We start from the raw sequence: 56,739 nt of genomic DNA, 5'->3' as shown, positions 1-56,739 counted from the left end.
CTGGTATTGGAGCAAGCACATGGTCAAGTGCGAGATCGCTCTGGGTAAGGGCAAGAAGGAATACGACAAGCGTGATACCGAACGCGAACGCGACGCCGGTCGTGAATTGCAGCGTGCGGTGCGAAACAAGGGTAAGGAAGACTAGTTCTTTCGCCTTCAGATGATCGTTCCCACGCTCTGCGTGGGAATGCAGCAATGGACGCTCTGCGTCCGCGTTGTGACGCGGAGCGTCACGGGATGCATTCCCACGCAGAGCGTGGGAACGATCGTTTACAGAACTAACTGACTACATCCCCTTGCGCCGCTCCGCCCGAGCCACGCGCTGCACTTCCTGACGCACCTCTTCCAGCACTTCCTGCACATACAAAATGTGCCGACTGGAAACCTCCCTTGCCTGCTCTGCCCTGCCTTCGATAATCGCCAGATACAATTCTCTGTGCTGAGCGATCAACATGTCGCGGGTTTCAGCGCGTTGTTTGTACATGCCGCCGATATTGGTCACGACGTTGCGTTTGAGCAGGTCGAACAGTCCACGAATGGTGTGCAGCAATACTGCGTTATGACTGGCCTCGGCGATCGCCAAATGAAATTTCGCATCCGCCGCGCCCTCTTCGGCCCGACCCACCTCGTCATGGCGCGAATAGCAGTCCTGCAATTCGTCGAACGCCGCCGTCAGCCGCTCGCGATCCACGTCCGTGGCACGCAATGCCGCGTAGTAAGCACAGGATGCTTCCAGCGTATGACGAAACTCCAGCAAATCACGCTGGGCCTCGGGGTTGCTTTCCAGCAGATGCAACAGTGGATCACTGAACGTCGAGCCCAGGGATTCCACCACATAGTTACCGCCGCCCTGACGGCTGACCAGCAACCCTTTGGCGGCCAATTTCTGAATCGCTTCGCGCAACGAAGGGCGTGACACGCCGAACTGCTCGGCCAAGGCACGTTCTGCCGGCAGACGCTCTCCAGCCTTCAACGTGCCCTCGAGAATCATCCCCTCGAGTTGCTCGACAATATCGTCAGACAAACGGCGTTGCCGAATCTGATCAAACCCCATCACTCAATTCTCCACGATCCCGACGGCTCGCCGGGCTCTCTATTCTGGCCTATCGGCGCTGTGTCAGCACCTACCAGACGACACTTGATCGGACAGATCAGATGCGTTCTGCACCGCTCATTCGACAAAAGTTTTAGGGCGGCAAATTGACACACCGCATACAAGGCTTTTACCCTAGCCAACAGCGATTGTAAATTGGTATTACCAATTATCCAAGAACGCTGACCAGTGCCTGACCAACAACAATTAGGGGCCACCCATATGCAAACCTGGCAACAGCTCTACAGCCCGCTCGGCAGTCTTGGCGTGTCCGCACTCGCGGCCGTCATCCCCATCGTATTTTTCTTCCTGGCCTTGGCCGTGTTCCGCCTCAAAGGCCACGTGGCCGGCAGCATCACCCTGGCCCTGGCCATCGCTGTGGCAATCTTTGCCTTTCAGATGCCGGTCGATATGGCCTTCGCGGCAGCCGGATATGGCTTCGCCTACGGCTTGTGGCCGATTGCCTGGATCATCGTGGCAGCGGTGTTCCTCTACAAACTGACGGTCAAGAGTGGCCAGTTCGAAGTGATCCGCAGCTCAGTGCTGTCGATCACCGATGACCAACGCCTGCAAGTGCTGCTGATCGGTTTCTGCTTCGGCGCCTTCCTGGAAGGCGCCGCCGGTTTCGGCGCACCGGTAGCGATTACCGCCGCGCTGCTGGTAGGACTGGGTTTCAACCCGTTGTACGCCGCCGGCCTGTGCCTGATCGCCAACACCGCGCCGGTAGCCTTTGGCGCATTGGGGATTCCGATTATCGTCGCAGGGCAAGTCACTGGCATTGACGCGTTCAAGATCGGCGCCATGACCGGTCGCCAACTGCCATTGCTGTCGTTGTTCGTCCCGTTCTGGCTGGTGTTCATGATGGACGGCTTGCGCGGCGTTCGGGAAACCTGGCCGGCCGCACTGGTGGCCGGCTTGAGCTTCGCCGTTACCCAATATTTCACCTCGAACTTCATCGGCCCGGAACTGCCGGACATCACCTCGGCGCTGGCCAGCCTCGTTTCTCTGACGCTATTCCTGAAAATCTGGCAGCCAAAACGCGCCGCCGGTGCCCACATCGTCGGCGCCGTCTCGGCTTCCGTGGTGGCCAGCACCGGTGGTTTCGGCCAACCGCGCACCACCGTGCCTTCGCCTTACAGTCTGGGGGAAATTTTCAAGGCCTGGTCGCCGTTCCTGATCCTCACCGTGCTGGTCACGATCTGGACGCTGAAACCGTTCAAGGCCATGTTCGCCGCGGGCGGCTCGATGTATGGCTGGGTGTTCAACTTCGCGATTCCGCATCTGGATCAAATGGTGATCAAGGTCGCCCCAATCGTGACCGCCCCGACGGCGATTCCGGCGGTGTTCAAACTCGATCCGATTTCCGCGACCGGCACGGCGATTTTCTTCTCTGCGCTGATCTCGATGCTGGTGCTGAAGATCAATCTAAAAACTGGTCTTACCACTTTTAAAGAGACCGTCTACGAACTGCGCTGGCCGATTCTGTCCATCGGCATGGTGCTGGCCTTCGCCTTCGTCACCAACTACTCGGGCATGTCGTCGACCATGGCTCTGGTCCTGGCAGGCACGGGGGCGGCATTCCCGTTCTTCTCGCCATTCCTCGGCTGGCTCGGCGTGTTCCTGACCGGTTCCGATACCTCATCCAACGCACTGTTCAGTTCGCTGCAAGCAACCACTGCGCACCAGATCGGCGTCAACGACACCTTGCTGGTGGCGGCGAACACCAGCGGCGGCGTAACCGGCAAGATGATTTCGCCGCAATCGATCGCCGTGGCCTGCGCCGCGACCGGGTTGGTGGGCAAGGAATCGGACCTGTTCCGCTTCACCCTCAAGCACAGCCTATTCTTTGCAACGATTGTCGGCCTGATCACTTTGGCTCAGGCCTACTGGTTCACCGGCATGTTGGTGCACTAAGAACTACACACGACACGGAAAAAACCGACGCCGGATTACGCCCCCCGGCGTCAGCTATTCACAACCGGGTCTGCAAGGCTGCTGAAAGCTTCCCTCTCTATATTCAGCAGCCTCAGCGGACGGATAACCGGGACCACCCGGAGACACGCCTGATGAGCGAGCTTTTTTACAACGCTGTGCCAAACGCGACCCGCGTCGCCCCGCCACTGCCCGAGCCTCGGCAATACCCCAGCGAAAAACCGTCACGGGTCTACCTGTTCGGGACTTGCGTGGTGGATCTGTTCTACCCGGAAGCCGGGATGGACGCGATCCACCTGCTGGAGCGCGAAGGCATTCGTGTCGAATACCCGCAAGGGCAAAGTTGCTGCGGGCAGCCGGCCTACACCTCGGGTTACACCGATCAGGCCCGGGCCGTGGCGCGCTCGCAACTGACGCTGTTCGCCGGGGATTATCCGGTGGTGGTGCCGTCGGGGTCTTGCGCGGGGATGTTGCGCGAACACTACGCCGACTTGTTCAAGGACGAGCCGCAAACGCTGAAACAGGTCCAGGCCCTGGCCGCCCGGACTTATGAGCTGGCCGAGTTCCTGCTATTTGTCTGCAAGGTGCAGCTCAAGGACAGCGGCGAGCCGGTCAAAGTGGCGCTGCACACGTCGTGTTCGGCACGCCGTGAAATGAATACCCATCTGCATGGCCGTGAATTATTGGCGCAGCTAAGCAACGTGGAGCGAGTCGACCATAGCCACGAAAGTGAATGCTGTGGCTTTGGTGGGACTTTCAGCGTCCGTATGCCAGACATTTCCGGCGCGATGGTGGCTGACAAAACCCGGGCGCTGAAGGAATCCGGCGCGCACAAGGTACTCAGTGCCGATTGCGGCTGCCTGATGAACATCAATGGCTCGTTGGAGAAACAGCAGGAAGCGTTACGCGGTCAGCATCTGGCCAGCTTCCTTTGGCAGCGTACTGGAGGTGCTTCATGAGCGCCCCCATGCTGATTCCTGTTTACCAGGAGCAGGTCGCCGTAGAAGAAGATTTTCGCGCCCGGGCTCACGAGGCTTTGGCTGACACGCAACTGCGAAACAACTTTCGCAGCGCGATGGATTCACTGATGAGCAAACGGGCAGCGTCCTTCAGCGATGCCCATGAAAGAGAACATTTGCGAGCGCTGGGCAATGCTGTCCGCGCCCGTGCTTTATCCAAGTTGCCCGATCTGCTCGAGCAGCTTGAACAGAACCTGACCCGCAACGGTGTGACAGTGCACTGGGCGGAAACGGTGGACGAGGCCAATGGCATCGTCTTATCGATCATCCGCGCTCACGAGGGGCGGCAAGTGATCAAGGGCAAATCGATGGTCAGCGAAGAGATGGAGATGAACCATGTCCTCGCGGCTCAAGGCATTGAATGCCTGGAGTCGGACATGGGCGAATTTATCGTCCAGCTCGACCAAGAGAAGCCTTCACACATTATTATGCCGGCGATCCACAAGAATGCCGGTCAGGTCGCGTCCTTGTTCCACGACAAACTTGGCGTGGAGTACACCAAGGACGTTGACCAACTCATTCAGATCGGTCGCAAAGTCTTGCGACAGAAATTCTTTGAAGCTGACATCGGCGTCTCCGGCGTCAACTTCGCCGTGGCCGAAACCGGCACCTTGCTGCTGGTGGAAAATGAAGGCAACGGGCGCATGTCGACCACCGTGCCGCCCGTACACATTGCCGTCACCGGCATCGAGAAGGTCGTCGAAAACCTGCGGGATGTTGTACCGCTGTTGTCGCTGCTGACCCGTTCGGCCCTCGGCCAACCGATCACCACCTACGTCAACATGATTTCCGGCCCGCGCAAGGAACATGAGCTCGACGGCCCGCAGGAAGTGCACCTGGTATTGCTCGACAATGGTCGCAGCCAGGCGTTTGCCGACAGTGAACTGCGCCAGACCCTTAACTGCATCCGCTGCGGCGCCTGTATGAATCATTGCCCGGTCTACACCCGAATCGGCGGCCATGCCTATGGGGAGGTTTACCCTGGGCCTATCGGAAAAATCATCACCCCACACATGGTCGGCCTGGCGAAAGTCCCCGATCACCCGAGTGCGTCTTCGTTATGCGGCGCTTGCGGTGAAGTCTGCCCGGTAAAAATTCCGATCCCTGCATTGCTACGTCGCCTACGGGAAGAGAACGTCAAAGCGCCGGACAGCCCGCATCAAGTGATGCGCGGCCAAGGCAGCAAGTACTCGCGCAAAGAACGCTTTATCTGGAACGCCTGGGCAAAGCTCAACAGCTCGCCAACGCTCTATCGCTGGTTCGGCTTCTTCGCCACTCGCCTGCGCGCGCTGACCCCGAGCAACGTCGGCCCGTGGACCCAGAACCACAGCGCACCAAAACCCGCCGCCCGCTCACTGCATGACATGGCCCGCGAGCATCTGGCCAAACAGGGAGACCGCTGATGAGCGCCAAGCAAAATATTCTCGGCAAATTGCGCAACAGTCTGACTGGCACAAAGCCGTTGGCTGACAATTTCGATGTCGAATTGGTGACCAAGCCCTACACCTACACGCCCGAGCAACGCATCCCGCAGCTGCGCAAATTGATGGAAGCGGTGCACACCGAAATTCATCTGACGTCTGGAGAAGGCTGGCCCGAATTGCTGGCGCAACTGCTGCGGGATCGCCAATTGCCGAGCCTGTTGATTGCGCCGACAACAGCTCACGGTCAACGTGTCACTCAACATTGGGCGAAAAATCCTGGCCTGCCTGCGCTCAAAGCCTACAACCGCCCGGCCGAGGAATGGAAAACCGAGTTGTTCAATGACACCCCGGCCAGCCTGACCACCACCCTCGGCGCAATCGCCGCGACAGGCAGCCTGATTATCTGGCCGACGCGGGAAGAGCCGCGCCTGATGAGCCTGGTGCCGCCGGTACATTTCGCCTTGCTCAAGGCCAGTGAAATCCGCGACAACTTCTATCAGGTGCAGCAGGAATTCGAATGGGCCCAAGGCATGCCGACCAATGCCTTGCTAGTGTCCGGCCCGTCGAAGACAGCCGACATCGAACAAGTCCTGGCTTATGGTGCCCACGGCCCGAAAGACCTGGTGGTTCTGATTCTGGAGGACCAATGAATCTACCGGCGGCTTTCCTGCGCGATGCGCAGCAACTGATTCCTGAAACGCGGCGCTTCGACGATCCGCTGTCGACTTTGGCCTTCGGCACCGACGCCAGTTTCTACCGGCTGATTCCGAAATTGGTGATACGCGTCGAATCCGAAGACGAAGTGGTGGCGCTGCTCAAACTGGCGCAACGGGATAAAGTCCCGGTGACCTTCCGCGCCGCCGGCACCAGCCTGTCTGGCCAGGCCATCAGCGATTCGGTGCTGATTGTGCTGGGGGATAACTGGAACGGTCGCGAAATCCGTGGCCAGGGTACGCAAATCCGCCTGCAACCGGGTGTGATCGGCGCCCAGGCCAACGCCTGGCTGGCACCGTTCGGCCGCAAGATCGGCCCAGATCCAGCGTCGATCAACGCCTGCAAAATCGGCGGCATCGTCGCCAATAATGCCAGCGGCATGTGCTGCGGCACAGCGCAGAACACCTATCACACGCTGGCCGGGATTCGTCTGGTGCTGGCCGATGGCAGTCGTCTCGACACCGAAGACGCCACCAGTGTCGCAGCTTTCCGTGAGAGCCACGCCGAGCTGCTGGAACGTCTGGCGACATTGGGCCGCGAGACCCGCGCCAATGCGGAACTGGCTGCGAGAATTCGCCACAAATACCGTCTGAAAAATACCACCGGGCTGTCACTCAACGCGCTGGTGGATTTCGACGAGCCTGTGGATATCTTGAGCCACTTGCTGGTGGGCTCCGAAGGGACACTCGGGTTCATCAGCGCGGTGACCTACGACACGGTGATCGACCACCCGAACAAGGCGTCGGCGCTGATCGTGTTCCCGGATGTAGAAACCTGCTGCAACGCCGTCACCGTGCTGAAAAGCCAACCCGTCTCGGCGGTGGAACTGCTGGACCGTCGCAGCCTGCGCTCGGTGCAGGACAAGCCCGGCATGCCCGCTTTCGTACAACAACTGTCGACCAATGCCTGCGCCCTGCTGATCGAATCCCGCGCAGCCTCTTCCACTTTGCTCCAGGAACAACTGACGCAAATCATGGCGTCACTGACTGGGTTCCCGGTAGAGAAACAAGTCGACTTCACCGAAGACCCGGCGGAAAACGCCCGGCTCTGGGCGATCCGCAAGGACACCTTCCCCGCCGTCGGCGCGGTGCGCAAAACCGGCACCACGGTGATCATTGAAGACGTAACTTTCCCGGTGGAACAACTGGCCATCGGCGTGAACCGCTTGATCGAACTGTTCGACAAACATCACTACGACGAAGCGATCCTTTTCGGACACGCCCTGGAAGGCAATCTGCACTTCGTCTTCACCCAAGGCTTCAACAGCGCGGAAGAAGTCGCACGCTACCAGGCGTTCATGGACGACGTGGCGCAATTGGTGGCCGTTGAGTTCGGCGGCTCGCTGAAGGCCGAACACGGCACCGGTCGCAACATGGCGCCCTTCGTCGAACTGGAATGGGGCAGCGACGCTTACCAGTTGATGTGGCAGCTCAAACGTCTGCTCGACCCTAACGGCATTCTCAACCCGGACGTGGTGCTCAGCGACGATCCGCAGATCCATCTCAAGCACCTGAAACCGTTGCCCGCCGCCGACGAGATTGTGGATAAGTGCATCGAATGCGGTTTCTGCGAACCGGTGTGCCCGTCGAAAGACCTGACGCTGAGTCCACGCCAGCGCATCGTGATCTGGCGTGACATTCAAGCGAAGAAACGCGCCGGCACAGACACCGCCGAACTGGAACAAGCCTACGAATACCAGGGCATCGATACGTGCGCCGCCACCGGCCTGTGTGCACAACGTTGCCCTGTAGGAATCAACACCGGCGAGCTGGTGAAAAAGCTCCGTGGCCGCAAGGCAACGAATACGAAAACCGCCAACTGGATTGAAGGAAATTTCGCCACCGCGTTGCAAGGCGCGCGCTTCACCCTGCACGTCGCCAACGGTGCGCGGATGCTACTGGGGACGCCGCGCCTGGCAAAGCTTTCGGCATCGCTGACGCGATTGTCCAAGAATCAGATCCCGCAATGGACCAACGCCATGCCACAGCCGGAAAGAGCCATCCGTTTCAGCCCGACCGTGTCGGACGAGCGGCCTCGGGTGGTGTACCTGGCGGCCTGCGTGTCGCGGGTCATGGGCCCGGCAGCGGGCGATAAAGAGCAAATGTCACTATACGAAAAAACCCGTGGTCTATTGGAAAAAGCCGGTTACCAGGTCGTTTTTCCGGACAATCAGGACAACCTCTGCTGCGGTCAGCCATTCGCCTCCAAAGGCTACGCCGAACAAGCCGAACACAAGCGTCAGGAACTGATCGGCGCACTACTGCACGCCAGCCGCGGCGGACTCGACCCAATCTATTGCGACACCAGCCCCTGCACTTTGCGGCTGGTTCAGGACTTGGGCGATGTGCGACTGGACCTGTACGACCCGGTGCGTTTCATCCGCACTCACTTGATGGATCGTCTCGATTTCACCCCCCAGGAAGCGCCGATCGCAGTACACGTCACGTGCAGCACTCAGCATCTCGGTGAGAGCCAGGCGCTGATCGATCTTGCGCGCAAATGCAGTAAAAACGTGGTCATTCCGGAAGGCATTCACTGCTGCGGTTTTGCCGGCGACAAGGGCTTTACCACCCCGGAATTGAACGCCCATTCGTTGCGTACGCTCAAGGACGCGGTACAGCAATGCAGTGAAGGGGTTTCTACCAGTCGCACTTGTGAGATCGGTCTGACGCAATACGGTGGAATTGATTATCACGGGCTGGTCTATCTGGTGGATCGGGTGACCCAGGCCAGGGCGATCTGAAGAAAAATAGAACCCTGACGCGCTGTCGCAGTCCACTGATCAAGTCCCGCGAACGTGGGACCTTTCCCAAAATTGGCAGCCCGTCCTGATGGCCAGCGATTGCCTGGACCCTCAGGTCAAGGAGATCCATATGAAACGCTCTGTACTGTTAGGTCTGTTCGTTACTGCCTCAATGCTGGCGTCTTCTTCATTTGCCGCCGGCGACGATCTCTGTGCGACCAATCTGCAAGCCATCGCCAATGCCAAATCCCAGATTCAGACGCCGGAAATGAGTGCTCGCGTCGAGGCCAGTGTCCAGCAAGCCAAGGCCTACCAGGCGCAAAACACCGAGGAAGGCACCAAGAAATGCATTTCCGAAACCACTCAAACCCTGCAGGAAATACAGAACAAAGACAAAGGCGAAGGTGAAGGCAAAGGCAAAGGCAGTAAAACCTGATAGCCACTGAGGGCCAACCTTCGGGTTGGCCTTCAGAGCCATGTTGGCGTACACTGTGCAGGCTTGTTGCTCACTTTGACTCACAGAGCAGCAGGCTCGGGGCCGTTTAGGATTCGACGCCGGTTGCGAAACTTTAGGTGCATGCCGAGTTGGTAACAGAACTCGTAAATCCACTGTTGCAACTACTTATAGTTGCCAATGACGAAACCTACGGCCAGGAATTCTCTATCGCTGCGTAAGCAGCCTTAGATCCTGAGCTTCTGGTACCTTCGGGTCCAGCAATCATCAGGGGATGTCTGTAAACCCAAAATGATTGTCATATAGAACAGAATCGCCGTGCAGTACGTTGTGGACGAAGCGGCTAAAACTTACACAACTCGCCCAAAGCACCCTGCCCGTCGGGTCGCTGAGGGTTAACTTAATAGACACGGCTACGCATGTAGTACCGACAGCGGAGTACTGGCGGACGGGGGTTCAAATCCCCCCGGCTCCACCACTTCATCATCTAAAGACGTCCACGGACGTCTTTTTTTGTGCCTGAAATCCAGTGAATACGGGGGTTTCAGGGCTATTGGGGGCTTTCGAGGTTTTTAGAGTTCCAGGCGATTTGGTATTCCCAATGGTATTCCCGGCTACCCAGGGCTAATCTTGGGAATACCAAAAAGTGTCATGGAGTACTTCTCATGTGCGCTCAAACCACCCGCCTCTCCGACCGCCAGCTCAAGGCGATCAAACCGAGAGACAAGGATTACGTCCTCACCGATGGCGACGGGCTTCAGCTCCGTGTCAGAGTCAATCGCTCGATGCAGTGGAATTTCAACTTCCGGCATCCCGTCACCAAGAATCGAATCAACATGGCACTCGGCTCTTATCCCGAGGTTTCTCTTGCGCAAGCCAGAAAGAAAACCGTTGAGGCTAGAGAGCTGCTTGCACAGGGCATCGACCCCAAAGCTCAGCGTAATGAACTGCAGGAAGCCAAACGAGCGGAAACGGAACATACGTTCGAGAACGTAGCCACCGCGTGGTTCGAATTGAAGAAGGATTCCGTCACCCCGGCGTATGCCGAAGACATCTGGCGCTCACTCACGCTGCATGTATTTCCGAGCATGAAATCAACGCCGCTATCAGAAGTGAATGCCCCGATGGTCATCAAGCTCCTTCGGCCGATTGAGGCCAAAGGTAGCCTCGAGACCGTGAAGCGGGTAAGCCAGCGCCTTAACGAGATCATGACCTACGGGGTCAATTCCGGAATGATCTTTGCCAACCCTCTCAGCGGCATTCGAGCGGTCTTCAAGAAACCCAAAAAAGAGAACATGGCCGCGCTACCAGCTGATGAGCTTCCCGAGCTCATGATGGAAATCGCGAACGCCAGCATCAAGCGGACGACCCGCTGCCTGATCGAATGGCAGCTGCACACCATGACCCGCCCCTCCGAAGCGGCGACCACCCGATGGGCAGATATCGACTTCGACAAACGCCTCTGGACCATCCCTCCGGAGCGAATGAAAAAGCGTCGTCCGCACACAATCCCGCTGACCGAACATGCACTCTCGTTATTGGAGACGCTTAAGCCCCATAGCGCCCACAGGGAATATGTGTTCCCGTCAGATAGAAACCCGCGCACCCACGCGAATAGCCAAACAGCCAACATGGCGTTGAAACGAATGGGTTTTCAGGACCGCTTGGTCAGCCACGGAATGCGCTCCATGGCCAGCACAATCCTGAACGAACATGGATGGGATCCGGAGCTGATCGAAGTCGCGCTGGCGCATGTCGATAAAGACGAAGTTCGAAGCGCCTACAACCGGGCGGATTACATCGAACGCCGGCGTCCGATGATGGCCTGGTGGAGTGAACATATCCAGAAGGCAGCCACCGGCAGCCTGTCGGCATCCGCCATCAATCAAACCAGGGACCGTAACGTCGTGCCGATACGCTGAGCCGGCGACAATCCGTGTCGTGCAGCAGGGCGACTGAAGTGGCGACTGTCGCTAAATCTGCCGCATGCCTGCGCTTCTTCGGCCAAGCCCCTGAGTATGGGAAGGCTCCGCATTCCCATACTCAGGGGCTCACGCTTAAAAGCGTCTATCAGACAACCACGAGTTGCGCCTTTCTGCGGCGGATCAGCCCTGCTGTTAACTCATAGTAATAGACGGTCGCTGGTGCTGAGCAACGCAGATAGTGCTCTAAAAACCATCTGGTGTGCTTTTCCTTCCAGGACCAGGGGGTCGCACAACTCCAGCGCTCACGAATCGCCTTGTGCATCCTTTCTGCCTGCCTGATATGCCGCTGCCGCGTGGCATGCGCACCTTTGAGCACGGGACTCAGAAACAACGCCATATCGAACTCGGACTTCATCAACGACCTCCGATGTAGGCACTCACCACGTCGATGCGGTTATGCCCCAACTCGTGGCTGATCTGCTGGCGTGCACGCTGATCGAGTGCTCGATCGTCTCGATGACCACGACCGCCATTGATGGGCGCGGAGAAGCCGGTCAGTTGCTCATAGCGCTCACAGGCGTAAGCCGCCCGCAGTTCATGAAAGCCTTTCAATCCATGCTCATGCAGGATGTCCCGTGCCGGTCGCACGATTGTCTGTAAGAAATCTTTGTAGCTTTCATCAGGTGTTAACAGATTCCGACTGCCCTTGGGTGAAGCCTCGCTGGCCCTGTCGAGGGCGCCACGAACTTGATCCGTGACCGCAATCCAACGCGGTGCAGATGCGCCTGATCGACCGCCTTTGGTGCCGTCCTGGATATTGATCTTGCCTAGTTGCCGAGCCTCACGTTGCAGCCGGGGCAAGTCCGCCAAGATCGCTTCACGCAGGCGCATGCCGGTCTCCCGAGCAAGGAGCACAATGGCACTCACCCTCGATTGCTGGCCTCGCTCTGACAACGCCTGTGTGATCAACTCGACCTGGACACGGTCTTGGCCTTGCGGGGCCTCACTACGCACACCTGAGCGCTGCAAGCCAAGCGCCTTGCTCGGACTGGGGATTTTGACGTACTGATCACCGCGCAGCGCGGCCATCGTTCGGTTCACGCTGGACAGGCGGTTCTGTGCGGTGGCGATGCCGACGTTGCCCTGATCAACCTGCTCGCGCAAATGGAAGGCGTACCGCATAAGGATCTCGCGGTCGATCTGTCGCGCGTCATTGAGCCTTGGCCCTTCCTCGGATCGACACCAACGCACGAATGCCTGCCAGCGATCGCTATGGGCTTTGACGGTAGCAAAATGGCCGTCGCCAAACAGATCTCTCAGTGCTTGCGGTCCGGCATAGCTGAGCTGGCGACCGAAGCCAAAATTACGTCCCGCTCGCTTACCGACCCGAGCCATTTTTCTGTTCCTGATCGACTGCAGCGAGATCATGCAAAAGGGCTTGCCAGTACGCACTCACGATGGCGAGCTGGGCCCAATCCGTCGGACGAAAACACAGCCTGTTATCGGAGACGTAGAGATGCGCGCCCTCCTCTTTCAACCATTGGATGATGGCTGTCGGCGAGGTGATAGCTTTATGGGTGGTGGCGACACCGGCGACACCGGCGACAACCCTTGTCCTGCCTGGCTTTGAGCGTGGCGACAAAGTGGCGACAGTCGCGGCGACAAACCGCGCTTTCGGCTCCTTTTGGCGCTGAGCCAGGTGGTTGCGCAGCGCTTCATCAAGATTGAACATGGCGCACCTCGAAGGTACAACCGTCGGTGCTCAGCCACTGATGATCAATCAACTCGACCAACAGCTTGGCGGCATGACGACTGCTCTTACGGGCAAATCGGGGACCATTGCGATTCAGCTCCCGAATACTGAAGCGCTTCCAATCTTTGACCTGCAGCCAGCGCAGCAGCCGGTCTGCCTCCTCTTTTACCCGGCACACCGGTTCCTGTTCGGTCAGGCGCTGGATCTCGGAGAGGTAATAGCCGACTAAGGCCGAGGCCCGTTGGATATGATCGACCTCCACGACGCTGCTCTCCTCCACGACTGCCAGATTGCCGGCGACGCGCAGCAGGTTGTCGGCGGCCTTCGATCCGCTAGGCCGTACGCTGGCCAACTCGCCAAACTCACCCAACTGGGCCTCGATGGCATCATGCAGATCAATCCAGCGACGACGAGCCAGTGGACTGAGGCTCAGCGGTGACAGCCGCAAGGCACCGTCAGCGGAAAGCGACCAAGGCTGATGAAACAGGGCCGAAAGACGGTGGTGATATCGCTTTAGGGCGGGGTCTTTGGACAAGTCGACAGCCTGGTAACTGCGTTGTCCGGCCAGGCTGGTGGGCCAGGTCATGAGGCAGCGACCGAGAATGCCTTGCCCCAGCAGCAACGGGTCACTGAGTAACTGCATGGCTAGATACGGTTGCAGCATCAGGTGCAGGCTTAAGCGTCGATCGTAAGCTCGCAAGCTTTCACCCACCATGGACCGCGCGCGATCTATCGGACTGCCGTCCCAGAGTGACGACAAGGTCGTAACCGCTTTCAAACGGTTATCTCGACTCATGGTGCTGCTACCGAGGAATTGTCCCCCCTCGTCACAGAACAGGCCCATGCTCGGCAAGTCATGGCAGAGTCCCTTGATCAGGGCCTCGATAGTCGGATCCGTGGTGATCAGCCTAGGTGCAGAGGGCTCCGCTTCAAGCGGTACGCCGTTTGTGGGGTCGGGATAGCCAGGGTTGATACGCTGCGCCTGCCGCTGCGCGACACGGTACCGGGCGAGTTGTTCACGGTAGCGCTGCCACTGCTCACGCTCCCATTGCCGTGCTGGCAGCAATGCAAAACGATCTGCCGCGGTCTTGCGATCACCTGACGCGGCCACTGTAATCAGGAACAGCGACAGGGGGTAATTTCGTCCATCGAGTTGCAAGCCCGCATGACCTTGAGTGGCTAGCGCCGAGGCAGCCAAGACCGATTGTGCGGCCAGTGCCTGGGGCACGCCGATGACCTCGGCCATGCGCTCAACCGCAGGCCCAAGAATTCCACCCAGTGCCTGGACCGGATAAGGCTCGGCCACGGGGTTTGACTCAATCAGCGGTCGAGGCGGTCGTGGTAGTTCAAGCTTCGGATCTAACTGCTGCATGGGCCCTCTCCTCGGTAATTGCTGGTTGTCCTCACGTAGTCCCGCCACGGCTGTTGAGTGTTATCAGGGATCAAGGCCCCTGCGGCCTGTGAGGTGTTCACTGACGCGGAACACACGGCTCCTTACGACCGGGAGCGAGGGCATGAACCCATGAATCTGGCCTCCTTAGTCGCATCCGAAGATGCGGGCGGGTGGAGGCTGTGCCGACACTGACGAGTTCGGCACCTGGAGATCCTGAGCAGGAGAAGGCAACGACATGGACACCTGGGGCATGCCTGACTGTCAGTCAGGTGCAGCCCTTCCAAAGGCTGCGGCACCGGTGCCTGTATCGATGCGGATGGCGACGAATCAGATTTGTCAGGCCGATTGTCACGAGGAGAGTTGCGGCAATGCCTTGTACGGCGTGGTTTGCAGCAGTGGTACGAGCGCCCGTCTCTTTCCAGCAGAAAGAGACGGGCGCAGTCTGGCGCAACGAAGTGTGCCGAAAGGTGAGGTTGCTGCAGCGCAGCGAGGAAGGTTCATCGTCTGCCGCAGAGGGCAGATCAGTCGAGTGGGCATCCATCACTCTTGGGGAGTGACCGTGCGAGCCGCCGGACGCTAATCGCACTTCGGGAGAACCACCACGCAAGTGGCGTAGCCTTAAAGGTTCTGGCTACCTGGGCTGGTGCTGTCAACAACAGCGGTCCGTGCACCAATTTTTATACCCACTCGAAAAGACGGTCAAGCGTCACGGCCAAAGCGTGCAAAAAGTGGCGACTGTCGCCACTTTTGTCGCCACGCTCCAGGCCCCGTGCTGCATGGGTTGTCGCCGCTGTCGCCGGAGTCGCCACATCTCTAGACATAGTTCTACGACAAGCTCGGTTCTAATGCTGAAACTGCGTTGCACTTGACAGAGATTGAGGGCAATTACTGATGGGTAAAAGAGGAGTGACGCTAATCAAATTTGAAATGGAAGGATGGAACGAAGTGCCTTCGACAAAAAGCGAGTGAACCCTCCGATCGGCGCGATCAAAGATCGCTTGATCAGAGGGTTTGGCGGGAAAAGCAAAGTCTCAAGCATCGAAACTTGTTGATCGGGATACAGCAGCTTCACGAAGGTTGAGCAGCGTCTGCTGCAAACGCAGCAGAAAACCGGCCTCAAACGCTTCCTGAAAGTCCCCTGGACGATGACGTTGTCGGTTCTGCGCAGTGCGATTCATTCAACAATGAACTGATTCATCCCTGAGGGGACTGATTTAGGCAGAGCTTCATCAGTTGACAAAATAGGATCTGATTGCAGTGCCTCTAGAAACGCGACGACTGCCCCCACGTCGTTTGGCGCCATCGGGTAGATCTCGGCAAGGATGGGGGAGCGGTACCTCAGCAGCCGCCCCGCGAGTTCCGCTTCGCGAGGTCGGCCTTTCTGCGCGGCAAACATTAATGGAATGGGGTTGAAGTGATGACTAATGACTTCTTCCAAGGATGTGAATACACCGTTGTGCCCCCATGGCCCAGTGCGCGTAACATTACGTAGCGGTGGAGTGCGAAATTGAAAGCGATCTATGGCCAACCCCGTCGCTTTTGCCCTTCCATAATCTAAATAACCTCCGTGTTTGCCAACGTCGAGTTGCGGCACGGCAAGTCCGTGATATTTAAAATCCGAGAACTCCTCACCTGTATGACAAACCGCACAGCGCCCTTTCCCGAAGAAAATCATCGCTCCTTTTTTTTGCTGCTGGGATAAAGCGGAGATTTCTCCTCTTACATAGCTATCCCAAGCTGCTGGCTTAAGCTGAAACGCCAAGGAAATGTAAGCTGCCAAGGCATTGCCAATATGAGTAATATCAAACTCGCTTGTAGCCGGATAAGCTGATTGGAAGAGTTTTCTATATTCTGATTGCATAGGGGTCGAGGCGGCCGAAGTGCCTAACAAACGTTTAACCAAATTACTATAAACATTCAATGTCCGCTCTTGAAAGTTGTCAGGGTCGACTGTCATATCGACTAGATCCGCATGGTAGGTGGCTTGGTTCTCACCTCCGCGGCGTACAGATCGGCCCAGCATCTCATCAGGTTCAACTTGGGGAAAGCTTGCTGCGACGGCAAGTAGATTTTCGAATCCCTTTGGCAGTTTATTACCCATAGGCGATTCAAAATTCCCATTTTCACCCATCTGTACTCGTCCATCCCAAAATAGAGCGGTAAAATCGCTTTCTCCACGATTAAAAAACGGGAGCACATTTCTGGGTATGACAAAAGCTTCTGGAGATTGAAGCCTTTGCTCTCCCACTCCGCTTGAGCCGATACCCACAGCCATAGGCAACCCGTCAACACTGCCTTTGCTACGGACGTGACAAGTCGCGCAAGTCGTGTTGTTTGGCCCCCCCATGACGGGATCAAAAAACAGCATCTGCCCTAACTTTTCCTTCGGCCCCATGAACAACGGCCTGGTAGTCATGGGCTCAACACGATAGGCAGTGAGCACTTTCCTCAGAAGTTGATCTTCATGGTTAAGTTGCGACGCCTGCAGATGGCTAATCCAGGAGAGGAAAATAAAATACGTAAGAATCGACTTCCTCATATTAAAATCTATCCATGCGATGAGCATCGACCATCTGCTGTACCGTGATTTGTTCTACTTCAAGTACCTCCAGGCCTAACATCGCCAGTTGGTCTTCTGATAGACCCTGAATTAATAGCTGTTTACGAAGTATGTCGTAGTCGTGACAGACCATCATCCCAACGTCTGCACTTAACCTGAGACGTTCGGACTGTGGATCATTTCCGATCAATCCCCGTAGCGCAGCTTCCTCATGCATTGCCAGGTCGCACTCTAAAGCGAGTCGCTTGTACTCATCACCGTGACTATATTCGGCAATAAGCGGTCGAACATAATCATGGAAGACAATGAAGCCCAGTCCGATCACGGATATCACGGGAGCCCAAAATCGAATATATCTATAGACCTTATGATTCATTTGGGAACAATCACGCCTAAGGCGTTCAGTGTTTGCGTACCCATCATGCCATCTGCAGGCAAGCTGTTATGAGACTGGAATAATTTCAGTGCCAAACGAGTTTGCTCGCCCATCACGCCGTCTATGGTGCCAGGTTCATAACCTTTGATAATCAAACCCATCTGTACGCGCCGAATTAGCTCCATGAGTTTTTTATTATTAGGATCGAAATCTGAGCTGATGGGGCTGACTGTCGAAGGCCTTCCTGCGTCTACAGGATTGCGGCTACCGGTGGAACCACCAAGACTGTTCGAACCGCTCGTTCCAAAGTTGCTCGAGTAAGGTGTTTTTGGTGCTGAATAGGCAGGACTAGGGGGGGAATAAGTCTTACTTGGAGCCGTGTAAGTCCGGCTTGGAGCAGAGTAGGAACCGCTTCCTGAACTGTGAGATGAATGCGAGGAATGTGACGAGTGGGATCGATGGGCTGCGTATAGGTTATCGCCGGGCATGTTAAGCGGACGCAAGCTGACCGGATCGAGTCTGCTGCCGAAAGGGTTCTTCAGCCCCTGCTCCAGGGCTTGCACATCCGTGTTCACCAAAGAAGTTCCGGCAATGAATGCTGACAGCGACGTGATGAATTTAGACATTGATAATCCCTTCAATTTTTTGGATTTTCATCGAATGTTTACCTGGGTGATGCCATGAGAAAAGGCCTGCACACTCTGTTTTCACTCTGCACGTAGCACAGTCCTCAGCAAACGTACGTTTCCAATCGGAGATGCTTTTGTGTGCATACGGCCACAGAGTTTGTGGCAGAGCGCAGAGTGGGGCATTCATCAAAATGGCAGGTACCTTCGCTCGCTTCAGTGTCCTGAAGCCGTGACTGAGCTCCGTGCTCCAGTCTCGAAGGTCAATGTCGGTCAGTTCAGGGTTTGCCAAAGCAAAGCCAATGGGTTCACATGCCATTAATGCGACCTCACGGACGAAAGGCAAATTACGACCAATGAATTCGCAAAGCGCTGCAAGGTTTTCCAAAACAGGGCGAATCAGCACGATTCTCAACTGAACGGCTTGCCCAAATCGACGAAGATTCAATAGACCAGCCAGTGTCTCCTCAAATGCCCCCGGACTCTGCACGACAAAGTCATGTAGAAAGTCAGCATGCCCATAGAGCGGCACCATCCATGTCACGCGCTCACTCAACCCCTTTAACATGTGCTCAGCATAGATCGGATCAGCTAACAGCCTGCCGTTGCTCAACACGTCGTACCGAGTGCTAGGATGTTGATGAGCAAAGGTATCAAGCACTAGACGCAGATGCTCACCCAGCAACAAAGGCTCTCCTCCGGAAAATCCCAATGTATGCGGAGAGCTAGCTATATGATTGGCGACTTCTACCGCCTCGTTCACCAACCAGCTATCGTCATGTTTTGTCGGGGGCTGCGAGCACATTAGGCAATAGCTATTGCACCGATTGGTGAGGAAAACAGTGTGGTGCTGGTCTGTATACCGAAATAGGACATGCGCGTGATTCATGTGGTCGGCGACGGCTACTACGTCTTCGTCCATCAGAATGCCGCCGGTTTCAACCACAGTCTCTGCCTGCCATTGGCCTGCGGCATGGAGATTAGGTGTCAGTAAAATTAGGTTGGTTAGCCCAGCACTACGCAGTTGCGCAACTTTGGTGATCCCCTCCGCATCTGCGGCCCTCACTAAAAATCTCAATTCGGGTCGCCACTGCGCGCTCAAATTCTCGAGCGAAATGACTCTAGCTACTGTTCGATATCCAACGCCATGCGTTCGTACACGGACCTTACGCATCAGAATATCCAGCGGGGTGAGCCCAGCGATAGGCAATATCGAGAAAATCGTCGTCGGCAGTTCGTAACTTACGAAAAAAGTATTCGAAGAGCCATTTATATCGTTTGCAGTGTTCAGTAAGCAAAGCAACAGTCCTCATGTCACCAAACTCAGCTTGCGCCCCCACTGGATCAGGCCCGCAAAAACTATTGAACGCGCAAATTTCACAGCCCACTGCTTGAGTAGAAATACTTGTTTCTATCAGCTGCCTCATGACAGGAGAAGTCATTAACTGTGCAAGGGACTCACCAATAGAACCTAAACGCAAAGAACAATCTCCCGTTTCGGCGAGCATCCGTGCCTCGTCGCTTGGATAGACATAACCATCGTAGTTGTAGACCAGAACAGCAAGGCCAGACCCTGTCGGGCTTTGCAAATCGACGTAACCCGCATCGAAGGGTGATAAAAGTTTGTTAAAAATTAGTGCGGCGGTACCTTCACGCAACTCAGTACCTCTGGCGTTCCATTCTAAGACACGATGCAAAGCTTTCTGATAGAAGTTTGTGAACTCTGGAAGGGTGTATCCCAAATGCTTGATGTTGCGTTTGGCAAATCCATACAAGCTTAACGGTCGTATGAAAATTTCGGTGAATCCATTTTTTACATACTCATCCACAATGGCCTCAGGGTACGCAAGAGAGGCTTTAGTTGTGGTCATCAATGCTGCAACCGCGTGTGGCCCCATGATACGCCGTGCCAGTTCGATTCCTGCCAAAGTCCGGGCATGCGAATCACGCGATGGTAATGGGCGGTTTTTATTGTGCAACGTCGCCGGGCCGTCAAGGCTCGTTGAGAGGTAGACCTGATTATTTCTAAAGTACTCACACATTCCAGAGGTTAATTGGTGCAACGTTGATGCAACCACGAAACGAATACGGCGCTTGTGTTCCAGATTCATCTTTTGAATAAGATCAATTGCTCGTTGAATAAGATCGAAACGGAGCAGCGGGTCGCCACCTTGAAACTCAATTGTCAGAGCATTGGCCTGACTTTGAAAAATAGTCGCGCAAGCAGCATCAATCTGAATTGGGGTCATTGAATGACCCACATCTTCAAGACGTCTGCTGACTTGGCAGTATTGACAAGAATGTTCGCATTGAAGGGTAGGCACAATTATGTGCAAAGACTGACCTGCCAATACAGTTTCTTTCCGGGCCGCTATTCGTGATCGTAATAGCTCTAGAGTTCCGAAAGAACTTTTTCCGGTCAAAAAATACTTAGATTGTAGTTCCGCGCGCTTTTTGAACTCTAATTTTTCAGGTGCTTGGACTAGAGCCGACAATTCCTGTTGCGTCAAAAAGGCATGGTCACCTGCAGCACTAACGGCTACAACGGACTGATCGTCGAGCCGATGAAAACCGAATGGCAGCAGGCTTCCCACAACGAAGTTAGCGTTCATTCAGAGGCCTCCATAAACATATCCAGCCGCACTAATGTATTTAGTGGAATTTTCCTACGAGTAACTTCGTCATCCAACAGTTGCGTCAAAAGCTCATTGAACGTAGGAATGTTCGATTTTTCTGAACAAAGCGCCTGAAGGCCCGCGTCCACCTGCCGCAACTCGTACCCTCTATGAATCAATTCAGCTTGAAGAGCAAGCGATAAAGGGCGGTTGATATCTACCCAAAGCTTGGCCGGAGATGACTCAGGATAGATGAGATTGATATTCGTCACGGGCAACATTCCATTGATTTGCTTTATACATTGGCTCCATTCCAAAGAGCTAATTGCATGCTGACGTGTTCTGCCGATGAGACCAATTCCAACATTACGTTTTTACTCTGAACTTAAATCTTGACGAAAGATAGCAATATGATGTCGCCCCGTCCAAGTTTTTTTGGCTGACACAAACCCGCGCAGCTAACGGTGGCTTGCCTGTCAAAAAATAGGTGGGCTAGAACCCAAATCTTGCACCTCTGACTGACAGCTTTTGGCCGATTCTGTTGGAAAAGTCGGTCTGCCCAAACTGCCTGATCATTGACTGGTGAAAACGCCTTTTTTGCACGCGGCTACGTGAAGTCCGAATCCGGAAGCCCCTGCCAAAAGTAAAGATTTCAATCTCGGACGCGTACTTTTCTGATGCGCAAACCATGGCCGACTTTTTCAACAGAATCGGCCGGTTTCTGCCTGTCGCCACCTTCCGACTCGGATCGATTGCTACCTGTTGTCCCGACCGCTGTAAGAAGATCACTGCTTATCATGGATGCGAAGCAAGGTTTTCAGATCGAATACAAGCGAGGGTCAATGGAATGCTATTTCGTGAGGTATTCCAATTGGTATTCCAATCAAAATACAAAACTAATATTAACGATAATAATCAATAGGATAAATTACCGTTTCAAATTACCCCGGCCCACCACTTCATCATCTAAAGACGTCCACGGACGTCTTTTTTTGTGCCTGAAATCCAGTAAATACGGGGGGTTCAGCGCCATTGAGTTCCATTACTGCTCTCACAGATCCATTTTGAAATGTATTCCAAGCGGTATTCCAAGCGCCCGGCTGGTAAATTTTGGAATACACGAACAGCGTTGGAGTACACCATGTGCGCCTAAGCCACCCGCCTTTCAGACATGAAAGTCGATCGAAATGGAGGTTTTGTCATGGATCGATACATGCCGGTCACCGGCATCGACTGCACCATTACGTCGCTGCTGATCGACACCGAAGCACCGCTGGATGTGCTGCATGAAACGGCGGCCTACCGCATCCGTACTGCAACTCAATTGCTGGAGAGTTTCGCTGTGAACGAAGGCGTCTACAGTGAGCTGGCGCGGGTGTTGGTGACTTCGTTGCGCGATGGCTGCGATTTGCTGGATGTGGTCGGGCGAAGGTTACAGATGCAGGTTTCGGCGTCGTAACGAACCCGGCATAGGAAATCGTTGCCGCTTCCCCAATAAAAAAAGGCACCTGACGAGCATATCGCAGGTGCCTTTTTTTGGCTTTGAGTGGATAGGGATGTTCTGAATACGTGACAGAACTGAACGCCCTATTTTCCAGAGGGTGCAATGCGCACCGACTGGCGCCCCTTCATCAACCCCACTGCAAGTGCCGATAGAATCAGCGCAATCGAAATCCCTTCATTGAAATCAACCCTATGCCCAAGCATCAGCATCGAACCTGCGATCCCAAACACCGGGATCAGCAATGACAGCGGTGCCACTCTGGAAACCGGGTACTCTCGCAGCAGTAGATTCCAACCCCAATAGCAGAAATGCGTCGCCGCGTAGACTTGAAACAAAATCGAGAACACCGACACCCACTCAAGGTGTGTTGCCAAGGAGGTAAACGGAGCGGGACCGTGTGCCAGCCAAGTGAGTACCAACAAGGGAATCGGCGGGAACAGGCTGGCCCATACCACAAAGGCGAACATTTCCCGGACCTTCGACCTCTTGATGATGACGTTGCCGACACTCCAACTAAAGGCACTCACCAACAACAAGCCATAACCTACTGTCGTTGCATGGCCGGGACTGCTGAAAATAATGCTGATCAAACCCAGCGCGGCGAGCCCCACTCCAAGGATCTGTCCAAGGCTCAGATGCTCGCGAAACAGCAATACTCCCCAACCCAAGGTAAAAAATGCACTGAACTGGATCAACAGGGCAGCGGTTCCTGGTGGGACACCCAGTTCGATGCCCAGGTTGATCAATGCCCACATCGCGACGCCAAAAATCAATCCATAGGCGGCCAACCATCCTATGGCGATCGGCGGGCGCCTGACAAAAAACACCCACGGCAATGCAGCCAGCGTAAAGCGAAGAGCAGTCAGCAACAGCGGATCGATGGCGGCCAGGCCTAGTTTGGTGATGGGAAAGTTCAGGCCCCAGACGGCCGTCACCAAGACGGCCAGGGTCAGATGTTTTTTCTGCATGACGTTCTATTTCCAGAAGACAAGGCCGGCAGCTGTATGCACCAACCAAGTCATCACTATGAGCAATAGAGGCAATGGCTCGCTTGCACTACCAGGTCATAAATCATTAAATTCGGGCCATGCGCGAAACTGAAATAGATCCCTACGAAAACACACCCCGCGATGCAGTGGTGACGGCCAATAACTATCTGGATGGCCAGCGCTTTGCGCTGCATACGCATCAACGTGGGCAGTTCGCCTACGCCACCTGCGGCGTCATCACGGTATTAACCAGCCAGGGTAACTGGGTCGTGCCTCCACAAAGGGCTATCTGGGTACCGGCGGGAGTTCCCCATGAGATGAGCATGAGTGGGCCGGTCACCATGCTTAATACTTACATCCGTAACGGTGCCGCGACTCGGCTCAGTCTGCCTGCGCACTGCCAGGTCTTCGGCGTGTCGGCACTGCTTCGGCAGTTGCTGATCCGGGCCATAGACGTTCCGGCACTGTATGCCAAGGAGCATCTGGACGGCCATTTGATGACATTGCTGCTTCACGAAATAGCAGGCATGTCGCCCCTATCGCTTAATGCACCTCTGCCGGTTGAGCCAAGGTTGGCACACGCCTGCCGCAACCTGCTGGAGCAACCTTCGCTGGAGATAGGGATTGATGATATGACCAGGCAGGTCGGGATGAGCCGCCGCACATTCACCCGTCTATTTCGCCAACAAACCGGTATCAGCTTTGTCGAATGGCGTCAGCAGGCATGTCTATTGGCGGCCGTGGTGCGTCTGGGTAACGGGGAGGCAATTACGCGGGTGGCGACTGATCTGGGCTATAGCAGCCCGAGTGCCTTCACCAGTGTTTTCCGTCGAGTATTGGGTGAGGCGCCCAGTCGGTATTTTCGTAGCGAGAAAGGATTTCTCTGACAGATTAGAGTCACGTCATACTGGGAAATTTCCCGCGACTCATAGCGACGTCCATGAACTGGCGAACAAGGTTTCCGGAAGATAGTCTTCATTCTTCGCTACAAACCCTGCGGACGGTTTTGACAAGCCGAAACAGCGTAAGGATCCCTAACCCCATGGAACGCCCTTATGAAAAAAATCCCCCTGAAATTAGTTGTAAATCCGGGCACTTCAGAGCCTGAAACCCTCGACCCAACCCAACGTCCCCAAGCCACCGAACGCGCCGTCAGCGCCCGCCGGCGCAACCTGAACAGAAACATTTTCAGCGTCCGCCCAGGCGTCGATACGAATACCCTGCTCGCTCATGCCAGCGAAAACCTGGCTTCCCTCAACGTCATGACTTTGGACTTTGCCAACCGGCTCGAAGGCTCGCAGCGCAATGTGGCACTGGCTCTTCAGCGATTGACAATGTTGACCGAGCTTTTGGTCAACCGAGCACGTGATAACCTCGATCCGAACGGGCCGGTGGCCGTAGCCAAGCCTCCCGTCGTTCACTGAGTGGATCGCGCTCGTTGATCGAATGGTGGTTTTTTCTGGATCGATACAGGCGACGGCTACAGGCGCAGATTTTGGCGTAGAAAAGCAAAATGGGCGACCTCATTGAGGTCGCCCATTTTTACGGCTGCTACCGCTTGCTCTTCGGTTTCACATCTTGAAGCCAAAACTCTGAACACTCTCATCGGCACTCAGCGCTTTTTCTGTCATCACATACAAATCACGTACATGCCCAACCAGAAACGTCCAGAACGCCGGTTCATTAACGGTTTGATTTACCAACTCCCCCGGCAGGAACCGACTCATTTCCTTGCGAAATTCATTGGCGATTTTCGGATCGGTACCGAGCAGCGTTGAACGCTTCTTGAACAGTCTCAAGAACTCGTCCTGTTCGCAGTGATGATCGCCCAGTTTTTTCGCAATCAGATCCAGTTGCGGTGTAACGCCTTGCTGACGCAGCCAAACCATATCCCAGAGATCACGATTCTTGATTCGGTTCGGACGCAGAGCAAAAGCCACGATCTTGTCCGCATAGATTTCTTCCCGTGTCTCAGCCTGCAGGATCAGACCGCTTGTGCCCATTTCGACACCATAAGGATTAAGCAACTGCATTGGCTGTGGCTGATAGCTCGGGATGGAGCACACGTCGATATTAATGCGCTGTGCCGGCAGGTCTTTGCGCCCTGGTCTGGTTTGAACCTTCAGTTTCCAGGTGTCGACATTCCCTTCCTCACGAACAGGCTCACCGACTTCAACTTCAAGGCCGTATTTGGTTTTTAGTGTGGTGACCAATACATGGGCAAGCTCGGTCAGGCTCTCGCGATTGAAATCTGCACCACCGGTAAAATCCAGATCCTCACTCAAACGGTTAGAACCGTAGCAAGCACGCAAACAGATACCACCAATGAAGGTCAGCTTGGCGAGCATGCCAGCAGAACTCAGCGCCAACATGATGTCGTGGTGCAGCAATTCCTTTTCTACCACGATCCGCAATGGCGCCAGATCCCGCTTGTTTTTTAGTGCCTCATCTACCAGCTCATCAAACAAACTCATTGGCAACGCTCCAATCGATCAAGTCCATATTTCGTTTCGCCGCCTTCATGTCTCGCAATGCCTGTTGCGGTGTTGCCCGCCATAGACGGCAACGTGCGTCGTAGTGGACCTGACCGACCAGGTCCTGAGGTTTCTGGCGGGTGTGCACAAATTCGATAGTGCCCCAACGTCCGCACGAAAGAGTGCTGCTGCGTCCGGAAGACATCAGCGTGATCCAGTTGATGGGGATCTGCGAGATGACGCCACAATCACTCAATGCTGTTTCAAGGCTGATGTAGTTGAACTGCATGGCACGCAGCCTGGCGGCCGCATGAAACAACACCAGTCCGCTGGACGGCATGGTCGCTTCAAATAGGTAAAGCCCTCGGCACACTCGCGCCAGATGACCTTCCGAGGCCGCACGACTCAACAAGGTTTTATACGCGCCTTCGGAAATGTCGGGCACCAACGCCCTAAGATCATCCGGGGTGAACAGATAGCGCTCGTCACTGGCCAAATGGGTCAGTTTCCGGAAAAGGCGCCCCATTGGCTGGGTGGATTTTGAGTGTGACTGCATACTCATGACTCTACAGAAAGTTTCACTTTATGTAACTTACTGTTGAGTCACCTCGCAAAGCAATGATTTTTTCCATAGAAGTGAGCAACACGGAGAAGCCTTCCATCAACATGAATTTTTCTTCACCCCACCGCCTCTCTCCAACCTGTACATTCCTCTCGCTCATTCAAGAAACTACGGTTTGCCCGCCTCCCGCGGGCTTTTTTTTTCCTGCCGTTTTATTAGGTCAGTTCAAGGTGACCGCCGCATGGGAAACCTTCAGCAGTTCCTACAGGCATTTCAACCGATACAAATAAGTATCCTGCTCCCCATGCTGCTGCGAACACCGCGCCTGATAAAACATCCTGATCAAACCAAACCCAGCCGCTTCAGCCAGCCGCTGACTCGCCACGTTGGCCGAGGCGGTGGTCAGGTAAAACGTGAAACCGGGCATGCTGTTGATCAGTGCTTCAAGCGCCGCCCGCATATAACCTTTGCCCGAATACTCGGTATTGGCCCAGTAGCCGACGAGATATCGATTGCGGCGCCGGGGTTTCAAGCCAATGCAGCCAATGATCGTATGCGCTTCATCGTCGACGATAAGCAACCGCCGCTCGCCAGCTTCGCTCTTGAACTCATCGACCGCCCGCGCGAGGAATGAGCGCGCTTCGTCCTCGGTGGTGTAGGGTTTGGCCCAATGCAGAAATTCGGAATGGGCCGTAAAACTGGTGTTCAGCGCATGCTGCAACGCTTTACACCATTCAGGGTCGGGGGCGCTCAATCTCAATGTGTGAGTGCCAACCGTCAGCGCAAGCTCCATTGCATCATCCTTAAATTCAAACTCCATGACACCTGAGAGTAACAGGTGAGCTATTTAGCCTGCAGTCTGAGGCAGCGGTAACGGGAAGAAGTCAGCATCGTACGCCCTGATCCAGAGGGATGATGGTCAGGCTCATTCAGTGGTCACCGAATGCCAGTCAGAGGCTTCGATGAAGCCCAGCATGCGCGGTGCCTGAAGCTTTTCGGCGGTGATAAACAGAGAGGCGCCGTAGCCGAGGGTGTCGGTGGGTAACTTGAGGTCTTTTTCCAGTTGCGCCATGCATTCGCTGTGGGTCACCAGAATCAGGTTGCGCCCGGCCACCTTGTGCGCGAGGACATCGCGCAGCATGCTGCCTCTGCAGTGAGCCAACCAGTCTTCGTCGACGCCGACCTTGTTGAACATATAACCGGCGGTTTGCGCCGTGCGCATCACCGGGCTGTTGTAGATGTCGGCCCGATCCAGGCCCAAATGCTCGAATTGCGCGCCGACACTCACTGCCACGCTGCGCGAACGATCCGTAATGCCATCGTTGCCAATCAGACAGGCTGCGGTGGAGTGATCGCAGCGCTCGACGTGGCGCACCAGCACGATCATGTCGCCCTTGGTCCAACCGGTCACCAACGCCCGGGCACCCGCTACATTGCCATGGGCCAGGTCCGGGACAGCAGCAGGCCGCAACAGCCACACGGTCAGCGGAATCACCAGCAGTGCCGAGGCCAGCACGACCACAGTATTTCGATAACGGTCCAAACGGCTCAGATCGATCGAGCGTTTTCTCCCGAACAGACTCAGTCTCAATTCCACATCAAGCCGCCTCGCCGGCATGCACCATTGTCATTCGATGCCGCGAGGGTAAAGAGGCGCGTGTCGGCAACCGGTGAAGCCCATGTGAAAAAAAGCTTAAGACCCGCTCAAAAATCTTGTTACAGAACCCATCCAAGAAAATCCTTTCAGCTCTCGGGATTACTGCCGATACAGACCTGCTAACCCCCTTGCTGGCTCTTAAAACAACAATCTTCCAGCCAACCGACGATCAAGAAACACAACGTTCCTGGAGGAATATTGATGAATAGCTGGTTCGGTAATATCAGCGTGAACCTGAAGCTCGGCCTGGGATTCGGCCTGGTCCTGGCACTGACCTGCGTCCTCGCCTTGACCGGCTGGACGAGCCTGGGCGGGTTGATTGACCGCAGCAACTGGATGAGCGACATCACTCAGTTAAACGCTGGCCTGACCAAACTGCGTGTGGTTCGCCTGCAATACATGCTGACCAACGGCGATGAAACTGCCGCACAGAATGTACAAACAACACTCGATGGCTTCGTCGCTCAGCAACAATCGTTGCTGTCGACATTCAAAAGCCCGGAAAATCTCAAGTTGCTCAAAGAGCAGAGCGCGACCATCAGCGCTTACCAGATATCCCTGAACAAAATGCGCAGCGCCTACCGCACCGGTAACAGCGCCCGCGACGCCATGGGCGCCAACGCTGAAACCGCCAGCAAGTTGATCGAAACGATCAGCACCCGCGTACAGCAAATGCCCCTGAGCGATCAGCGCTTCGAACAGTTCCAGGCCATCACTGCGGCCAAGGAAGCATTCATCCTGGCTCGCTACGAAGTGCGTGGTTACACCGCCAGCACCAACGCCGAGACCGAGCAAAAAGCCGTCGCCCAACTGGACACGGCCATCGCCAGCCTGGAACAGCTCAACGTGCATTTCGCCGAAACCCAGCAAGATGCTCTGCGTCAGCTGGAAACTGCGCTGAGTAACTACCGCAGCGCCTTGCAAGCGTACAAAACCGCCAACATCGATGCGGTGCAGGCGCGCAAGGAAATGACTGAGCAGGGCGCGGCCATCGTGACGCAGAGCGATCAGCTGTATCAGATCCAGCTCGACCGCCGCGACGCCGAAAGCGCCCAGGCCCGCACGCTGCAACTGATCAGCACGTTGCTGGCATTGCTGGTGGGCATCATTGCCGCCGTGCTCATCACCCGTCAGATCACCGGCCCGTTGCGCGATACCCTGGCCGTGGTCGAGCGCATCGCCAGCGGCGATCTGTCCCGGGACGTCAAAGTGACCCGCCGCGACGAACTCGGCGTGTTGCAGCAAGGCATCGCACGCATGGGCGTGACCCTGCGCGATTTGATCAGCGGTATCCGCGATGGCGTCACCCAGATCGCCAGCGCCGCCGAAGAACTGTCGGCCGTGACTGAGCAAACCAGCGCCGGGGTCAATAGCCAGAAGATCGAGACCGATCAGGTGGCCACCGCCATGCACGAGATGACGGCCACGGTGCAGGAAGTCGCGCGCAATGCCGAAGAAGCCTCCCAGGCCGCAGCCGCCGCTGATGGCGAAGCGCGCGAAGGCGACAAAGTGGTCAACGAAGCCATCGCCCAGATCGAACGTCTGGCCAGCGAAGTGGTGCGTTCCACCGAAGCCATGAGCGTGTTACAGAAGGAAAGCGACAAGATCGGCAGCGTCATGGACGTGATCAAAGCCGTGGCCGAGCAGACGAACTTGCTGGCCCTCAACGCCGCCATCGAAGCAGCCCGTGCCGGTGAAGCCGGTCGTGGTTTTGCGGTGGTGGCCGACGAAGTCCGCGGCCTGGCCCAGCGCACGCAGAAATCCACCGAGGAAATCGAAGGCCTGGTGGCCGGCCTGCAGAACGGCACCCAACAAGTGTCGGCCGTGATGAACAACAGCCGCACCTTGACTGACAGCAGTGTGGCGCTGACCCGCAAGGCCGGCGTATCACTGGAAAACATCACCCGCACGGTGTCGAACATCCAGTCGATGAACCAGCAGATCGCTGCCGCTGCCGAGCAACAAAGCGCCGTGGCCGAAGAGATCAGTCGCAGCATCATCAACGTACGCGACGTGTCCGAACAGACCGCTTCCGCCAGCGACGAAACCGCTGCCTCCAGTGTTGAACTGGCGCGGTTGGGTAATCAGTTGCAGATGATGGTGAGCCACTTCCGGGTTTGACGTTAAGTCAGCGGTGAATGACAGATCCATTCGCGGGCAAGCCTCGCTCCTACGGTATTACGCAGTCCTGTAGGAGCGAGGCTTGCCCGCGAAAGCGATCTACCAATCACCAGAGTCATTCAGGCTTCCCACGGATTGATCACTTCAATCCCGGGAAACTCGAAGTCCCGAACATTGCGAGTGGCAATGGGTGCTCCGTGACTTCGGCAGATTGCCGCTATCTGAGCATCAGCCATCGACGCCATTCGACCATTTGCTTCAGAGCCAGCTACCAACGTCGCGTACTCCACCGCGGCATGGGCATCAAAAGGCAAAATCCTTCCGGCAAAGTCCTCTTCGAACATCGCCATTGCATGGGCTTCAAGTTTCTGTTTGCGCTTACCGAACGGAAGCCGGGCAATGCCATGGAGAATTTCCGCTACAGTGACAGCACTGATTGCCAACTCCATTGCTGGCTGTGCATCGACCCAGGCAAGCACTTGAGCGTCAGGCTCGATCCGCATGAATTCTGAAAGAACATTGGTATCGAGCACTATCATTCGGAAAAATCCACCGCTGTCGCTTTCTCGTGACGCGAAGGAAGATCGAGCTCAACCCCACCGCTGGCTTTGAACCTATTGCGGATTCGGCTACCAAGACCTCCTGCGCGATCAACGGTGGCCAGGGCTCGACCAAGAATCAGTCGAGCCTCTTCTTCCATCGAATGCCCATTGTGAGCGGCGGCGATACGCAACTGTTCCTTGATCTGATCGTCCAGGTTTCGAATTGTGATACTGGCCATGATGCCTCCTGCAATCAATGAAATCATTGATTTAGGCTAACACGTCTTTCTCCACTAAAACTCAACAGCTGCTGAACGGATCAAATCAATCATGATGCTCGCTGGCGCGTTTGAGCAGTTTCTTGCAGCGTTCGGACAAATGCAGCACGCGTAGCTGCTTGCCAGCCTTTGCATAACGCTCGCGCAATGTTTTCAGCGCAGCGATGGCCGAGTAATCGACGAAGCTCAGGTGGCGACAATCAAGGGTCACCTGGGCCGGGTCATTGGCGGGGTCGAACTGGTTGAGGAATGGCGTGGTCGAGGCGAAAAACAGTGTGCCGTGCAGGCGGTAGAGTTTGCTGCCGTCGCTTTCCTGATGACTGTCGGCATACAGCTCGCGAGCCTGTTGCCAGGCAAAGTTGAGCGCCGCAATGATGATCCCGCATAGCACGGCGATGGCCAGATCGGTGAACACCGTGATTATCGTCACCGCAATAATCACCAGGACGTCGTTGAGCGGCACCTTGTTCAGCACCCGCAACGAGGCCCAGGCGAAGGTCTGCTGCGCCACCACGAACATCACCCCGACCAGTGCGGCCAGCGGAATGCGCTCGATCAGCGGCGATAGAAACAAGATGAACAGCAGGATCATCACCCCGGCCACTGCACCGGAAAGCCGACCGCGACCACCGGAGCTGAGGTTGATCACGGTTTGCCCGATCATGGCGCAGCCGCCCATTCCGCCGAACACACCAGACACTATATTGGCCGCACCCAATGCCACGCATTCGCGATCCGGGTAGCCACGGCTCTCGGTAATTTCGTCGGTCAGGTTCAAGGTCAACAGGGTTTCCAGCAAGCCGACCATCGCCATCAATATCGCGTAAGGGGCGACGATGCTCAGGGTTTCCAGGCTCCATGGGATATCTGGCAGCGCGAAGCTCGGCAAGCCACCAGCAATGTGCGCCATGTCGCCCAACGTGCGGGTCGGCAGGCCCAGCAGGTAAACCGCCAGCCCAACACCCAGAATCGCCACCAGTGCCGGCGGCACGGTACGTGTCAGGCGCGGCATCAGGTAGACGATGGCCATCGTCAGCGCCACCAGCCCGATCATCATGTACAACGGCGAGCCACTGAGCCAGGCGTCACCACTCTTGAAATGCTCCAACTGGGCCAGGGCGATGACGATCGCCAGGCCGTTGACGAAGCCGAGCATCACCGGATGCGGCACCATGCGCACCAGTTTGCCCAGCCTCAACAGACCGAACGCCAGCATGATCAATCCGCCCAGCAGCACAGTCGCCAGCAAGTACTGCACACCGTGCTGCACCACCAACGCGACGATCACCACGGCCATCGATCCGGCGGCGCCAGACACCATCCCCGGCCGCCCACCAAACAGCGCAGTCAGGGTGCAGATGATGAAAGCGCCGTAAAGCCCCATCAATGGATTGAGGTGGGCCACTAGCGCGAAGGCGATGCATTCGGGCAACAGGGCGAAAGAGGTCGTGAGTCCGGCCAGGACATCGGCGCGCAGACGTTTGGGTTTCATGGCTTACCTAAAAATTACAGGCGGGAGAAGAGAGGGCGGATGTTACGGAATTGAGCGCGGGCCGGCCAGTGAATGGACCGGCAGAAACGCTTTCGCGAGCAAGCCCGCTCCCACATTGGTCCTGTGTCGTTCCCATCATCGTGAATCGACGCAAGTCCACTGTGGGAGCGGCGGTGCGGCGATCCGACTTGCTCGCGAAGAACGATGACGCGGTCTACGCATCAGCCCTTGAAATCCGCAATCGCATAAGCCGCCAATTTGCCCTGAATGAAATCCAGGAAGCACTGAATCCGTAAAGCAAGTTGCGAGTTGCGGTAATACACCGCGTTGATCGGTTGGCGATATCCGCTGTTGAACTCCGCCAGCAGCACCTGCAAGCGACCGGCACGGATGTCGTCGATGGTCATGAAGTGTGACAGGCAGGCGATGCCCTGCCCTGCCAGCGCCAGGTGCCTGATCGTCTCTCCCCCGGATGCACTGATCGATGCCTGAATCGGCCAGCGGTCACCGTGGACATAGCGCAGCGGCCATTGGTTGAGGCCTTCATTCTGGGTAAACCCCAGCAGCGTGTGCCCGGTCAAATCCTCGACAGCACTCGGTGTGCCGTGTTGCTCCAGATACGTCGGGCTGGCGACGATATGCAGCGGACTGCAACCCAGGGAGCGGGCGTGCAAGGTCGAGTCGGCCAGCGTGCCGATGCGGATGGCGATGTCGGTGCTTTGTTCGAGTAAGTCGATGATCAGGTCGTTGCTGTTGAGTTCGAGCAGAATGTCCGGGTAGAGACGGCGGAACTCTTCGATGTGCGGCACGATGGCATGCAGCATGAATGGCGAAGCGGCGTTGATCCGCAGGCGCCCGGACGGGGTTTGCTGGCGTGAGGACAGGCGCTCTTCGAGTTGGTCCATCTGATCGAGAATCAGCTTGGCGTGCTCGAAAAAATACTTGCCCTCCTCGGTCAGGTCCATGCGCCGTGTGGTGCGGTTGATCAGCGTAGTGTCGAGCTTGGCCTCCAGCCGCGACAACGTGCGGCTGACCGCCGATGGCGTTTGCCCGACCTGTTCGGCCGCAGCCGAAATCGACCCGCACTCAATCACGCAGACGAAAATCTGCAACTCATCGGATCTGGCTTTCACGGGTGTTCCTTATCGAAAGTCTGCGCCGCTCTACTGTGGACGGGCTTGTGGGGCTCAGACTTTCGATAGTAGCCGAGCGTTATGCCTTAAGGCCAAACACCTCGTTCAAGTGCTGCTCATAGCGCACAACATCGGCTTCGATATTCGGGCGTTTCATCACATCGACGCACAGGAAGGTCGGCAAACCGGTCATGCCGAGAAAGGTGTTGGCCTTGTGGAACGGGAAGTACACCGCATCCACGCCCTTGGCTTCGAAGAAGTCGGTCGGGTCGTCGAAGGCTTGCTGTGGCGCGTTCCAGGTCAGCGACAGCATGTATTTTTTACCGTGCAACAAACCGCCGCTGCCGTACTTCTGTGACGCGTCAGAGCGTGTGCGGCCATCGCTGGCATAGAGGCTGCCGTGGCCTTCGGTGAAGACTTCATCGACGTATTTCTTGACGGTCCAGGGCGCGCCCATCCACCAGCCGGGCATCTGATAAATGATCACATCGGCCCAGAGGAATTTGGCGACTTCCTCCGCGACGTCATAGCCTTCATCGATAAACGTGGCTTTCACATCCACACCGCCGCGGTCCAGCACGCTCAACGCGGCTTCATGCAGCGTCGTGTTGTAGCGACCATCGGAGTGGGCAAATTTTTTGCCGCCATTGAGCAACAGAACTTTTTTCATGGGAAATCTCGCAAGGTTGGCATTCGATGGCGGCAGAATAGCGATCAGCCTCGCGTGGATTAAGCGCTCAATCGGCAAAATTCATTTGACCCATACGCACGAATGGATAGGTGATTGTTGCCGTAGACTTGCGCCGATTACGACTCTCAAGGAGAACCTGATGAGCGAACTGCAAGGCTTCATCCTGCACGCCAAGACCCGCCCGGAAAAAGCCGAGGCCTTCGAAGCGTTCTTCCGTGCTTATGTCGAACCGAGTCGCGCCGAACCCGGTTGCATCGAATACCACATGCTGCGAGACACACAGGACCCGACGCTGTTTATCTTCTACGAGATCTGGCAGTCCCAGGCCCATCTGGATGTGCACTCCAATCTGCCGCACATGAAGCAATTCCTCGACATGCGCATGGAATATCTGGAGGGGGATTTTGATATCCGCCCGATCGAAATGCTCAGCCCATCGTCCGCTAGCCGCTGATCAACAAGTGACCGCCGAGCACGCCGAGGCCAATAAAAAACACGCGCTTGAACAACACGGCGCTGATCCGCTGACGCAGCCATTGCCCCAGCAGCATGCCGAGCACTGCCGGAATCAGCGCCAGCAGAGACGCGCTCAACTCGCCGCCGCCGAGGGCGCCGCGCCATGACAGGCCGGCGGCCAACGCGAGGGTCGAGACGGTGAACGACAGGCCCAGCGCCTGCACCAGTTCATCCTTGCTCAAGCCCAGCGCTTGCAGATAAGGCACCGCCGGAATCACGAAGACGCCGGTGGCCGAGGTGATGATGCCCGTCAGCACACCGCAGAGCGGACCGAGCCAACGCTCGGTGCGACCGCCGATGTGGAAGATCGGCAGGAACAACCCGCTCAAGGCGTAAATCAGCAACGCCGCCCCAAGCCCTCGCACCACCCAGTGTCCACCGATCATGCCGATCCAGAGCGTGCCTGCGCCCGTGCCGATGAAAATCGTCAGCAGCATCGGCCATAACCGGTTCAACAACCCGCGAAAATGACCGCCGAATGCCAGTTGCCAGACGTTGGTCAGGGTGGCGGGAATAATTAGCAAAGCCGCAGCCTGCGACGGTGCCATAGCCAGACCGAGCAAGCCCATGGCAATGGTTGGCAGACCGAGACCGATCACGCCTTTGATCATCCCGGCGAGCAGGAAGGTGGCGATGACCAGCAAAGAAAGGGCTAACCCCAGGTTTTGGTAAAACGCGGCGAGTGTATTCATGGGGCTATGGTGGGCCCTGCAGGTTGCGCTGAAAATCTGCCATATACTGAGGCTGCCTCTTGCTCAGCAAGAGGCCTGATCGTTCCCATGCTCTGCGTGGGAATGCAGCCCGTGACGCTCCGCGTCACATGCCGAAGCGGACGCAGAGCGTCCAGTGAGGCATTCCCACGCAGAGCATGGGAACGATCTTCGGGATACCTGTATGCACTTCGACCTCACCGACCTGCGCCTCTACCTGAACATCCTCGACACCGGCAACATCACCGCCGGCGCCGCTCGCAGCCATCTATCCCTGGCAGCGGCGAGCGCGCGAATCCGCGCGATGGAATCTTCACTTGGCACTGATTTTCTGGAACGCGGCCGTCGCGGTATCAGCCCGACACCCGCCGGCAAGGCCTTGGCGCAGCACGCCCGAGTCCTGTTGCAACAGGCCGAGCGCATGCAGCAGGACCTGGCCGAATACGCCAAAGGGGTCAAAGGTCAGGTGCGGTTGCTGTGCAACACCACAGCGCTCACCGAGTACCTGCCGGAATTGCTGGCAGACTTTCTACGCGACCATCCGAACCTCGACATCGACCTGCAAGAACTGCCCAGCGCCCGCATCACCCACGCCTTGCGCCAAGGGGCGGCGGACCTGGGCATCGTGTCCGACGCCGTGGATATTGAAGGCCTTCAGACCCGCTATTTCCGCGACGACCCACTGGTGCTGATCCTGCCGTGTGATCACCCCTTGGCCGACACCGGACCGTTAAGTTTCAGCGCCACCCTGCACCATGATTACGTCGGCCTGAACGCCAACAGCGCCTTGGCCGTGTACCTGGAAGAGCAAGCACTGCATAGCGGCTTACGGATGCAGATCCGCATCCGTGCCGATGGCTTCGATGGCGTGATGCGCATGGTCGCCCGAGGTGTCGGGCTGGCGATCGTGCCCTTGGCGGCGGTCGAACGCTGCTCAGTTGAAGCACCGTTCAAAAGCATCGCACTGAAAGAACCGTGGGCCCGTCGCAAACTGTTGCTGTGCGCTCGGGACTTCGCCGTGCTGCCCGGTTATGCCCAGGCCTTGCTGAACGCCTTGACTCTCCCCTGAGGGGCAGACTTTACCCTTGAGGTTTCATCTTCAGGGACAGTTACGATGAGCAAACGAATTCTGGTGATTCTCGGTCATCCCTCGAGCAACAGTTTCTGCGGCGCACTTGCCGAACGCTACGCACAATCGGCGTTGCGTGCCGGGCATGAAGTGCGCCAGTTGTTTCTAGGAAAAATGAACTTCGACCCGGTGCTGCGCGAAGGCTATCAACAGGTGCAGCCGCTGGAAGCCGACTTGCGCCGTGCTCAGGCGGACATTCTGTGGGCCGAACACCTGACCCTGGTCTACCCGATCTGGTGGGGCGGCGTACCGGCCTTGCTCAAGGGTTTTCTTGATCGGGTGTTGCTTCCGGGCTTCGCCTTCAAGTATCGCGAAGGCAAACCCTTTCCCGACAAATTGCTGCATGGCCGCAGTGCGCATCTGCTCGTGACCATGGACACACCCCCCTGGTATTACCGCTGGATCTACCGCATGCCCGGCCTGCATCAGATGCGCAAAACCACCTTGGCGTTTTGCGGCATCGAACCTCATCGCACGCTCACCTTCGGGCCGGTCCTGGGGTCCAGCGCCGGTCAGCGCGAAACCTGGCTGCTGCAAGCCCAGGCTATCGCCAGCCGATGAGTCTGCCGATAATGGGGTTGGCTACCCTCGGCAAAAAAAGGACTTTTCATGTACATCGGCCAAGCCGCGCATCGTTCGGGCACGACGATCAAGAGTATCCGTCACTACGAGGCCATCGGCCTGTTGCCTCCCGCCCGGCGCAGGGGCAACTACCGCGTCTATGACCAACACAGCGTCGACCTGCTGAGCTTCATCAAGTGCGCCCGGCAACTGGGCTTCAAGCTCAAGGAATTGCAGGCGGCTTTCGCCTCCCAAAACAGTCAGCCCCTGTCATGGGTTCAGGCGCAACAGGCAATCATCCACAAGAAGCAGGAGATCAACGACCAGATTGCGGCGCTGACACAACGGCACGCGCAATTGGTCGAGTTCGAAAACAGCCTTCAGAGCGCCTGGGAACACTGCCCGTTAGAGGGACCTTGAACGCGTCCTTATGCACGCCCCTTTGAGCAAAAATAAGCACAAGGAATAGCTTGCATGGTACGGCTACATACGTACTATAGCTTCGAAGCCGAACGTGTCGTTCAGTACCCGCCACCTTGCGGCGATGGCGGGCAAGGAAGAACGGATCAGCTCCAATAACCTACAAGGAATGAGGGGACGCTATGGTTGATTCAACGGAGTTTCGTAATGCAATGGCGATGCTGGGAAGTGCGGTCACCATTGTGACAACGGATGGCCCCGCGGGCCGTTTTGGCTTTACCGCTTCGGCGGTGTGCAGCGTGACCGATTCACCGCCCACACTGCTGGTTTGCGTGAACCGCTCCTCGTCCAACCACGAGCATTTCAAAACCAATGGAGTGCTCTGTGTGAACGTGCTCACAGGAGGGCATCAATCCACGTCCGGGGCGTTTGCCAATCGTCAGTTGTCTATGCAGGAACGCTTTTCCAGTGTGAACTGCGAAACCCTGGTGACAGGTTCGCCAGCCATCGATGAAGCGTTGGTCAATCTCGACTGCCGCATCAGCAAGATCGACGAGGTGGGTACTCACAGCATTTTTTACTGTGAAATTCTCAAGCTCAAACACAGCGAGGCCAAGGAAGGCCTGGTCTACTTCAATCGCAATTACTACCGTCTTAACGATGAACTGCGTTTGGCGCCCGATCAGTAACCGCTGCCTACCCGGTATTGATCACAGCCGCCGTGTTGCCTGAACGTCGGCCTGTCGAATACCGGGTCATCACAGGGATGAGAACATGTTATTCAATGAAGAAAACTTCGCGGACATAGACCTTAACCTGATCATTATTTTTCTGGTGTTGTTTAGAGAGCGAAGTGTTTCCCGCACGGCTGAACGCCTGCATGTCAAACAACCAGCGATCAGCGGATCGTTATCGCGCTTGCGCAAAAAGTTCGATGACCCGTTGTTCCTGCGCTCCTCCAATACGATGCGCCCCACCTCGAAAGCTGAAAAACTGGCGCTGGCCCTTACCCCGGCGATCAGTCAGATAGAAGCAGTGATTTGCCGCTGACAAAGAACGCCAAAACCCCTTGGTCGAGTGAATGATCAGGGGGTTGTCCACCTTTGAACATCTTGAATACCGGCCGGCATTCAACCGTAGAACGCTGAGGGGATAATGAAAAGATAAGAGATCGGGAGGCGCGTGACTTCAAGCTCGATTGCCGAGCCTGATCTGACTAAACCCGCGCCCAAAAGGCCGGTAGAAAACATTCACTGACCAACAAGCCAGAGCCGTTGCGCATGAAGCGCGAGCGTCTGGCCAGCAATCGTTTGGCCTGGGGGGCGAAACGATAGGACAGCGCTGCCAGCGGCGCGCCAGGGGACAACAAAGTGCACTGGAAAGGTTCACGCAGGGTTTGGTCCGACGTGTAGAGGATCTCGGCCAATGGCCGGCCACCGTATTCGTTGAGCTCCGACCAATCGGCGCTCAGCGCCGGTACGCTGGTCAGGCTGCGCGCCGTGACACAGGGTTCACCATCGAGCTTCATGACCACTTCACGCACCCAACCGGTCGACGCCGCCGGCACGTTCAAAGCCTCTGCCTCGTCAGGGTTGAGCGGCCCGTGGGACTGCTCGACCACTTCGATGGAGTACTCGCCCATCGCCTTTAACCGAGGGGTCAGCGCGCCCGGCAAAAACAGCCAGTGATGTTCGGGATCAGTTAACTCCGACAACGGTCGCGACGACCAATAATGACTTGTTCCCATACTCTCACCTCCCTGGTGATCGTGAACTCAATGGTTGCAGTGAAGGACTCTGCCCTTCACTTGCGGTGTCACCTTAAACCTCAAGCCTCGGCATCTTCGTTCACTTCATGCTTGCTGATCACTTCGACGGTCTGTTCATCAAACTTGACCGCGGTGAGCAGTGAATCGAGCAGCCCAGGAAAACGCTGGTCCATGTCTTCGCGGCGCAAAGACAACAGGTTTTCACGACCATACGGCCGTTGCCAAATCAGACCGCTGTCACGCAGGACCCGCCAGTGATGCGTCATTGTCGATTTCGACGCCCCCTTGAGAATCCGCCCGCACGGGTGTTCCTGGCCATCGGCCAACACCTTCAATACGGTCAGACGCAACGGGCTACCCAGTGCGGACAGAACATTCTCTAATAAGATCTGGTCCTGATTAGGGTGATTTGCAACGTTCATAGGTAGGTACCTTTGATGATATAGGCGGGAGATGTCTTACTTGGATTCGTCTATACGAGAACAGTAAGACTATACACAAAAAGTACACCCCCGCGATAACCACCCCGGGTACTACAGCATCTTGAACCCTGCAATCCCCGTTCGTTTTCTACTGCTCTTCGCGCTCCTGGAAGCCGCCGCCCAAGGCCGCCATCAACGAAATCGAACTGTCGATGTGCTTGCTGTTGAGGAAGGCCAGGCGCATCTCGTCCTGAATCAATTGTTGCTCGATGTTTAACGCATCCAGGAACGTATCTTCCCCGGCCTTGTACCGGGACTGAGAAAGATCGTAGGACGACTGGGCAATGGCACAGGCATCTCGCTGCACTGCAATCTGCTGTTCGAAAGAGCGCAGTTGCGTGACCGAAATTGCCACTTCATGCAGGGCCGAGGTCAGCACCTGGTTGTAGTGAGCAATCGAAATGTCCAGTTCGGCGTTGCCGGCCTTGAGGTCGGAGCGCAAGCGCCCGGCATCGAAAATCGGCAGGGAAACGGCCGGTGCGATGTTCCAGAACTTGCTGACGCTGGCCAGCAACGCATCGCCGGACAAGGCGTGAGTCCCCGCCGAGGCCACCAGGTTGATGTTGGGATAAAACGTAGTCTTTAACGCATCGATATTTTTATTCTCGGCCTCGACTCGCCAGCGCGCCGCCACGATGTCTGGCCGACGCCCGACCAGTTGCGCCGGCAACTGAGCGGGCAGCGCCACTACACTGGCTTGCAGGCTCGAAGGACGGTCGATGCTTTGCGCGCGATCGACGCCCTTGCCGACCAGGGCCGACAACTGCAGCCGGGCGATTTCGATGTCATCCAGCGCGCCGATCAAGGTCGATTCCGAGCGCGCCTTGAGGCTTTGCACCTGCTTCAACTGCGACAGGTTATCCAGCCCCGAGGCGTAGCGTGAGTCCGAGAGTTCCACCAGTTTGCTCAACCGTGCGAGGTCTCGGCGATTGAGCTCTGACACTTGCCAGGCATAGGCCAGTTGGTTGTAGGCCTTGACCACGTTGACCGTCAGAATCAGCCTCGACGATTGCAGGTCGACTTCGGCCGCCATGGCGCTGTTGAGTGCCGACTCCCAGGCCGCCCGCTGTCCACCCCACAGGTCAAAGGTGTAGTTGAAATTGACCGCCAGCGATCGGGCGGTGACGTAGTTTTGGCCCTCTCCGCTGTAGTCCTCGTACCGCGACAACCGGGCACGCGTGACGCCCGCCGAAGCATTGACTTCGGGGTAGCGCTCGGCCTCGCGCAAATCCAGAAATGCGTTGGCCTTGGCGACCCGTGCCGATACTTCCTGCAGGTCCGGGTTGCTGGTATAGGCCTCTTCGATCAAGGCCCCCAATCGCGGATCTCCCAACGACGTCCACCAGTCGGCACGAGGCCAGTTGGCGGGCGGCAATGTGTCTTGCAGCGTTTTGGAGTGCAGATCGTCAACCGACAACAAGGTGCCCTGATGATCGATCCCTGCATAGTTCACACAGCCTGCCGCCATCAGGATGGAAGCCGCCAGCGGCGCCAGCATGAAGCGAGTAATCCGATACATACAACATCCTCACATGATGGGTTGCGACGCACTGACCAGAATGGCTTCAGGTGCGCGGGCGGGCTGCTTGATCGAACTCAGCAAGGTGTAAACCGAGGGCAGGATAAACAGCGTGAACAGCGTGCCGATCAGCATGCCCACCACAATCACCAGGCCCAGCCCGAAGCGGCTATTGGCGCCGGCACCGCTGGCGAACAACAGGGGCGCAAGCCCCACCACCATAGCTGCGGTGGTCATGAGAATCGGCCGCAAGCGAACCTGCGCGGCATGTTGAATCGCCTGTACCCGGTCCATGCCCTGCTTACGCTGCAATTCATTGGCGAACGCGACCATCAGAATGCCGTGCTTACTGATCAACCCGATCAAAGTGATGAGGCCGATTTGCGTGTAAATGTTCAGCGACGTCATCCCCAGCGCCAGCGGTACCAGCGCCCCGCAAATCGACAGCGGTACGCTGATCAGAATGATGAACGGATCGCGGAAGCTCTCGTATTGCACGCTCAACACCAGGTAAATGATCACCAGTGCCAGACCGAAGGTGAACGCCAGGCTGTTGCCCTCCTGCACGTACTGCCGGGCATCGGACTGCCAGTCGAAACTGAAACCGGCCGGGAACCCTTCCGATTGCTTTTGCAGGAACCCCACGGCATCACCCAAGGTCACGCCCGGTGCCGGAATGGCCTGGAACGTGGCGGAGTTCTGCTGGTTGAACTGGGTCAAGCGATTGGGCTCGACTTTCATGCTGAGCGTGGCCAGTGTCGACAACGGCACCGGATTGCCCTTCTGATCCTTCACGTAATACAGCTTGAGGGTTTCCGGGGTGAGCCGGTCCGAGGAAATCGACTGCGGAATCACGTCGTAGGAGCGCCCGTGAAAGGAGAACCGATTGACATATTTCTCGCCGATCAAACTGTTGAGGGTCTCACCAATATCCTGCATGCGAATGCCCAGGGCGTTGGCCTTGGCGCGATCGATCTGGATTTCCACCACTGGGTTGTTGAAGTCCAGGTCGCTGTCGACCACGGCAAACAAACCACTGGCCTGAGCCGCCTGCTTGAGCTGATCCATCACGTTGAACAACGCCAGATAATCCTGATCGCTGCGGATGACCATTTGTACAGGTAATCCACCGGTGGAACCCGGTAATGGCGGCATCTGGAACACGAAGATGCTGGTGCCTTCGATCTCGTTGACCCGCGCCTGTAAGTCGGGCTGGATCGTGTTGGCGTCGCGACCGCGCTTGTCCCAGTCCACCAGGTTGATCCCGCCGACGCTGTTGGACAGCCCATCGGAACCGTTGGCCACCCAGTTGCTGTAGCCCTCGGGAATCTGGTTGAACGTCTCGTAGAGCTTGTGGGCGTACGCTTCAAGGTAATTGAGGTTGGCATGCTGCGGCGCCTTGATGGCCGTCAGCAGAATGTTCTGATCTTCCAGCGGCGCCAGTTCGGTCTGCGCCGAGCGGTACAGGAACGGCAGGCTGAAAAAGATCACCAGAGCCACGCTGAGGCTGATCCAGCGCCGCGCAAGCGAGCCGCCCAGCAACGCACCATAGCGACTGGCCAGATACTGGAAGAAGCGGTCAGCCTTGACGGCCATGAAGCCTTCGCTGCTTTTGGCATCCAGCAGACGGGTACTCATGATCGGCGACAACGTCAACGCAACGATGCCGGAGATGACCACGGCCCCTGCCAAGGTCAGCGCAAATTCCTTGAACAGCGTGCCGGTCAGCCCGCCCATCAAACCGATAGGCGCGTACACCGCCGCCAGGGTGAACGTCATCGCGACCACTGGCCCGGCCACTTCCCGGGCGCCGATCAACGCGGCATCGAACGGGGATTTGCCTTCCTCGATGTGGCGGTGCACGTTCTCCACCACCACGATCGCATCGTCCACCACCAGGCCGATGGCCAGAACCATCGCCAGCAACGTCAGCAGGTTCAGACTGAAGCCGAACATCTGCATCAACATCGCGGCGCCGAGCATCGACAGCGGAATGGTCACCAACGGAATCAGCACGGTGCGGAACGTACCCAGGCACAGGTAAATCACCAGGACCACGATCACCAAAGCTTCCAGCAACGTGTAAGACACTTCATCAATCGAGGATTGAATGAAGTGCGCGACTTCAAACGGAATTTGTACCGTCACACCCGGCGGCAGGGTTTCCTGGATCTGCGGCAACAGCTCCCGTACGCGTTTGACGATCACCAGCGGGTTACCGGTCGGTGCGGCGTCCAGGCCGAGGAACAGCGCCGGCACATCACTCATCGAACCACTGGTATCGGTTGAAGCAGCATTGAGCTCGACCGTCCCGACATCCCGCACGCGGATGATGCGGCCATTGTCGTTGCGCAGCACCATGTCGCGGAAATCTTCAACGCTGTTCAGATCGGTGTTGACCCGCAGGTTGCTGACCACATACAAGCCCTTGACCTGCCCCGGGGCGGCCTGGAAGTTGTTGCCTTCGATCGCGTTCGACACGTCCTGGCCGGTCATCCCGTAGCCCGCCAGGCGTTGCGGATCCAGCCAAAGGCGCATGGAGAGTTTCTGCTCGCCCATGATGTTGATTTTGGCCACGCCTTCGATGCCGGCGAACATCGGTTCGACGACACGGGAAATGTAATCGGACATCTCCGGGATGGTCAGGTTGGAACTGGCGAACGCCACGTAGGCCACACTGGTAAAACCACCCGAGGTGCGTTCCACCACCGGGTCATAGGCATCCTTGGGCAAGCGGTATTTGATCTGATTGACCTTGGCCATGACCTCAGTCAGCGCGGAGATGGAATCACTGTTGAGTGCCATCCGGATCGTCACTTGGCTACGGCCTTGGGTCGATGCCGAAGACAAGTAATCGATGCCCTCCACCGAGGCCACCGCCTGGCTGATCGGTTGCGTCACAAAGCCCTGCATCAACTCCGACGAGGCGCCCGGGTATTGGGTGGTGACCGTGATGGTCGAGGTTTCCAGCATCGGATACTGGCGAATCGGCAGGTTCAGCAACGCACGCACGCCGAACAGCAGGATCAGCGTACTGACCACCACGGCCAGCACGGGGCGGCGGAGAAAGATGTCGGTGAATTTCATTTTTCCAACCCAGTGGTGAGGTTAAGGCCAACCGTGTCCGGCACACCTTCCACAGCCACTCCGTCATGGAGTTTCAACTGCCCGGAAGTCACCACCTGCACGCCCTCGTTCAAACCTTTGTCGACAACCGCCCAGCCATCGCGGCGCTCACCGACCTTGATGCTTTCGCGCTTGACCTTCTGCACCCCCAAGTCATCCGTGTACACGGAAAAGACGCTTTCGCCGTAGGCGTTATAGGTGATGGCCGTTTCCGGAATCACCAGCTCGGAAGTCTGCGGCAACGTGACCGACACCCGGGCATACATGCCTGGGCGCAGCAGTTTTTTCGTGTCGGTAATCACGGCCTGAACGTTGATGGTGTGGGACTGATTGATCTGTGGATCGACCGCCACGATCTTTCCCTGAAACTTCACATCCGCCCAGGCATCGACTTTCGCCTGCACGGTCTGGCCGAGCTGTACGCGGGAGCCATCGCGCTCGGCCAGGGTGAAGTTGACTCGCAGCACACCGGGGTCGGTCAGGGTCGCGACAGCGCCACCGGCCTCCAGGTACTGACCCAGATGCGCCTGACGAATCCCGAGGGTACCCGCGAACGGCGCACGAATATGACGCTGGGCGATTTGCGCCTGCATGCGCTCCATGTCGCCTTTTGCCGCGTCATATTGAGCACGGGCACTGTCGAAGGCCCGACGGCTTTCAGCACCGGTTTTCGCCAGTTCCTGCACCCGGGCGAATTGCGCCTTGGCCGATTCGAACTCGCCCTTCAGGCGAACCAGCTCACCTTGCTCCGGCGCGTCGTTGAGCGTGAGCAGAACCTGTCCCGCCGCCACTTGATCACCGGACTCGAAGTCGATGTCCACGACCTTGCCGCTGACTTCGGCCGACACCAGCACCTGGCGCTGAGCCTCAAGCTTGCCGATGGCTTCCAGGTAATAGGTGTAGGGCTGCCTCTTGACCTGCGCCAAACCGACTTTGGTACTGGGTATCCGTTGTTCGGCCGAGACCGGGGCGGGCCACCAGAAACGCCAACCGAGGGCACTGCCAAAAACGATAACCAGCAGAACAAACACCAGTGATTTAACTTTATTTCGAGCAAGCATATGGCACTCCCTTGACTCTCAACTGCGAGCGCAAAAGTTCAAGAATTAATAAAAAAAGGCGGCACAAACCCGGCGTGTTATTAATCCTTGTGATTAATCACTCATAACACGCCGGGTTTATTTATAACCGTTTACGCTGCCGCGAGCGCGTTGGTCTTATCCAGGTAAAACTTGCCGATACCGTGCAAATTCAAAGGTGACAAAGTGAAGTGCTTTGAACCAGTATGAATGTCGCGGAAACAGCGTTCCAGGAAGTGGGATTTATAAACCGCTTTGGAACCGGCGAGCGCGTAGATCTGATTCACCGCGCTCACCGAGTTTTCAGTGAGCACCGAGGCCGCCAGGCCGACCCGTGCACTGACGGGATCGCCGATCGTTTCACCACGATTGATGACCTGGCAGATCGCATCTTCAAGCAGCAACTGAGCCGTGTGCACCGACGAAATGGCTCGACCGGTTTTCTCGAAAATCACCCCTTCCAGGCCAGGATCGGTGTTTACCGCCCGATCGTTACGGAAATGATCGACCGCTGCACGGGCAACCCCCAGCACGGTGGACATCGCCGCCAGGGTACCGAACTCGTAATAACCTGTGGCGTACGCCCGCGAACTACGAATTTGCGGGGACTTCTTCAACGTCTCGACATCCAGGGAGAAGGCCTTGTTGACCAGCACTTGCTCACATTCGAAATGATGGCTGCCCGTGCCGCGCATGCCCAGCGTGTCCCAGGTGTGGTTGATCTTGCATTGGGACGCAGGGACAAAAAACATCCGCACTTCAGGCGCCGAGCCGTCGGCCGGGCCTTTCACCGTGGCGGTGCATACCAGCCAGTCGGCATAGGCCGAACCGCTGGCGAAAGCCCACTTGCCGCTCAACAGGTAATCGTCGCCGACCGGCACTGCCTCACCGCCAGAGTGAATCGCACCGATCACAAAACCCGTGCAAGTGCTGTAGATCGCTTCGGAGGTGTGCTCCGGCAAGTAGTCGGAGAGCCGGCCCATCGCCACTTGCACCGCCAATTGCCAGGACACCGAGGCGTCGTGACGGGCGAATTCGAGCAGCATGGCGGAAGTCGTCTGGATATCCACTTGCGAACCACCAAACGCCCTGGACACCGACGTTCTGCCGAAACCTTCCTTGAAGAGCTCAGACATCACATCCTTGTGAGTCGCATTCGTCTGCTCGCTGTAATCCCTGTGTCTGATGATCAACGGGTTCAGCGCACGCACCTTCTCAAGCCACTCATTGGACTCAGTGGGAAGATTGTTCCATTGCATAAGATTTTTCATAACGGCTCCTAGCTATTATTTATTTAATGATCAGCAGACGAAGAACAGATGAATCTTTATTATTTTTTAACTCGACAAAAATGTACGTCTACAGTCGTACATTGGCAAGCATTAGTTACGCTTTTATTATAGAAAATATGCCCGTAAAACTTAATGAAAAATTTCAGACGACAAGGCACTATCGAACCTCCATAGAAGTTACGCCTTTTGAACTTTCGGCTATTAGCGTGAGCCGGCGCGTCGTGCACTCACCTCCGACAACGATGCCCAGTCCTGATCGCTCTGACCATGGGCCATTCCGTCCAGCAGGTTGTCTTTCAACACACTGGCAAACGGCAATGGCACCTGCGCCGCTTCGCCCGCCTCCAGAGCCAGACGAATATCCTTCAGACCCAGGGACAGCTTGAAGCCTGCCGGCTCAAAATGTTTATCGATCATCAGTTGCCCGTAGCCTTGATAAACCGGCACGGGAAACAGCGTCGAGGTGATCATTTCAATGAACGTTGCACAGCTGATGCCATAGCCGGTGGCCAGGGTGGACGCTTGCGCCGTGGACTCGATCGCCGCCGCCACCATCAGATTGGCCGACAGTTTAGCCACGCACGCCAGTTCCGCGCATTCCCCGAATGGCCAGGTCTTGCGTCCCAACACATCGAATAGCGGCTGAACACGGGCCAGTGCTTGCGCGGGACCGGACGCGAGAATATTCAGATTGCCTGCCGCGGCCACGTCCACCCGCCCCAGCACCGGAGCAGAGACATACGCCACACCACGCTCGGCATGCAGCGCCGCAAACTCCTTGGCCAGCGCGACCGACACTGTGGACATATTCACGTGAACACTACCCGCGGCGAGGCCATCCAGCCCTTTGCCGTCGATGAACACCGAGCGAATGGCAATGTCATCGCCCAACATCGAGATCAATACCTCGGCCTGCGCGGCGAGCGCCGGACTATCGACGGGCTGAGCACCGGCGCGCGCCAGTTCATCCAGCGGTGCCGACGATCGATTCCACACGTTGACCCGATGACCGGCCCTTAACAGGTTCAGCACCATCGGCACGCCCATCGTGCCCAAACCAATAAATCCCAGCTCCATGCTCTGCTCCCGTCCTTGTCAGCTGTTCAAAATGTCCGTGGGACGTCGATCCAGAATTGCGATTGTACGTGTACAGGCGTACATTTCAAGTACCTCGTTTATTTAACCTCGAGGCACCGGCTTCAAACACACCTACACGCAAGGCAAGGAGGCTTTATGCAATTCGGGATCTACACCGTTGGCGACGTCACACAAGACCCGACCAACGCCAGTACCCCAAGTGAATCTCAGCGCATTCAGGCCACCCTGCAAATCGCGCAAAAAGCCGAAGACATCGGCCTGGATGTGTTCGCCACGGGCGAGCACCACAATCCGCCGTTCATCACGTCCTCCCCCACCACGTTGCTGGCGTACATCGCAGCGAAAACCCAGCGCATCATTTTGTCGACGTCCACCACCCTCATTACCACCAATGACCCGGTGCGGCTGGCCGAGGAATACTCGTTGCTGCAACACCTTGCAGGAGGTCGCATGGACTTGATGCTTGGCCGGGGAAATACCGCACCGGTCTATCCCTGGTTCGGCAAAAGCATCGTCGACGGCCTGCCGCTGGCGATGGAAAATTATCGATTGCTGCACAGGCTCTGGCGCGAAGAAGACATCAACTGGAGTGGTCGCTTTCGTACCCCTTTGAAGAACTTCACTTCCATTCCCAGACCGCTGGACGACCTGCCGCCCTTCGTCTGGCATGGCTCGATTCGTACCCCGGAAATCGCCGAACAAGCGGCGTATTACGGTGATGGTTTTTTTGCCAGCCATATCCTCTGGCCCCGCGAGCATTTCATTGCCCTGGTGGAGTTTTACCGTGAGCGGTTTGCGCACTACGGGCATGGCACGCCGGAACAAGCCATCGTCGGCCTGGGTGGTCATATTTTCATGCGCCGCAACTCTCAGGACGCGCGACAGGAATTCCGCCCTTACTTCGACAACGCCCCGGTGTACGGTCATGGCCCTTCCCTTGAAGAGTTCATGGAGATGACTCCGTTGTCCGTCGGCAGCCCCCAGGAAATCATCGACAAGACCCTGACGTTCCGCGAACACTTCGGCGACTACCAGCGACAGCTGTTTCTCTTCGACCATGGCGGTATTCCTTTAAAAACCGTGCTGGAACAACTCGACATGTTCGGCAAGGAAGTACTGCCGGTATTGCGCGAAGAGACCCGCAAGCGTCGCTCACCGTTAGCCGCCGAGCCACCGACCCACGCCAGTCGCCTGGCACGTTTGCGTTCGAAGCAAACGCCGCCGCTTGAACCACGACCGGGCTTCAAAACCCCGCAGCACGACAGCGTCACCGGACGATAAACCGCCCGTTCAATAGCCCACGATGATCCTGTGGGCCATTGACCGATATCAGGCCGCGCCTTTGAGCGGTTGCCGTGCATCCATGACCGACAGCACGTCATCGTTGATCAGCCGGGCGAGGTATTGACCGTAGCCGGTCTTGCTCATGCTCCCTGCCTGCACCAACAGTTGGGCATCGTCGATCCAGCCTTTGTTGTAGGCAATCTCTTCCAGGCAAGCGATCTTCAGACCCTGGCGTTTCTCGATGGCATGCACAAAATTCCCTGCTTCCAGCAAGGAGTCGTGAGTCCCGGTATCCAGCCAAGCCAACCCGCGCCCCATCACCGAAACGTTCAACTTGCCGCGTTCCAGATAGACATTGTTGACGTCGGTGATTTCAAGCTCGCCCCGTGGCGATGGCTTGATATCCGCGGCGATCTGCAGCACGTCGTTGTCGTAGAAATACAACCCGGTGACCGCGTAATTGGATTTCGGATGGGTCGGTTTTTCGCAGATGCTCAGGGCTTTGCCGGTGTCGTCGAACTCGACGACGCCAAAGCGCTCCGGGTCGGCCACGTAATAGCCGAACACCGTGGCGCCGTCCTCGCGGCTCGCCGCTTCCAGCAGCGTGTCACCGAAACCGGCGCCATAGAAAATGTTATCGCCCAGCACCAGGCATACGTTGTCTTCGCCGACAAACTCGCGACCGATGATGAAGGCTTGGGCCAAACCGTCCGGGCTCGGTTGTACCGCGTAACTCAAGCTCAAGCCCAACTGGCGGCCGTCGCCGAGCATGCGCTGGAAACCCGGCAAATCTTCCGGGGTGGAGATGATCAGAATTTCGCGAATCTCCGCCAGCATCAACACCGACAGTGGGTAATAAATCATCGGTTTGTCGTACACCGGCAGCGACTGCTTGGAAACTCCCAGGGTCACAGGATGCAACCGTGAACCCGCGCCACCCGCCAATAAGATTCCTTTGTACTTGGCCATGCTTTGCTCCTTGAAGCAGTTGTGTGACAGACGCCCGCAATGGCGTCCGTGAAGTGGGTTCGGTTCAGGCCTCGACGGCTTCGTTCTGGTGTTCGCCGATGCGTTCCAGGGCGTAGTCGCCCGACAGTACCCGCGTCCACCAGGAACGATTGTCGAGGTACCAGTCGACCGTTTTGCGCAGGCCGCTCTCGAAGGTTTCCTGCGGCGTCCAGCCCAGGTCCTGCTGGATTTTTCCGGCATCGACGGCGTAGCGCTTGTCATGGCCGGGACGATCCTTGACGAACGTGATCAGGTCCCGAAAGCGCTTCATACCCGCCGGCTTGAGTGCGCCGCGCGTCTCCAGCAAGTCGCACAAGGTGTGCACCACTTGCAGATTGGTTTTCTCGTTGTGACCACCGATGTTGTAGGTCTGCCCCACCTCACCGCGGCTGACCACCGCATACAACGCCCGGGCATGATCTTCGACGAACAACCAGTCACGGATCTGCCCTCCGTCGCCGTACACCGGCAACGGTTTGCCGTACAGCGCATTGAGAATGATGTGAGGAATCAGTTTTTCCGGAAAATGGAACGGCCCGTAATTGTTCGAACAGTTGCTCAGCACCACCGGCAAACCGAACGTCCGGTGCCAGGCGCGAACCAGGTGATCGGAGCTGGCCTTGGTCGCCGAGTACGGCGAACTGGGTGCATAAGCGGTGGTTTCGGTGAACGCCGGATCCTCAGGTTCGAGGTCGCCATACACTTCGTCCGTGGACACATGATGGAAACGAAACGCCGCCTGACGTGGCGCATCCAATCGGTTCCAGTAGCCACGTGCCGCTTCGAGCAAGGTGTAGGTGCCGACGATATTGGTCTCGATGAAGGCCTGGGGCCCGTCAATCGAGCGATCCACGTGGGACTCGGCCGCCAGATGCATGACGGCATCGGGTTGAAGACGCGCAAATATCTCGTCCAGCGCATTCCTGTCGCAGATGTCCACTTGATAGAAACGATACCGCGGCGAGTCGGCCACATCGACCAATGACTCGAGGTTACCGGCGTAGGTCAACTTGTCCACGTTGATCACTTCGCACTCGGTTTCGTTGATCAGATACCGCACGAGTGCCGAGCCGATAAAGCCCGCGCCCCCTGTCACTAAAATTTTCATCAGCGCCTCCCTTGGCCAAATGATGATTCACAGTCCATCGATTGGCGTCTGCCATCGAGCCATCGGTCAGTTGAGCAAGGCCACCCAGTACTGGCTCAAGCCTTTCTCCAAAATCAGCAAGGTCTGAATGCAGACAAAGCTTTCGTCGGTGGTGGCCGACGTCGAATTGAGCGGCCCGAACCCGCCATCCTGTTTTTGATGGGCAGCGATCCAGTCCTTCGACGCTTGCAAGTAGTCGGGTTGGGCATCGAGCAAATACATCGCGGCGATGGCCATGTAGGAGCCCACCAGGCTGACAGCCTTGCCGGGCCGATAATGGAACGAGCCATTGGGCTGTTGCAGTTTTTGCAGCCACGCCACAGTCTGCTGTGCATTGACGATGCGTTTATTGAGGATGAACAGCGTGGAAACCACGCGGTACACCGAGAACGCATCCGGTGGATAACCCGGCTTGTTGGCAAACCCGCCATCGGCGGTTTGGCATCGCAGCGCGAAAGCCTGCACGGCCTGCTCGTCTGGTGCCCGAGCGCCGAGCGCATGCAGCGACAAGACCGCCAGGTTGGTGTGCCAGATATCGGAGACATAACCCGCGACATCGCCGAAACCACCGTCCGGGTTCTGGCACGCCTGCAAGTAACGCACGCAACCTTCGACATCATCCGGCAGCGCCCCCAGCACCCGCAGTGACAGCACTGCGCAATAACTGGCGAACACATCGCTGAGATGACCCGGTTGTTCGGCAAAACCGCCGTCTGCGTTTTGCGATGACTTGATGCAGTCGATCAGGCTCGTCTTGTTTTCAATCTCGATGCCCAGGGCATGCAAATCCGAGATCACATGCAGACCGGAAAACACCTGCCACGTCTTGTCTGCCCGAAACCCCAGCGGAGCGGTTTCAGCGGTCAACCCGTACGGTGTGTCACTGGAGGCCCGAGCCTGGGACAGCCAGGCCAGGTAGCGCTTCAAGTCAACATTGATCGCCGGAACGGCTGCCGGATGAATGTCCTGCACATCGCCACCGCCATCGATGCCTTCCAGCCCCTGTGCCACCAACGCCGCGTCATCGTGATGATGCACTGCCGTGACTGGCTGAGTCGCCTGTAGCGCCTGCGCGGCGGCGAGCTGGGTTTTCAGGCTCTTCAAATGCAACGGCAGGTACGTCAGGTTGCCGATGGTGAAGATCCCGGGCTGACGCGGCGGCGCCCAGAACTGCCGAATGAAGGGCACGGTCGGGTCATCGGGGGTCGACCAGAAATAGCCTTTGCCCATGAACAGCCCACCGTTGCGGCTGTCGTGAAAATCCAGCAAGGCCGCCGTCACGCCGGCCCGATCGAGGTCGTGCGCATCCGCCGGGAACGCCTCAATCGACTGCAACAGCAGCGCTGCGTCATAGGCCGTCTTGATTGGAAATGGCGACTCGTGTTTCTTGTAAGACGTGTGCCAATCAACCCGCACTTTGCCGTTGATACACACGCGGTCCCAGTACCCGCCATAGGCCGGATCACGGAACAAGGCCAAGGTCTGCTTGAGAAACGAGCGGGCCAGATTCGACAGAGCATTGTCATCGCGAACGTTGGCCAATCCGACCAGTGCAAGACTGGTCTGCGCTCGAACGGCACAGCGGCTCAACGCCACATCGACACCCTGCTCGCTGGCACTGCCGGCGACGCGGGCGATCAGGTTTTCGGCATGCACTTCAAGATGCCCGACAAGGCCGGCTCCCAGCGGATCGGTGCCGATCAACGAGAGCAAATTGACAGCGCTGATGTCGAGCTCGATCGAGGTGGCCAGTTCCAGCGGTTCGGACCAGTCACTGCTATAGATGCCAGCTACGCCCGATCGGCTATAGACCGTTTCGATTTTTTCCAGCATCGCCTTGATGTTGGCCAGGTTTGCGGTGTCTTGCGGCACTTTGCGCTGGTAGGTAATCAACGCCGCCAACGCATCCAGTTGCAGCGTCAGCGTCCGGCAACGCCCCGAACCGTGGGGCGTCCAGAACCGATCGGCGAGCTCGTGAAACCCCGCGTGCTGGCCATCGTACAAACGCATGAGGCCCTCATGGGCGAAACGCAATTGCGCTTCGCTGCCATGTGCTGCCTGGTAGAGCGTCACCTCAACCTGATCCTGCAACTGCTTGTCACTGGAAATCGCGACCTGCCCGCAGGCATCAGTGATTGCGAAATAACCACCGTACTCGGCGTCTTTGAGGCCTTGATCAAAAAGGAACTGTGGATGAAGCGACATGGTGTATTCCTCTTCCATGAGGTTAGGCGGCTTTGCTTTCGGTCAACGGGACAATGGCGTCCTGGCACAACTCGATAATCCGCGTGGCAGCGCGGGCAGCGCCTTCGCCGTCCGGGGCGGCCACTTGTTGATGAGGGGCAAAGTAATCGGCTGCGTTGGTATTTTTTTCGAGCTCGCCCGCCACCAACTCAACGATCCGGTGCTGGTCGTGCCCCAGATGGGTCGGGAAACCCAGAAGCTCCAGACGACGTAGGGCCTCGAGTTCGTGGTATTCCGATTTCGACGGCAGGACGAACAACGTAGGAATGTTCAGCGCTGAAATTTCCGTCACGGTGATCCAGCCTGGCGCCGAAATCAGCAGACTGGCTTCACGCAACAGGCCCATCCAGTCCGGGTAGTACGGCACGCAGATCACGCCTTCCTGGGCCTGGATATCCTGACGTCCCAGCAGCACCATTTTCAGCTCTGGATTGCGCTCGCGCAGAGTTTTGAAACTCTCCAGGTAAGCCGCCAGCAGCGCTTCCTTGTTTTGCGAGAACATCGTAGTGCCGCTGATGGAGGCAACAATGAACGGCGAGTCGCCAAGGTTCAGTTCGGCGCGCACGTTCAAGCCGCTTTGCACCGTGATGTCACGGATCATCGGCCCGACGAAGTGTGCTTTGCCGGCACTCAAGGCCTCGGCGACCGGAGTGCCTTGATCGAGGGAAGCGACGTAGGGCTTGTCAGTCAGGACCAGTTGGCTCTGATTGATCATCCAGGAGAACTGGCTGTGCAGGGCCGTGCGGGCTCTGGCCATCTCCAGGGCGTTGACTTCGAATCCGCCGTCGGCCAGGTCGCTGTCTTCCAGTTGGCAGAGGGTGAAGTCATAACGCTCGGTCACGAATACCAGCGGCGTACCGCTAAAAATCGCCGCCAGGCAGGCCGCCATGTTGTAGTCCGACACCAGCACCGCCGGCTTGTACTCCGCGATCAACGCCAGATAAGACAGGATTCGTTCGCCGGACAAAAAGGTATTGGCGATATAACCACCAATGTAATTGGCCCAGTCCAGCTCTTTCGACAAGTTGCTTTTTTTCGAGTAATCAACCAGTCGCCCAGCGATGTCCACCACCTCGACGCCGGCCTTTTCGAACAATGGCGTGAAGGTCGGTTGCAAGGAAGCCAGCGCCACGGTCAACGCCATATCCGGACGTTGTTTCTTTATCGCCTGAGCGATGGAAAGAGCCCGCATGTTATGTCCGGAACCGGTAGGGTTGGGGGCAAATAAAATCATTCCTGAATCTCCATTAGTTGAACAACGCCATTGACCACAGTGTTTTCCAATACATCCCTTATAACCACTGAATAGGGTTTTATAACGGCACCATCACCGATACTCAGTGGACCAACTATGATTGCTCCCTCACCAATAACGCAGCGACTTCCAATGCGTACAGGGGCCTCCTCCCAAGGCAGTGAACGAAATGAATGATCATGTGATGAAGTAACGACAGTGACCCGCGCGCCCAACTCACTGAAGGCACCGATCGTGACTCCGCCTGCGGCCTCGATAACGATGCCTTCAGCCAACGAAGCCCCCGCTCCAATATCGATGCCACCCAGTTGCGAGATTCCGCCCTGGCGCGCGCTGCGCCCGATCAGGATGCAGTCCCGAGCGATGTCCACCGAGGCACCACCGCGCAATTCGGCATCGATAAGCGTGTCTTCACTGATGTCCCAGGTTTGGGTATCCGGGTTCAGCTCCTTGAGTCGGGCCACGGACAACGAGGCCCGGTCGAGCAATGAAGGCATGCCCTGACGCGCCCGCTCCCGCACCTTCGCCAGCACGCGCTCGGGGCTCGGCGAGCCATCCTCCACCACATTGCGAGAGGCGATGATGCGCGCGGGGCGCCCAACCGCTACAGCATCGGGCGGAACATCCGAGACCACCAGAGCCCCCGCGGCAACCACTGCGCCAGCCCCGATGGAGACACCCGATTGCACCGTAACCTTCGCACCGAGCCAGGCGTTTGCGCCGATCCGGATCGGTGATTGAGCGGTACCCAAACACTGCACGCCGGTAGCCAGCATGCTTGCCTTACCGATGGCGACAAACTTCAAGTCAGACTTGAACCCGACAAAACAGTCATCACCCAATTGAACATTTTGCAGACGACTGGCGGCACGAATCCATACATGCCGACCGAGCTCACTGCCAGAGTCGATCGTCGTTAAAACTTCGACTACATTAGTGTCATCCACAGCAAAGCCTCATTCCATTGATACGGGATGCAAGATTATTTAACGCACACAGAAACCCCGCGGACAAATCCGCCCGTGCACAAGCAATAACTAACGATTTATTTTTCGCACTCTCAAAGCACGCACGACATTGCGTCTGCGCAACTTTAATTAATTATTTATTCCACTGTACTCGTCATTTAAACAACTACAGGTAGACAGCAGCGCTTGAGCCAACGGCCAAGTCAGAAAATTAATGATTGAGAAAGCTGAATAAAGTCTGTCCGTGACTAAAATGTAACTCCATTGGCGGGAAAGTCCGCTAGTACGAATGTTATAGTACAGACGATTTTTTGTTTTGCAATAGATGTCCTGCTGGTTATTTCGTTTTCGTCTAAAAATTCATTGAACTTTTATGGTGCATTGCTGTAGCAAAAACGTCACAAATGCACAGCAACGGTGCAAAACAGCCTTGCATAGGCTCTCGCATCAGCGTTTACAGGTAACTGGATGTCGACCCCAGACATCCGAGTGGTCCCTCTCGGCGATAGGCTGCTTCTTCAATCCCGCCGCTAGCCTGGAGCTGACATGTCCGCACCTATCACCGTCCTACGCGATACCCATCCGCTGCCCGTGCTCGACGCCTGCAAATGGGAAAAACTCAAAGGCGACCCGCACACCGTCAACCTCAACGCGTACACCAGCGAAGATGGCAGCAAGATCATGGGCACCTGGATCTGCACGCCGGGCAAGTGGTACGTGGAATACGTGAAGTGGGAATACTGCCATTTCCAGGAAGGCTACTGCATCATCACCCCGGAAGGCATGGAGCCGATCCACCTGCGCGCCGGTGATATTTTCGTCATCGAGCCAGGCATGAAAGGCACGTGGGAAGTGGTTGAGACCGTGCGTAAGTATTTCGTGTTTGCCTGATGCAAAAAACCGAGAGACCACCCGACGTGGTCTCTCGGCAAATGAAACCTGTAGATACTCTGTTCACGGTCAAGCTTTCGCGAGATGTTTTTCGCTGAAAAGCTTGGCCGTATCAAATTCCTCTCCAGAACGCATGCACGCCCATAACCCGGTCAGGTATTTACGCATCACC

The 56,739-nt window shown here is 56.8% G+C and carries 54 protein-coding genes, 1 other RNA gene and 1 pseudogene (1 of these 56 only partly in view); 22 read left to right on the top strand and 34 right to left on the bottom strand.

Going from position 1 to position 56,739, the window contains the following annotated elements; genetic code table 11:
• Positions 1-145 carry the 3' end of an SsrA-binding protein SmpB gene (smpB, locus tag MEB48_RS18610; protein WP_007900551.1) on the top strand. The gene continues 338 nt to the left of window position 1, outside the view, so only the last 145 of its 483 coding nucleotides appear in the window; its start codon lies off the left edge, out of view; it ends in the stop codon at positions 143-145.
• A 141-nt stretch (positions 146-286) separates the two neighbouring features.
• Here smpB and MEB48_RS18605 read toward each other — a convergent pair whose 3' ends face one another.
• Positions 287-1,054, bottom strand: a complete 768-nt coding sequence (locus tag MEB48_RS18605; RefSeq protein WP_030128095.1) for a GntR family transcriptional regulator — start codon at positions 1,052-1,054, stop codon at positions 287-289.
• Between the two features lie 261 nt (positions 1,055-1,315).
• Between MEB48_RS18605 and MEB48_RS18600 the strand changes: the two genes are divergently transcribed.
• From MEB48_RS18600 to MEB48_RS18565, 8 genes are all read left to right on the top strand, one after another.
• Positions 1,316-3,007, top strand: a complete 1,692-nt coding sequence (locus tag MEB48_RS18600; RefSeq protein ID WP_237885449.1) for a lactate permease LctP family transporter — start codon at positions 1,316-1,318, stop codon at positions 3,005-3,007.
• A gap of 152 nt (positions 3,008-3,159) precedes the next feature.
• Entirely contained in the window at positions 3,160-3,984 is an 825-nt protein-coding gene (locus MEB48_RS18595; RefSeq protein ID WP_237885448.1) for a (Fe-S)-binding protein, read from the top strand.
• Complete coding sequence (locus MEB48_RS18590) at positions 3,981-5,447, top strand: LutB/LldF family L-lactate oxidation iron-sulfur protein (RefSeq protein ID WP_237885447.1); 1,467 nt, start codon at positions 3,981-3,983, stop codon at positions 5,445-5,447. The genes MEB48_RS18595 and MEB48_RS18590 overlap by 4 nt, the downstream gene beginning before the upstream one ends.
• Positions 5,447-6,118: a LutC/YkgG family protein gene (locus MEB48_RS18585; RefSeq protein ID WP_237885446.1), complete on the top strand. Its 672-nt coding sequence runs from the start codon at positions 5,447-5,449 to the stop codon at positions 6,116-6,118. The genes MEB48_RS18590 and MEB48_RS18585 overlap by 1 nt, the downstream gene beginning before the upstream one ends.
• Positions 6,115-8,925 (top strand): FAD-binding and (Fe-S)-binding domain-containing protein, encoded by a 2,811-nt coding sequence (locus tag MEB48_RS18580; RefSeq protein ID WP_237885445.1) that lies wholly within the window; start codon positions 6,115-6,117, stop codon positions 8,923-8,925. Before MEB48_RS18585 ends, MEB48_RS18580 begins: the two co-directional genes overlap by 4 nt.
• 130 nt (positions 8,926-9,055) lie before the next feature.
• Positions 9,056-9,361, top strand: a complete 306-nt coding sequence (locus tag MEB48_RS18575; RefSeq protein ID WP_237885444.1) for a hypothetical protein — start codon at positions 9,056-9,058, stop codon at positions 9,359-9,361.
• Between the two features lie 98 nt (positions 9,362-9,459).
• Positions 9,460-9,857, top strand: a transfer-messenger RNA (tmRNA) gene (gene ssrA, locus MEB48_RS18570).
• A gap of 187 nt (positions 9,858-10,044) precedes the next feature.
• Positions 10,045-11,301, top strand: a complete 1,257-nt coding sequence (locus tag MEB48_RS18565) for an integrase domain-containing protein (RefSeq protein ID WP_237885443.1) — start codon at positions 10,045-10,047, stop codon at positions 11,299-11,301.
• A 148-nt stretch (positions 11,302-11,449) separates the two neighbouring features.
• Here MEB48_RS18565 and MEB48_RS18560 read toward each other — a convergent pair whose 3' ends face one another.
• The 10 genes from MEB48_RS18560 to MEB48_RS18515 form a co-directional block, all read right to left on the bottom strand.
• Positions 11,450-11,719 carry a hypothetical protein gene (locus MEB48_RS18560; protein WP_073452175.1) on the bottom strand — a complete coding sequence of 90 codons (270 nt, stop codon included), beginning with the start codon at positions 11,717-11,719 and terminating at the stop codon, positions 11,450-11,452.
• Positions 11,719-12,699 carry an integrase domain-containing protein gene (locus MEB48_RS18555; RefSeq protein WP_095145081.1) on the bottom strand — a complete coding sequence of 327 codons (981 nt, stop codon included), beginning with the start codon at positions 12,697-12,699 and terminating at the stop codon, positions 11,719-11,721. The genes MEB48_RS18560 and MEB48_RS18555 overlap by 1 nt, the downstream gene beginning before the upstream one ends.
• Positions 12,683-13,036, bottom strand: coding sequence for a hypothetical protein (locus tag MEB48_RS18550; RefSeq protein ID WP_095145082.1), 354 nt, complete (start codon positions 13,034-13,036; stop codon positions 12,683-12,685). Before MEB48_RS18550 ends, MEB48_RS18555 begins: the two co-directional genes overlap by 17 nt.
• Positions 13,023-14,429, bottom strand: a complete 1,407-nt coding sequence (locus MEB48_RS18545) for a YfjI family protein (protein ID WP_073452169.1) — start codon at positions 14,427-14,429, stop codon at positions 13,023-13,025. The genes MEB48_RS18550 and MEB48_RS18545 overlap by 14 nt, the downstream gene beginning before the upstream one ends.
• 1,195 nt (positions 14,430-15,624) lie before the next feature.
• A complete protein-coding gene (locus tag MEB48_RS18540; RefSeq protein ID WP_237885442.1) occupies positions 15,625-17,016 on the bottom strand; it encodes a His-Xaa-Ser system-associated MauG-like protein in 1,392 nt (463 codons plus the stop codon).
• Entirely contained in the window at positions 16,991-17,386 is a 396-nt protein-coding gene (locus tag MEB48_RS18535) for a TIGR03982 family His-Xaa-Ser system protein (RefSeq protein ID WP_095145084.1), read from the bottom strand. Before MEB48_RS18535 ends, MEB48_RS18540 begins: the two co-directional genes overlap by 26 nt.
• A complete protein-coding gene (gene hxsA, locus MEB48_RS18530) occupies positions 17,383-18,012 on the bottom strand; it encodes a His-Xaa-Ser repeat protein HxsA (protein WP_095145085.1) in 630 nt (209 codons plus the stop codon). The genes MEB48_RS18535 and hxsA overlap by 4 nt, the downstream gene beginning before the upstream one ends.
• Positions 18,005-19,186 (bottom strand): His-Xaa-Ser system radical SAM maturase HxsC, encoded by a 1,182-nt coding sequence (hxsC, locus tag MEB48_RS18525; protein ID WP_095145086.1) that lies wholly within the window; start codon positions 19,184-19,186, stop codon positions 18,005-18,007. The genes hxsA and hxsC overlap by 8 nt, the downstream gene beginning before the upstream one ends.
• On the bottom strand, positions 19,179-20,624 hold the full coding sequence (gene hxsB / locus MEB48_RS18520) for a His-Xaa-Ser system radical SAM maturase HxsB (protein ID WP_095145087.1): 1,446 nt from the start codon (positions 20,622-20,624) through the stop codon (positions 19,179-19,181). Before hxsB ends, hxsC begins: the two co-directional genes overlap by 8 nt.
• Positions 20,621-20,899, bottom strand: coding sequence for a hypothetical protein (locus tag MEB48_RS18515; protein ID WP_141234448.1), 279 nt, complete (start codon positions 20,897-20,899; stop codon positions 20,621-20,623). The genes hxsB and MEB48_RS18515 overlap by 4 nt, the downstream gene beginning before the upstream one ends.
• A 929-nt stretch (positions 20,900-21,828) precedes the next feature.
• Here MEB48_RS18515 and MEB48_RS18510 point away from each other — a divergent pair.
• The gene (locus MEB48_RS18510; protein WP_237885441.1) at positions 21,829-22,086 is read left to right on the top strand and encodes a hypothetical protein; all 258 of its coding nucleotides are present in this window, start codon (positions 21,829-21,831) and stop codon (positions 22,084-22,086) included.
• Between the two features lie 128 nt (positions 22,087-22,214).
• On the opposite strand, the gene MEB48_RS18505 is transcribed toward MEB48_RS18510, so the two are convergent.
• Complete coding sequence (locus MEB48_RS18505) at positions 22,215-23,099, bottom strand: EamA family transporter (RefSeq protein ID WP_237885440.1); 885 nt, start codon at positions 23,097-23,099, stop codon at positions 22,215-22,217.
• Positions 23,100-23,218: 119 nt separating this feature from the next.
• Here MEB48_RS18505 and MEB48_RS18500 point away from each other — a divergent pair, with 119 nt between their 5' ends.
• Together MEB48_RS18500 and MEB48_RS18495 are read left to right on the top strand one after the other, a co-directional pair.
• Positions 23,219-24,007, top strand: a complete 789-nt coding sequence (locus MEB48_RS18500; RefSeq protein ID WP_237885439.1) for an AraC family transcriptional regulator — start codon at positions 23,219-23,221, stop codon at positions 24,005-24,007.
• Between the two features lie 168 nt (positions 24,008-24,175).
• Entirely contained in the window at positions 24,176-24,544 is a 369-nt protein-coding gene (locus tag MEB48_RS18495) for a DUF6124 family protein (RefSeq protein WP_237885438.1), read from the top strand.
• Positions 24,545-24,691: 147 nt separating this feature from the next.
• Here the strand turns inward: MEB48_RS18495 and MEB48_RS18490 are convergent, their stop codons facing one another.
• From MEB48_RS18490 to MEB48_RS18475, 4 genes are all read right to left on the bottom strand, one after another.
• Positions 24,692-25,594, bottom strand: coding sequence for a nucleotidyl transferase AbiEii/AbiGii toxin family protein (locus MEB48_RS18490; RefSeq protein ID WP_237885437.1), 903 nt, complete (start codon positions 25,592-25,594; stop codon positions 24,692-24,694).
• On the bottom strand, positions 25,581-26,120 hold the full coding sequence (gene abiEi / locus MEB48_RS18485; RefSeq protein WP_269137539.1) for a type IV toxin-antitoxin system AbiEi family antitoxin: 540 nt from the start codon (positions 26,118-26,120) through the stop codon (positions 25,581-25,583). The genes MEB48_RS18490 and abiEi overlap by 14 nt, the downstream gene beginning before the upstream one ends.
• A gap of 298 nt (positions 26,121-26,418) precedes the next feature.
• Entirely contained in the window at positions 26,419-26,949 is a 531-nt protein-coding gene (locus MEB48_RS18480) for a GNAT family N-acetyltransferase (RefSeq protein WP_237885435.1), read from the bottom strand.
• A 132-nt stretch (positions 26,950-27,081) separates the two neighbouring features.
• Positions 27,082-27,753 (bottom strand): histidine phosphatase family protein, encoded by a 672-nt coding sequence (locus MEB48_RS18475; RefSeq protein ID WP_237885434.1) that lies wholly within the window; start codon positions 27,751-27,753, stop codon positions 27,082-27,084.
• 261 nt (positions 27,754-28,014) lie between these two features.
• Between MEB48_RS18475 and MEB48_RS29445 the strand changes: the two are divergent.
• Positions 28,015-29,028 (top strand): annotated as a pseudogene (locus MEB48_RS29445) (methyl-accepting chemotaxis protein); the annotation flags it as partial.
• Positions 29,029-29,070: 42 nt separating this feature from the next.
• Positions 29,071-29,934 (top strand): methyl-accepting chemotaxis protein, encoded by an 864-nt coding sequence (locus MEB48_RS29440; protein WP_442969107.1) that lies wholly within the window; start codon positions 29,071-29,073, stop codon positions 29,932-29,934.
• A 119-nt stretch (positions 29,935-30,053) separates the two neighbouring features.
• Here MEB48_RS29440 and MEB48_RS18465 read toward each other — a convergent pair whose 3' ends face one another.
• The 5 genes from MEB48_RS18465 to MEB48_RS18445 all read right to left on the bottom strand — a co-directional run bounded on the left by MEB48_RS18465 (position 30,054) and on the right by MEB48_RS18445 (position 34,049).
• Positions 30,054-30,473, bottom strand: coding sequence for a type II toxin-antitoxin system VapC family toxin (locus MEB48_RS18465; protein WP_237885432.1), 420 nt, complete (start codon positions 30,471-30,473; stop codon positions 30,054-30,056).
• A complete protein-coding gene (locus MEB48_RS18460; RefSeq protein ID WP_095055567.1) occupies positions 30,470-30,715 on the bottom strand; it encodes a FitA-like ribbon-helix-helix domain-containing protein in 246 nt (81 codons plus the stop codon). The genes MEB48_RS18465 and MEB48_RS18460 overlap by 4 nt, the downstream gene beginning before the upstream one ends.
• Before the next feature lie 85 nt (positions 30,716-30,800).
• Positions 30,801-32,246 (bottom strand): SulP family inorganic anion transporter, encoded by a 1,446-nt coding sequence (locus tag MEB48_RS18455; protein ID WP_237885431.1) that lies wholly within the window; start codon positions 32,244-32,246, stop codon positions 30,801-30,803.
• A 221-nt stretch (positions 32,247-32,467) separates the two neighbouring features.
• Entirely contained in the window at positions 32,468-33,379 is a 912-nt protein-coding gene (locus tag MEB48_RS18450; RefSeq protein ID WP_237885430.1) for a LysR family transcriptional regulator, read from the bottom strand.
• Between the two features lie 79 nt (positions 33,380-33,458).
• On the bottom strand, positions 33,459-34,049 hold the full coding sequence (locus MEB48_RS18445) for an NAD(P)H-dependent oxidoreductase (protein WP_237885429.1): 591 nt from the start codon (positions 34,047-34,049) through the stop codon (positions 33,459-33,461).
• Positions 34,050-34,209: 160 nt separating this feature from the next.
• On the opposite strand from MEB48_RS18445, the gene MEB48_RS18440 reads away from it, so the two are divergent.
• Positions 34,210-34,524, top strand: a complete 315-nt coding sequence (locus tag MEB48_RS18440) for a putative quinol monooxygenase (protein WP_237885428.1) — start codon at positions 34,210-34,212, stop codon at positions 34,522-34,524.
• Here MEB48_RS18440 and MEB48_RS18435 read toward each other — a convergent pair.
• Positions 34,514-35,278, bottom strand: a complete 765-nt coding sequence (locus MEB48_RS18435; protein WP_237885427.1) for a sulfite exporter TauE/SafE family protein — start codon at positions 35,276-35,278, stop codon at positions 34,514-34,516. The two genes, MEB48_RS18440 and MEB48_RS18435, sit on opposite strands and share 11 nt — an antisense overlap.
• Positions 35,279-35,480: 202 nt before the next feature.
• Between MEB48_RS18435 and MEB48_RS18430 the strand changes: the two genes are divergently transcribed.
• The 5 genes from MEB48_RS18430 to MEB48_RS18410 all read left to right on the top strand — a co-directional run bounded on the left by MEB48_RS18430 (position 35,481) and on the right by MEB48_RS18410 (position 38,456).
• Positions 35,481-36,365, top strand: a complete 885-nt coding sequence (locus MEB48_RS18430; protein WP_237885426.1) for a LysR substrate-binding domain-containing protein — start codon at positions 35,481-35,483, stop codon at positions 36,363-36,365.
• Positions 36,366-36,410: 45 nt separating this feature from the next.
• Positions 36,411-36,986: an NAD(P)H-dependent oxidoreductase gene (locus tag MEB48_RS18425; RefSeq protein ID WP_237885425.1), complete on the top strand. Its 576-nt coding sequence runs from the start codon at positions 36,411-36,413 to the stop codon at positions 36,984-36,986.
• Positions 36,987-37,034: 48 nt separating this feature from the next.
• Positions 37,035-37,406 carry a MerR family transcriptional regulator gene (locus MEB48_RS18420; RefSeq protein WP_237885424.1) on the top strand — a complete coding sequence of 124 codons (372 nt, stop codon included), beginning with the start codon at positions 37,035-37,037 and terminating at the stop codon, positions 37,404-37,406.
• Between the two features lie 182 nt (positions 37,407-37,588).
• Positions 37,589-38,095, top strand: coding sequence for a flavin reductase (locus tag MEB48_RS18415; protein WP_237885423.1), 507 nt, complete (start codon positions 37,589-37,591; stop codon positions 38,093-38,095).
• A gap of 85 nt (positions 38,096-38,180) precedes the next feature.
• Positions 38,181-38,456 carry a helix-turn-helix domain-containing protein gene (locus MEB48_RS18410; protein ID WP_237885422.1) on the top strand — a complete coding sequence of 92 codons (276 nt, stop codon included), beginning with the start codon at positions 38,181-38,183 and terminating at the stop codon, positions 38,454-38,456.
• 166 nt (positions 38,457-38,622) lie between these two features.
• On the opposite strand, the gene MEB48_RS18405 is transcribed toward MEB48_RS18410, so the two are convergent.
• From MEB48_RS18405 to MEB48_RS18375, 7 genes are all read right to left on the bottom strand, one after another.
• Positions 38,623-39,153 (bottom strand): chorismate--pyruvate lyase family protein, encoded by a 531-nt coding sequence (locus tag MEB48_RS18405; RefSeq protein ID WP_237885421.1) that lies wholly within the window; start codon positions 39,151-39,153, stop codon positions 38,623-38,625.
• An 80-nt stretch (positions 39,154-39,233) separates the two neighbouring features.
• Positions 39,234-39,596 carry an ArsR/SmtB family transcription factor gene (locus MEB48_RS18400; protein WP_008067485.1) on the bottom strand — a complete coding sequence of 121 codons (363 nt, stop codon included), beginning with the start codon at positions 39,594-39,596 and terminating at the stop codon, positions 39,234-39,236.
• 148 nt (positions 39,597-39,744) lie between these two features.
• Positions 39,745-41,175 carry an efflux transporter outer membrane subunit gene (locus MEB48_RS18395; protein ID WP_237885420.1) on the bottom strand — a complete coding sequence of 477 codons (1,431 nt, stop codon included), beginning with the start codon at positions 41,173-41,175 and terminating at the stop codon, positions 39,745-39,747.
• 9 nt (positions 41,176-41,184) lie between these two features.
• The gene (locus MEB48_RS18390) at positions 41,185-44,262 is read right to left on the bottom strand and encodes a MexW/MexI family multidrug efflux RND transporter permease subunit (RefSeq protein ID WP_237885419.1); all 3,078 of its coding nucleotides are present in this window, start codon (positions 44,260-44,262) and stop codon (positions 41,185-41,187) included.
• Positions 44,259-45,362, bottom strand: a complete 1,104-nt coding sequence (locus MEB48_RS18385) for an efflux RND transporter periplasmic adaptor subunit (protein WP_237885418.1) — start codon at positions 45,360-45,362, stop codon at positions 44,259-44,261. Before MEB48_RS18385 ends, MEB48_RS18390 begins: the two co-directional genes overlap by 4 nt.
• Before the next feature lie 131 nt (positions 45,363-45,493).
• Entirely contained in the window at positions 45,494-46,651 is a 1,158-nt protein-coding gene (locus MEB48_RS18380; RefSeq protein ID WP_237885417.1) for an acyl-CoA dehydrogenase family protein, read from the bottom strand.
• A 222-nt stretch (positions 46,652-46,873) separates the two neighbouring features.
• Positions 46,874-47,749, bottom strand: coding sequence for an NAD(P)-dependent oxidoreductase (locus tag MEB48_RS18375; RefSeq protein WP_237885416.1), 876 nt, complete (start codon positions 47,747-47,749; stop codon positions 46,874-46,876).
• A 156-nt stretch (positions 47,750-47,905) separates the two neighbouring features.
• On the opposite strand from MEB48_RS18375, the gene MEB48_RS18370 reads away from it, so the two are divergent.
• Positions 47,906-49,051, top strand: coding sequence for a CE1758 family FMN-dependent luciferase-like monooxygenase (locus MEB48_RS18370; protein WP_237885415.1), 1,146 nt, complete (start codon positions 47,906-47,908; stop codon positions 49,049-49,051).
• 48 nt (positions 49,052-49,099) lie between these two features.
• Here the strand turns inward: MEB48_RS18370 and rfbA are convergent, their stop codons facing one another.
• The 5 genes from rfbA to MEB48_RS18345 all read right to left on the bottom strand — a co-directional run bounded on the left by rfbA (position 49,100) and on the right by MEB48_RS18345 (position 55,655).
• On the bottom strand, positions 49,100-50,023 hold the full coding sequence (gene rfbA, locus MEB48_RS18365) for a glucose-1-phosphate thymidylyltransferase RfbA (protein WP_237885414.1): 924 nt from the start codon (positions 50,021-50,023) through the stop codon (positions 49,100-49,102).
• 64 nt (positions 50,024-50,087) lie between these two features.
• Complete coding sequence (gene rfbB, locus MEB48_RS18360) at positions 50,088-51,170, bottom strand: dTDP-glucose 4,6-dehydratase (RefSeq protein ID WP_237885413.1); 1,083 nt, start codon at positions 51,168-51,170, stop codon at positions 50,088-50,090.
• Positions 51,171-51,236: 66 nt separating this feature from the next.
• Complete coding sequence (locus tag MEB48_RS18355) at positions 51,237-53,414, bottom strand: prenyltransferase/squalene oxidase repeat-containing protein (RefSeq protein ID WP_237885412.1); 2,178 nt, start codon at positions 53,412-53,414, stop codon at positions 51,237-51,239.
• Positions 53,415-53,436: 22 nt separating this feature from the next.
• On the bottom strand, positions 53,437-54,687 hold the full coding sequence (locus MEB48_RS18350; protein WP_237885411.1) for a hypothetical protein: 1,251 nt from the start codon (positions 54,685-54,687) through the stop codon (positions 53,437-53,439).
• Positions 54,684-55,655 (bottom strand): acyltransferase, encoded by a 972-nt coding sequence (locus MEB48_RS18345; RefSeq protein WP_237885410.1) that lies wholly within the window; start codon positions 55,653-55,655, stop codon positions 54,684-54,686. The genes MEB48_RS18350 and MEB48_RS18345 overlap by 4 nt, the downstream gene beginning before the upstream one ends.
• Before the next feature lie 567 nt (positions 55,656-56,222).
• On the opposite strand from MEB48_RS18345, the gene MEB48_RS18340 reads away from it, so the two are divergent.
• Positions 56,223-56,567 carry a cupin domain-containing protein gene (locus MEB48_RS18340; protein ID WP_237885409.1) on the top strand — a complete coding sequence of 115 codons (345 nt, stop codon included), beginning with the start codon at positions 56,223-56,225 and terminating at the stop codon, positions 56,565-56,567.
• Positions 56,568-56,739: the final 172 nt, after the last annotated feature.

The sequence above is a fragment of the Pseudomonas sp. PGPR40 genome (genome assembly GCF_022014505.1).
Lineage (GTDB): Bacteria > Pseudomonadota > Gammaproteobacteria > Pseudomonadales > Pseudomonadaceae > Aquipseudomonas.
Note: the sequence above shows the minus strand (reverse complement) of the source record. Positions and strands in the feature narration are given on the sequence as shown.

Excerpts from the sequence above, each read along its gene's own strand:
- MEB48_RS18605 (WP_030128095.1), bottom strand. The coding sequence starts at position 1,054 with ATGGGGTTTGATCAGATTCGGCAACGCCGTTTGTCTGACGATATTGTC.
- MEB48_RS18600 (WP_237885449.1), top strand. The coding sequence starts at position 1,316 with ATGCAAACCTGGCAACAGCTCTACAGCCCGCTCGGCAGTCTTGGCGTG.
- MEB48_RS18595 (WP_237885448.1), top strand. The coding sequence starts at position 3,160 with ATGAGCGAGCTTTTTTACAACGCTGTGCCAAACGCGACCCGCGTCGCC.
- MEB48_RS18590 (WP_237885447.1), top strand. The coding sequence starts at position 3,981 with ATGAGCGCCCCCATGCTGATTCCTGTTTACCAGGAGCAGGTCGCCGTA.
- MEB48_RS18585 (WP_237885446.1), top strand. The coding sequence starts at position 5,447 with ATGAGCGCCAAGCAAAATATTCTCGGCAAATTGCGCAACAGTCTGACT.
- MEB48_RS18580 (WP_237885445.1), top strand. The coding sequence starts at position 6,115 with ATGAATCTACCGGCGGCTTTCCTGCGCGATGCGCAGCAACTGATTCCT.
- MEB48_RS18575 (WP_237885444.1), top strand. The coding sequence starts at position 9,056 with ATGAAACGCTCTGTACTGTTAGGTCTGTTCGTTACTGCCTCAATGCTG.
- MEB48_RS18565 (WP_237885443.1), top strand. The coding sequence starts at position 10,045 with ATGTGCGCTCAAACCACCCGCCTCTCCGACCGCCAGCTCAAGGCGATC.
- MEB48_RS18560 (WP_073452175.1), bottom strand. The coding sequence starts at position 11,719 with ATGAAGTCCGAGTTCGATATGGCGTTGTTTCTGAGTCCCGTGCTCAAA.
- MEB48_RS18555 (WP_095145081.1), bottom strand. The coding sequence starts at position 12,699 with ATGGCTCGGGTCGGTAAGCGAGCGGGACGTAATTTTGGCTTCGGTCGC.
- MEB48_RS18550 (WP_095145082.1), bottom strand. The coding sequence starts at position 13,036 with ATGTTCAATCTTGATGAAGCGCTGCGCAACCACCTGGCTCAGCGCCAA.
- MEB48_RS18545 (WP_073452169.1), bottom strand. The coding sequence starts at position 14,429 with ATGCAGCAGTTAGATCCGAAGCTTGAACTACCACGACCGCCTCGACCG.
- MEB48_RS18540 (WP_237885442.1), bottom strand. The coding sequence starts at position 17,016 with ATGCTCATCGCATGGATAGATTTTAATATGAGGAAGTCGATTCTTACG.
- MEB48_RS18535 (WP_095145084.1), bottom strand. The coding sequence starts at position 17,386 with ATGAATCATAAGGTCTATAGATATATTCGATTTTGGGCTCCCGTGATA.
- hxsA (WP_095145085.1), bottom strand. The coding sequence starts at position 18,012 with ATGTCTAAATTCATCACGTCGCTGTCAGCATTCATTGCCGGAACTTCT.
- hxsC (WP_095145086.1), bottom strand. The coding sequence starts at position 19,186 with ATGCGTAAGGTCCGTGTACGAACGCATGGCGTTGGATATCGAACAGTA.
- hxsB (WP_095145087.1), bottom strand. The coding sequence starts at position 20,624 with ATGAACGCTAACTTCGTTGTGGGAAGCCTGCTGCCATTCGGTTTTCAT.
- MEB48_RS18510 (WP_237885441.1), top strand. The coding sequence starts at position 21,829 with ATGGATCGATACATGCCGGTCACCGGCATCGACTGCACCATTACGTCG.
- MEB48_RS18505 (WP_237885440.1), bottom strand. The coding sequence starts at position 23,099 with ATGCAGAAAAAACATCTGACCCTGGCCGTCTTGGTGACGGCCGTCTGG.
- MEB48_RS18500 (WP_237885439.1), top strand. The coding sequence starts at position 23,219 with ATGCGCGAAACTGAAATAGATCCCTACGAAAACACACCCCGCGATGCA.
- MEB48_RS18495 (WP_237885438.1), top strand. The coding sequence starts at position 24,176 with ATGAAAAAAATCCCCCTGAAATTAGTTGTAAATCCGGGCACTTCAGAG.
- MEB48_RS18490 (WP_237885437.1), bottom strand. The coding sequence starts at position 25,594 with ATGAGTTTGTTTGATGAGCTGGTAGATGAGGCACTAAAAAACAAGCGG.
- abiEi (WP_269137539.1), bottom strand. The coding sequence starts at position 26,120 with ATGGGGCGCCTTTTCCGGAAACTGACCCATTTGGCCAGTGACGAGCGC.
- MEB48_RS18480 (WP_237885435.1), bottom strand. The coding sequence starts at position 26,949 with ATGGAGCTTGCGCTGACGGTTGGCACTCACACATTGAGATTGAGCGCC.
- MEB48_RS29440 (WP_442969107.1), top strand. The coding sequence starts at position 29,071 with ATGGGCGTGACCCTGCGCGATTTGATCAGCGGTATCCGCGATGGCGTC.
- MEB48_RS18465 (WP_237885432.1), bottom strand. The coding sequence starts at position 30,473 with ATGATAGTGCTCGATACCAATGTTCTTTCAGAATTCATGCGGATCGAG.
- MEB48_RS18460 (WP_095055567.1), bottom strand. The coding sequence starts at position 30,715 with ATGGCCAGTATCACAATTCGAAACCTGGACGATCAGATCAAGGAACAG.
- MEB48_RS18455 (WP_237885431.1), bottom strand. The coding sequence starts at position 32,246 with ATGAAACCCAAACGTCTGCGCGCCGATGTCCTGGCCGGACTCACGACC.
- MEB48_RS18445 (WP_237885429.1), bottom strand. The coding sequence starts at position 34,049 with ATGAAAAAAGTTCTGTTGCTCAATGGCGGCAAAAAATTTGCCCACTCC.
- MEB48_RS18440 (WP_237885428.1), top strand. The coding sequence starts at position 34,210 with ATGAGCGAACTGCAAGGCTTCATCCTGCACGCCAAGACCCGCCCGGAA.
- MEB48_RS18435 (WP_237885427.1), bottom strand. The coding sequence starts at position 35,278 with ATGAATACACTCGCCGCGTTTTACCAAAACCTGGGGTTAGCCCTTTCT.
- MEB48_RS18430 (WP_237885426.1), top strand. The coding sequence starts at position 35,481 with ATGCACTTCGACCTCACCGACCTGCGCCTCTACCTGAACATCCTCGAC.
- MEB48_RS18425 (WP_237885425.1), top strand. The coding sequence starts at position 36,411 with ATGAGCAAACGAATTCTGGTGATTCTCGGTCATCCCTCGAGCAACAGT.
- MEB48_RS18420 (WP_237885424.1), top strand. The coding sequence starts at position 37,035 with ATGTACATCGGCCAAGCCGCGCATCGTTCGGGCACGACGATCAAGAGT.
- MEB48_RS18415 (WP_237885423.1), top strand. The coding sequence starts at position 37,589 with ATGGTTGATTCAACGGAGTTTCGTAATGCAATGGCGATGCTGGGAAGT.
- MEB48_RS18410 (WP_237885422.1), top strand. The coding sequence starts at position 38,181 with ATGTTATTCAATGAAGAAAACTTCGCGGACATAGACCTTAACCTGATC.
- MEB48_RS18405 (WP_237885421.1), bottom strand. The coding sequence starts at position 39,153 with ATGGGAACAAGTCATTATTGGTCGTCGCGACCGTTGTCGGAGTTAACT.
- MEB48_RS18400 (WP_008067485.1), bottom strand. The coding sequence starts at position 39,596 with ATGAACGTTGCAAATCACCCTAATCAGGACCAGATCTTATTAGAGAAT.
- MEB48_RS18395 (WP_237885420.1), bottom strand. The coding sequence starts at position 41,175 with ATGTATCGGATTACTCGCTTCATGCTGGCGCCGCTGGCGGCTTCCATC.
- MEB48_RS18390 (WP_237885419.1), bottom strand. The coding sequence starts at position 44,262 with ATGAAATTCACCGACATCTTTCTCCGCCGCCCCGTGCTGGCCGTGGTG.
- MEB48_RS18385 (WP_237885418.1), bottom strand. The coding sequence starts at position 45,362 with ATGCTTGCTCGAAATAAAGTTAAATCACTGGTGTTTGTTCTGCTGGTT.
- MEB48_RS18380 (WP_237885417.1), bottom strand. The coding sequence starts at position 46,651 with ATGAAAAATCTTATGCAATGGAACAATCTTCCCACTGAGTCCAATGAG.
- MEB48_RS18375 (WP_237885416.1), bottom strand. The coding sequence starts at position 47,749 with ATGGAGCTGGGATTTATTGGTTTGGGCACGATGGGCGTGCCGATGGTG.
- MEB48_RS18370 (WP_237885415.1), top strand. The coding sequence starts at position 47,906 with ATGCAATTCGGGATCTACACCGTTGGCGACGTCACACAAGACCCGACC.
- rfbA (WP_237885414.1), bottom strand. The coding sequence starts at position 50,023 with ATGGCCAAGTACAAAGGAATCTTATTGGCGGGTGGCGCGGGTTCACGG.
- rfbB (WP_237885413.1), bottom strand. The coding sequence starts at position 51,170 with ATGAAAATTTTAGTGACAGGGGGCGCGGGCTTTATCGGCTCGGCACTC.
- MEB48_RS18355 (WP_237885412.1), bottom strand. The coding sequence starts at position 53,414 with ATGTCGCTTCATCCACAGTTCCTTTTTGATCAAGGCCTCAAAGACGCC.
- MEB48_RS18350 (WP_237885411.1), bottom strand. The coding sequence starts at position 54,687 with ATGATTTTATTTGCCCCCAACCCTACCGGTTCCGGACATAACATGCGG.
- MEB48_RS18340 (WP_237885409.1), top strand. The coding sequence starts at position 56,223 with ATGTCCGCACCTATCACCGTCCTACGCGATACCCATCCGCTGCCCGTG.